Origin of the sequence: Nocardioides sp. (genome assembly GCF_030149505.1) — a bacterium.
Taxonomy (GTDB): domain Bacteria; phylum Actinomycetota; class Actinomycetes; order Propionibacteriales; family Nocardioidaceae; genus Nocardioides.
On record NZ_JASBRN010000079.1, the window covers coordinates 1 to 56,629 of the forward strand.

Annotated in this window: 51 protein-coding genes and 1 tRNA gene (1 of these 52 cut by a window edge); 13 read left to right on the plus strand and 39 right to left on the minus strand. The window is 73.5% G+C overall.

The genetic code is table 11. The features are described from left to right. Positions 1–203: 203 nt before the first annotated feature. From Q1V71_RS17920 to Q1V71_RS17945, 6 genes are all read right to left on the minus strand, one after another. A complete protein-coding gene (locus Q1V71_RS17920; RefSeq protein WP_367280164.1) occupies positions 204–872 on the minus strand; it encodes a response regulator in 669 nt (222 codons plus the stop codon). Further along, positions 848–4,231 (minus strand): thiol reductant ABC exporter subunit CydD, encoded by a 3,384-nt coding sequence (gene cydD / locus Q1V71_RS17925; RefSeq protein ID WP_300645596.1) that lies wholly within the window; start codon positions 4,229–4,231, stop codon positions 848–850. Before cydD ends, Q1V71_RS17920 begins: the two co-directional genes overlap by 25 nt. Positions 4,232–4,275: 44 nt before the next feature. Next, positions 4,276–5,334 (minus strand): cytochrome d ubiquinol oxidase subunit II, encoded by a 1,059-nt coding sequence (cydB, locus tag Q1V71_RS17930; protein ID WP_300645598.1) that lies wholly within the window; start codon positions 5,332–5,334, stop codon positions 4,276–4,278. An 18-nt stretch (positions 5,335–5,352) separates the two neighbouring features. Next, positions 5,353–6,807 carry a cytochrome ubiquinol oxidase subunit I gene (locus tag Q1V71_RS17935; protein WP_300645599.1) on the minus strand — a complete coding sequence of 485 codons (1,455 nt, stop codon included), beginning with the start codon at positions 6,805–6,807 and terminating at the stop codon, positions 5,353–5,355. Positions 6,808–7,150: 343 nt separating this feature from the next. Continuing rightward, on the minus strand, positions 7,151–8,341 hold the full coding sequence (locus tag Q1V71_RS17940; protein WP_300645601.1) for a lipid-transfer protein: 1,191 nt from the start codon (positions 8,339–8,341) through the stop codon (positions 7,151–7,153). Further along, positions 8,338–8,781 (minus strand): OB-fold domain-containing protein, encoded by a 444-nt coding sequence (locus Q1V71_RS17945; protein WP_300645602.1) that lies wholly within the window; start codon positions 8,779–8,781, stop codon positions 8,338–8,340. The genes Q1V71_RS17940 and Q1V71_RS17945 overlap by 4 nt, the downstream gene beginning before the upstream one ends. A gap of 316 nt (positions 8,782–9,097) precedes the next feature. Between Q1V71_RS17945 and Q1V71_RS17950 the strand changes: the two genes are divergently transcribed. After that, positions 9,098–9,421 (plus strand): GIY-YIG nuclease family protein, encoded by a 324-nt coding sequence (locus tag Q1V71_RS17950; protein WP_300645603.1) that lies wholly within the window; start codon positions 9,098–9,100, stop codon positions 9,419–9,421. A gap of 136 nt (positions 9,422–9,557) precedes the next feature. Here the strand turns inward: Q1V71_RS17950 and Q1V71_RS17955 are convergent, their stop codons facing one another. Next, positions 9,558–10,967 (minus strand): cystathionine beta-synthase, encoded by a 1,410-nt coding sequence (locus tag Q1V71_RS17955; protein ID WP_300645604.1) that lies wholly within the window; start codon positions 10,965–10,967, stop codon positions 9,558–9,560. A 109-nt stretch (positions 10,968–11,076) separates the two neighbouring features. Between Q1V71_RS17955 and Q1V71_RS17960 the strand changes: the two genes are divergently transcribed. Continuing rightward, entirely contained in the window at positions 11,077–12,159 is a 1,083-nt protein-coding gene (locus Q1V71_RS17960) for an SGNH/GDSL hydrolase family protein (RefSeq protein WP_300645606.1), read from the plus strand. 410 nt (positions 12,160–12,569) lie between these two features. Here Q1V71_RS17960 and Q1V71_RS17965 read toward each other — a convergent pair whose 3' ends face one another. The 10 genes from Q1V71_RS17965 to eno form a co-directional block, all read right to left on the minus strand. After that, positions 12,570–13,427 (minus strand): Bax inhibitor-1/YccA family protein, encoded by an 858-nt coding sequence (locus Q1V71_RS17965; RefSeq protein WP_300645607.1) that lies wholly within the window; start codon positions 13,425–13,427, stop codon positions 12,570–12,572. A gap of 209 nt (positions 13,428–13,636) precedes the next feature. Continuing rightward, positions 13,637–13,710 (minus strand) — tRNA-Leu (locus Q1V71_RS17970). Between the two features lie 91 nt (positions 13,711–13,801). Beyond that, entirely contained in the window at positions 13,802–14,413 is a 612-nt protein-coding gene (gene def, locus Q1V71_RS17975; RefSeq protein WP_300645608.1) for a peptide deformylase, read from the minus strand. Next, on the minus strand, positions 14,410–14,955 hold the full coding sequence (locus tag Q1V71_RS17980) for an ACT domain-containing protein (protein WP_300645609.1): 546 nt from the start codon (positions 14,953–14,955) through the stop codon (positions 14,410–14,412). The genes def and Q1V71_RS17980 overlap by 4 nt, the downstream gene beginning before the upstream one ends. Further along, complete coding sequence (locus tag Q1V71_RS17985) at positions 14,952–15,626, minus strand: uracil-DNA glycosylase (RefSeq protein WP_300645610.1); 675 nt, start codon at positions 15,624–15,626, stop codon at positions 14,952–14,954. Before Q1V71_RS17985 ends, Q1V71_RS17980 begins: the two co-directional genes overlap by 4 nt. A 38-nt stretch (positions 15,627–15,664) precedes the next feature. Further along, positions 15,665–15,913: a hypothetical protein gene (locus Q1V71_RS17990; RefSeq protein WP_300645611.1), complete on the minus strand. Its 249-nt coding sequence runs from the start codon at positions 15,911–15,913 to the stop codon at positions 15,665–15,667. A gap of 334 nt (positions 15,914–16,247) precedes the next feature. Next, the gene (locus tag Q1V71_RS17995) at positions 16,248–17,171 is read right to left on the minus strand and encodes an exopolyphosphatase (protein WP_300645613.1); all 924 of its coding nucleotides are present in this window, start codon (positions 17,169–17,171) and stop codon (positions 16,248–16,250) included. Beyond that, positions 17,171–17,779, minus strand: a complete 609-nt coding sequence (locus Q1V71_RS18000) for a DUF501 domain-containing protein (RefSeq protein ID WP_300645614.1) — start codon at positions 17,777–17,779, stop codon at positions 17,171–17,173. The genes Q1V71_RS17995 and Q1V71_RS18000 overlap by 1 nt, the downstream gene beginning before the upstream one ends. Beyond that, positions 17,772–18,359 carry a septum formation initiator family protein gene (locus Q1V71_RS18005; RefSeq protein ID WP_300645615.1) on the minus strand — a complete coding sequence of 196 codons (588 nt, stop codon included), beginning with the start codon at positions 18,357–18,359 and terminating at the stop codon, positions 17,772–17,774. The genes Q1V71_RS18000 and Q1V71_RS18005 overlap by 8 nt, the downstream gene beginning before the upstream one ends. Before the next feature lie 14 nt (positions 18,360–18,373). Next, entirely contained in the window at positions 18,374–19,651 is a 1,278-nt protein-coding gene (eno, locus tag Q1V71_RS18010; RefSeq protein WP_300645616.1) for a phosphopyruvate hydratase, read from the minus strand. Positions 19,652–19,797: 146 nt separating this feature from the next. On the opposite strand from eno, the gene Q1V71_RS18015 reads away from it, so the two are divergent. After that, on the plus strand, positions 19,798–21,273 hold the full coding sequence (locus Q1V71_RS18015; RefSeq protein WP_300645617.1) for an amidase: 1,476 nt from the start codon (positions 19,798–19,800) through the stop codon (positions 21,271–21,273). Positions 21,274–21,363: 90 nt separating this feature from the next. Here Q1V71_RS18015 and Q1V71_RS18020 read toward each other — a convergent pair whose 3' ends face one another. From Q1V71_RS18020 to Q1V71_RS18055, 8 genes are all read right to left on the minus strand, one after another. Then, positions 21,364–21,768, minus strand: coding sequence for a MazG nucleotide pyrophosphohydrolase domain-containing protein (locus Q1V71_RS18020; RefSeq protein WP_300645619.1), 405 nt, complete (start codon positions 21,766–21,768; stop codon positions 21,364–21,366). A gap of 4 nt (positions 21,769–21,772) precedes the next feature. Beyond that, a complete protein-coding gene (locus Q1V71_RS18025; RefSeq protein WP_300645621.1) occupies positions 21,773–22,576 on the minus strand; it encodes a hypothetical protein in 804 nt (267 codons plus the stop codon). Positions 22,577–22,687: 111 nt separating this feature from the next. After that, entirely contained in the window at positions 22,688–26,281 is a 3,594-nt protein-coding gene (gene mfd, locus Q1V71_RS18030) for a transcription-repair coupling factor (RefSeq protein WP_300645623.1), read from the minus strand. Between the two features lie 205 nt (positions 26,282–26,486). Beyond that, the gene (locus tag Q1V71_RS18035; RefSeq protein ID WP_300645625.1) at positions 26,487–26,999 is read right to left on the minus strand and encodes a hypothetical protein; all 513 of its coding nucleotides are present in this window, start codon (positions 26,997–26,999) and stop codon (positions 26,487–26,489) included. Between the two features lie 5 nt (positions 27,000–27,004). Continuing rightward, entirely contained in the window at positions 27,005–28,012 is a 1,008-nt protein-coding gene (gene tsaE / locus Q1V71_RS18040) for a tRNA (adenosine(37)-N6)-threonylcarbamoyltransferase complex ATPase subunit type 1 TsaE (RefSeq protein WP_300645626.1), read from the minus strand. After that, positions 28,009–29,112 carry an alpha/beta hydrolase gene (locus Q1V71_RS18045; protein ID WP_300645628.1) on the minus strand — a complete coding sequence of 368 codons (1,104 nt, stop codon included), beginning with the start codon at positions 29,110–29,112 and terminating at the stop codon, positions 28,009–28,011. Before Q1V71_RS18045 ends, tsaE begins: the two co-directional genes overlap by 4 nt. Further along, on the minus strand, positions 29,109–30,254 hold the full coding sequence (alr, locus tag Q1V71_RS18050; protein ID WP_300645630.1) for an alanine racemase: 1,146 nt from the start codon (positions 30,252–30,254) through the stop codon (positions 29,109–29,111). The genes Q1V71_RS18045 and alr overlap by 4 nt, the downstream gene beginning before the upstream one ends. A 73-nt stretch (positions 30,255–30,327) precedes the next feature. Continuing rightward, positions 30,328–31,728 carry a bifunctional ADP-dependent NAD(P)H-hydrate dehydratase/NAD(P)H-hydrate epimerase gene (locus tag Q1V71_RS18055; protein ID WP_300645632.1) on the minus strand — a complete coding sequence of 467 codons (1,401 nt, stop codon included), beginning with the start codon at positions 31,726–31,728 and terminating at the stop codon, positions 30,328–30,330. Positions 31,729–31,937: 209 nt separating this feature from the next. On the opposite strand from Q1V71_RS18055, the gene Q1V71_RS18060 reads away from it, so the two are divergent. Further along, on the plus strand, positions 31,938–32,876 hold the full coding sequence (locus tag Q1V71_RS18060; RefSeq protein WP_300645634.1) for a hypothetical protein: 939 nt from the start codon (positions 31,938–31,940) through the stop codon (positions 32,874–32,876). Between the two features lie 90 nt (positions 32,877–32,966). Here Q1V71_RS18060 and Q1V71_RS18065 read toward each other — a convergent pair whose 3' ends face one another. Further along, the gene (locus Q1V71_RS18065; RefSeq protein ID WP_300645636.1) at positions 32,967–33,320 is read right to left on the minus strand and encodes a holo-ACP synthase; all 354 of its coding nucleotides are present in this window, start codon (positions 33,318–33,320) and stop codon (positions 32,967–32,969) included. A 50-nt stretch (positions 33,321–33,370) separates the two neighbouring features. Continuing rightward, the gene (glmS, locus tag Q1V71_RS18070) at positions 33,371–35,230 is read right to left on the minus strand and encodes a glutamine--fructose-6-phosphate transaminase (isomerizing) (protein WP_300645637.1); all 1,860 of its coding nucleotides are present in this window, start codon (positions 35,228–35,230) and stop codon (positions 33,371–33,373) included. Positions 35,231–35,379: 149 nt separating this feature from the next. Here glmS and coaA point away from each other — a divergent pair, with 149 nt between their 5' ends. Next, positions 35,380–36,366, plus strand: a complete 987-nt coding sequence (coaA, locus tag Q1V71_RS18075; protein ID WP_300645638.1) for a type I pantothenate kinase — start codon at positions 35,380–35,382, stop codon at positions 36,364–36,366. Between the two features lie 6 nt (positions 36,367–36,372). Here the strand turns inward: coaA and Q1V71_RS18080 are convergent, their stop codons facing one another. The 6 genes from Q1V71_RS18080 to rplM all read right to left on the minus strand — a co-directional run bounded on the left by Q1V71_RS18080 (position 36,373) and on the right by rplM (position 41,385). Further along, the gene (locus Q1V71_RS18080; RefSeq protein ID WP_300645639.1) at positions 36,373–37,011 is read right to left on the minus strand and encodes a hypothetical protein; all 639 of its coding nucleotides are present in this window, start codon (positions 37,009–37,011) and stop codon (positions 36,373–36,375) included. Between the two features lie 141 nt (positions 37,012–37,152). Beyond that, positions 37,153–37,983: an ABC transporter permease gene (locus Q1V71_RS18085; protein WP_300645640.1), complete on the minus strand. Its 831-nt coding sequence runs from the start codon at positions 37,981–37,983 to the stop codon at positions 37,153–37,155. Then, positions 37,980–38,873 (minus strand): ATP-binding cassette domain-containing protein, encoded by an 894-nt coding sequence (locus Q1V71_RS18090; RefSeq protein WP_300645641.1) that lies wholly within the window; start codon positions 38,871–38,873, stop codon positions 37,980–37,982. Before Q1V71_RS18090 ends, Q1V71_RS18085 begins: the two co-directional genes overlap by 4 nt. 169 nt (positions 38,874–39,042) lie before the next feature. Beyond that, positions 39,043–40,386, minus strand: coding sequence for a phosphoglucosamine mutase (gene glmM, locus Q1V71_RS18095; RefSeq protein WP_300645642.1), 1,344 nt, complete (start codon positions 40,384–40,386; stop codon positions 39,043–39,045). Between the two features lie 16 nt (positions 40,387–40,402). Then, entirely contained in the window at positions 40,403–40,915 is a 513-nt protein-coding gene (rpsI, locus tag Q1V71_RS18100; RefSeq protein WP_300645644.1) for a 30S ribosomal protein S9, read from the minus strand. A 26-nt stretch (positions 40,916–40,941) separates the two neighbouring features. Continuing rightward, the gene (rplM, locus tag Q1V71_RS18105) at positions 40,942–41,385 is read right to left on the minus strand and encodes a 50S ribosomal protein L13 (protein ID WP_300645646.1); all 444 of its coding nucleotides are present in this window, start codon (positions 41,383–41,385) and stop codon (positions 40,942–40,944) included. Positions 41,386–41,735: 350 nt separating this feature from the next. Here rplM and Q1V71_RS18110 point away from each other — a divergent pair, with 350 nt between their 5' ends. Both Q1V71_RS18110 and Q1V71_RS18115 read left to right on the plus strand, forming a co-directional pair. Further along, the gene (locus Q1V71_RS18110) at positions 41,736–43,025 is read left to right on the plus strand and encodes a citrate synthase (RefSeq protein WP_300645647.1); all 1,290 of its coding nucleotides are present in this window, start codon (positions 41,736–41,738) and stop codon (positions 43,023–43,025) included. Between the two features lie 68 nt (positions 43,026–43,093). Beyond that, entirely contained in the window at positions 43,094–43,684 is a 591-nt protein-coding gene (locus Q1V71_RS18115) for an HAD family phosphatase (RefSeq protein WP_300645649.1), read from the plus strand. A gap of 127 nt (positions 43,685–43,811) precedes the next feature. Here Q1V71_RS18115 and Q1V71_RS18120 read toward each other — a convergent pair whose 3' ends face one another. The 3 genes from Q1V71_RS18120 to Q1V71_RS18130 all read right to left on the minus strand — a co-directional run bounded on the left by Q1V71_RS18120 (position 43,812) and on the right by Q1V71_RS18130 (position 46,385). After that, positions 43,812–44,204, minus strand: coding sequence for a hypothetical protein (locus Q1V71_RS18120; protein WP_300645651.1), 393 nt, complete (start codon positions 44,202–44,204; stop codon positions 43,812–43,814). A gap of 131 nt (positions 44,205–44,335) precedes the next feature. Beyond that, on the minus strand, positions 44,336–44,719 hold the full coding sequence (locus Q1V71_RS18125) for a hypothetical protein (protein ID WP_300645652.1): 384 nt from the start codon (positions 44,717–44,719) through the stop codon (positions 44,336–44,338). A gap of 40 nt (positions 44,720–44,759) precedes the next feature. Continuing rightward, the gene (locus Q1V71_RS18130; protein WP_300645653.1) at positions 44,760–46,385 is read right to left on the minus strand and encodes a long-chain-fatty-acid--CoA ligase; all 1,626 of its coding nucleotides are present in this window, start codon (positions 46,383–46,385) and stop codon (positions 44,760–44,762) included. Positions 46,386–46,505: 120 nt separating this feature from the next. Between Q1V71_RS18130 and Q1V71_RS18135 the strand changes: the two genes are divergently transcribed. Next, positions 46,506–47,801: a trypsin-like peptidase domain-containing protein gene (locus Q1V71_RS18135; RefSeq protein WP_300645654.1), complete on the plus strand. Its 1,296-nt coding sequence runs from the start codon at positions 46,506–46,508 to the stop codon at positions 47,799–47,801. Positions 47,802–47,945: 144 nt separating this feature from the next. On the opposite strand, the gene Q1V71_RS18140 is transcribed toward Q1V71_RS18135, so the two are convergent. From Q1V71_RS18140 to Q1V71_RS18150, 3 genes are all read right to left on the minus strand, one after another. After that, on the minus strand, positions 47,946–49,415 hold the full coding sequence (locus tag Q1V71_RS18140) for a sensor histidine kinase KdpD (RefSeq protein WP_300645655.1): 1,470 nt from the start codon (positions 49,413–49,415) through the stop codon (positions 47,946–47,948). Positions 49,416–49,574: 159 nt separating this feature from the next. Continuing rightward, positions 49,575–50,597, minus strand: a complete 1,023-nt coding sequence (locus tag Q1V71_RS18145) for a GNAT family N-acetyltransferase (RefSeq protein ID WP_300645656.1) — start codon at positions 50,595–50,597, stop codon at positions 49,575–49,577. Continuing rightward, a complete protein-coding gene (locus Q1V71_RS18150) occupies positions 50,587–52,281 on the minus strand; it encodes an ABC-F family ATP-binding cassette domain-containing protein (protein WP_300645657.1) in 1,695 nt (564 codons plus the stop codon). Before Q1V71_RS18150 ends, Q1V71_RS18145 begins: the two co-directional genes overlap by 11 nt. Before the next feature lie 147 nt (positions 52,282–52,428). On the opposite strand from Q1V71_RS18150, the gene Q1V71_RS18155 reads away from it, so the two are divergent. From Q1V71_RS18155 to Q1V71_RS18175, 5 genes are all read left to right on the plus strand, one after another. After that, a complete protein-coding gene (locus tag Q1V71_RS18155; RefSeq protein WP_300645658.1) occupies positions 52,429–53,595 on the plus strand; it encodes an acyl-CoA dehydrogenase family protein in 1,167 nt (388 codons plus the stop codon). Between the two features lie 23 nt (positions 53,596–53,618). Beyond that, positions 53,619–54,764, plus strand: coding sequence for an acyl-CoA dehydrogenase (locus Q1V71_RS18160; RefSeq protein WP_300645659.1), 1,146 nt, complete (start codon positions 53,619–53,621; stop codon positions 54,762–54,764). Between the two features lie 42 nt (positions 54,765–54,806). Next, positions 54,807–55,835, plus strand: coding sequence for a phosphatase PAP2 family protein (locus Q1V71_RS18165; RefSeq protein ID WP_300645660.1), 1,029 nt, complete (start codon positions 54,807–54,809; stop codon positions 55,833–55,835). Between the two features lie 97 nt (positions 55,836–55,932). Then, complete coding sequence (locus tag Q1V71_RS18170; protein WP_300645661.1) at positions 55,933–56,475, plus strand: hypothetical protein; 543 nt, start codon at positions 55,933–55,935, stop codon at positions 56,473–56,475. 94 nt (positions 56,476–56,569) lie between these two features. Continuing rightward, positions 56,570–56,629, plus strand: partial view of an alpha/beta hydrolase gene (locus tag Q1V71_RS18175; protein ID WP_300645662.1) — the 5' end (the start) only. The gene runs 897 nt beyond the window's last position; 60 of the gene's 957 nt are visible here — the first part of the coding sequence; its start codon is at positions 56,570–56,572; its stop codon lies off the right edge, out of view.

Here is a 56,629-nt window from a genome sequence, read left to right on the forward strand (position 1 = left end):
CAAGATCCGACTCCGCACCCGCATGGCCTTCGGCTTCAAAGACCCCGACGCCCTCATCGCGCTGCTCATGCTCACCCTCGGCGGACACCGACCCACACTCCCAGGCCGAACATGACCCACACATCAGTCACAAGAGCCCGACTCGCTGTTGAATCCGTGACGACTCAGCCTTGAATCCGTGCCGAGTCAGCGGCACCCCGGGGTCAGCGGGGGCGGCCGTCGGGGCCGAGGAGCTTGGAGGCGAGGACGGCGGCCTGGGTACGGCGCTCGAGGCCGAGCTTGGCCAGGATCGAGGAGACGTAGTTCTTGACCGTCTTCTCGGCCAGGAACATCCGCTCGCCGATCTGGCGGTTGGTGAGGCCCTCGGCGATGAGCGCGAGCAGCTTGAGCTCCTGCTCGGTGAGCTCGGCGAGCTCGGGGGCGGTGGCCGGGCCGTTGCGGACGCGCTCGAGGACCCGAGCGGTGAGCGCGGGGTCGATGAGGGAGTTGCCGTCGGCGACCTGCTTGATCGCGGCGACCAGGTCGAGCCCCTTGACGTCCTTGAGGACGTAGCCCGCGGCACCGGCCATGATCGCGGCGAACAGCGCCTCGTCGTCGTCGTACGACGTCAGGATCAACGCCCGGATCGACGGGTCGACCGCGCGGACACTGCGGCACACCTCGATGCCGGAGCCGTCGGGCAGGCGGGCGTCGAGCACGGCGACGTCGGGGTGCAGCGCCGGGATGCGGGCGGTCGCCTCGGCGGCGGTGCCGGCCTCCCCCACGACCTCGATCGTGCCGGTGCTCTCGAGCAGGGCGCGCAGCCCCTCCCGCACGACCTCGTGGTCGTCGAGGAGGAAAACCCGGATCAGGCGATCGGCGCTCTCGGACATGCGGTGGCTCCTCGGGACGGGGTCGTCGGTCGTCCCGCCATCTCTACCACCTGCTGCACCAGGTCGAGGCCGGCCGTGCCGTGGGTGATCCACAGGACACTGCGTCCGGGGTCGCCGAGCACCTCCTCGGCGAGGTCCTGCGCGGTCGCCTCGTCCAGGTGCGCGGTCGGCTCGTCGAGCACCAGCACCGGCTGGTCGGCGAGCAGCGACCGGGCGATCGCGATCCGTGCCCGCTCGCCCCCGGAGACCCCGTCGTGGCCCTCGCCGAGCCAGGTCCCGAGCCCCTCGGGCAGCTGGTCGAGCCACTCCCCCAGACGTGCCCGCCGCAACGCCGCCTCGACCTCGTGGTCGTCGGCATCGGGGCGCGCGAGCCGCACGTTCTCGACGAGCGTCGTCGAGAACAGGTGCGGGTCGTCGTCGACCAGCCCGACCCGACGGCGTACGTCATCGGCCGCGAGCGCCGGCAGCGGCACCCCGCCCAGGGCGACCGTGCCCGCCCGCGCCTCCAGGAACCGCAGCAGCAGCGCGGCGACCGTGCTCTTGCCGCAGCCGCTGGGCCCGACGAGCGCGACCCGGCCGCCCTCCTCGAGCCGCAGGTCCAGCCCCTCGAACGTGGGTGCCGCCCCCCAACCGGCACCCACGTCGTCCAGCGACACCGCGCTCCCCGCTGCGACGGCCGGCGCCGCGGGGTCCCCCGCGCCCGGCGCGCCCGCGAGGAGCGCGTCGACCCGGGCCGCGGCCGCAGCTGTGCGGGCCGAGAGCGCCCCCGCGTCCGCGAGCGGCAGCACCACGTCGACCAGCGCGAGCGGCACGAGCACCAGCAGCGCGAGCACCGGCGCGCCGACTGCTCCCGGCTCGACCAGCGCGGCCACCGCGACCATCCCGAGGCCCGTGGCGGCGAGCACCAGCGCCCGGGCCGCGCCCAGCCACCGGGCCGAGCGCCGCGACGAGGCCCCGAGCGCGTCGGAGGTCCCGCCCACCTCCGCGACGGCGCGGTCGACCGCCTGCCACATCGTCAGCTCCTCGGCCAGCCGGGTCGTGGCGACCACCCGCTCGGCCAGCCGTGCGCGCAGCGCGACCTGCTCGCGCTCGGCACGGGCGGCGCCCGCCCGCGCGAGGAGGTACGCCGCAGCTCCGCCGAGCCCCACGAGCGCGACACCGAGCCCGGCCGGGGCCGCCCACGCGGTCGTGACCGCGGCCGCGACCGCGAGGACGGCCACCGCGGTCCGCACCGGCATCCGCACCCGCAGCTCCCGGTCCAGCCCGGCGTCCACGTCGTCGACCAGCGCGGTGAGCAGATCGCCACGACGACGGTCCAACCGCCCCGGGACGAGCGGCACCAGCGCGTCGTAGACCGCCACGCGCCGGCTCGCCAGCAGCCGCAGCACCGTGTCGTGGGATCGCAGCCGCTCGGCGTACCGGAGCACCGGGCGCGCCAGCCCGAAGGTCCGCACGCCCACGATGGCCACCATCAGCGTCAGCACCGGCGGGTGCGTGGAGGACTGCACGATCAGCCAGCCGGCCGTCGCGGTCAGCGCGACCCCCGAGAGGCTGGCCAGGGTGCCGAGAAGGGTCGCCAGCGCGAGGCCCCGCGCGTTCGACCCGTCGGTGGAGGTGTCCGGAGTGGAACAGCCGGCCCCCTCCGGCGCGTCGGAGTGTCCGGACCCGGCTCGGTCGACGGGTCGAGGTGCGGGTCGAGGCCCCACGCCGCGCTCCCTCGCGTCCTGGGCCACACGACCCGCACCTCGCGCCGACAGCCGCAGCTCCCGGTCCGCGACGGCCACGACGGCGGGGTCGTGGGCGACCACGACGACCCCCCGTGTGCGGCCGAGCTCGGCGATGGTGTCGGTGAGGACCCGGGTGGTGACCGGGTCCAGGTGGGCGGTCGGCTCGTCGAGCAGCACCCACGGCCGGTCGGAGACGACCGCGCGCGCCATCGCCAGCCGGGCCCGCTCGCCGGCGGAGAAGCGTGCCGCGTCCTCGCCGACGGGGGTGTCCAGGCCCTCGGGCAGTGCCCGGACCCGCTCGGCCAGCGCGACCTGTGCCAGCGCCGCCCAGAGCCGCGCGTCGGTCGCGAGCGGGTCGGCCAGCCGCAGGTTGTCGGCGATCGTCCCCTCGACGAACCCCGGCTGCTGGGGCAGCCAGGCGACGTCCGCTGCGGGCGGCACCTCGACCTCCCCCGACGTGGGCTCGAGCAGTCCGGCGAGCACGGCGAGCAGGGTCGACTTGCCGCAGCCGCTGGGGCCGGTGAGCGCCGTGACGCCGGTCGGCTCGATGGTGAGGTTCAGGGCGTCCAGGACAGGTGTCGTGCGGCCGGGGCGCACGACCACGAGGTCGCGGACGGCGAGGGACGCCCGGCGGGCGGCCGGGGCCTCGTGGCTCGCTGCGCTCGCACCTCGACCAGCGAGAGCCGGGGTCTCGACGACGGCTCGCTGGCGCTCGCCTGCTCGACCGCCGGGTCCGGTCCCGTCCAGGAGCGCGCTGACCTGCTCCACGACGGCGACCCCCTCGGCGGCGGCGTGGAACTCCGCGCCGACGCGGCGCAGCGGCCAGTACGCCTCGGGGGCCAGCAGCAGGACGACCAGGGCCGTCCGCAGGTCCAGCCCGCCCTCGGCCAGCCGCAGGCCCACGACGACGGCGACCAGGGCGACCGAGATCGTCGCGACCAGCTCGAGCACGCCCGAGGACAGGAAGGCCACGCGCAGGGTCTGCAGGGTCGAGCGTCGGTAGGCGTCGGTGACCTCGGCGATCCGGGCCGACTGCGCCCGCGCCCGGCGGAACGCCACCAGTGTGGGCAGACCCCGCACGACGTCGAGGAAGTGCCCCGACAGCGACGACAGCGCGCGCCACTGCCGCTCGGCGTGGTCACGGGTGGCGAGCCCGACCAGCGCTCCGAAGACCGGCACCAGGGGCAGCGTGCACACGACGATCAGCGCCGCGATCCAGTCCTGGCTGAGGATCGCCAGGACGGTCAGCCCGGGGAGCACCGCGGCGAGCACGAGGGCCGGCAGGTAGCGCGTGAGGTACGGCTCGAGCGCGGCCACGCCCCGGGTCACCAGCACCGCGTCGGCCGACGAGTCGCGTCCGGGTCGGGCCAGCACGGACGCGGTCAGCCGCCGTCGTACGTCGGAGCCGACCGCGGCCGCAGCCCGGGCCGCGGCCGCGTCGGAGACCCAGCCGACCAGCCCGCGGGCCGCCAGCAGGCCGGCGACCGCAGCAGCCCAGCCCGGTGAGAACCGACCCTCGACCGCGGCCACGACCAGCCCGGTCACCGCGAAGGCCTGCGCGACCACGAGCAGCGCGCCGACCACCCCGGCGGCGACGACACCGGCCAGCGCACCCCGCGCGGGGGCGAGCATGCGGAGCAGGCGTGGGTCGGTCGGCCGCATGGAACGTGAAGAGCTCATCGGGTGACGTCAGCGCGGCCGCCCGCGGGCCGGTCGCCGGGCCGGTCGCCGGCCAGCACGGGCTCGGGGATGTGGTGCACGGCGATCCGCTTGCGGAAGACCCAGTAGGTCCACGCCTGGTAGGCCAGCACGACCGGGGTGAACACGACCGCCACGACGGTCATGATCTTCAGCGTGTAGGCAGTGGCGGCGGCGTTGGTCGTCGTCAGCGAGGTGCCGTCGGCGAGCGTGGTCGGCATGACGTCGGGGAAGAGCGCGACGAAGAGCCCCGCCACCGCGAGGGCGATCGTGACGAACGTGCCGAGGAAGGCCCAGCCCTCGCGGCCGGCACCGGCCGCGGCGACCCCGGCCAGCAGCGCGACCGCGGCGAGGACGAAGAGCAGCGCCGAGCCGAGCGAGCCGGTGTCGAGCTGGGTCCAGGAGAGGAAGACGACGGCGAGGACGGCGGCCACCAGCCCCGACCGGGTCGCGAGGACCCGTGCGTCGTGCCGGACCGGACCGTCGGTCTTCAGCGCCACGAACATCGCGCCGTGGGTGACGAACAGCGACAGGGTGGTCAGCCCGCCCAGCAGGGCGTAGGGGTTGAGCAGGGTCAGGAAGCCGCCGGCGTACTCCAGGTCGGCGTCGATCGGCACGCCGCCGACGATGTTGCCGAAAGCCACGCCCCACAGCACCGCCGGCACCAGCGAGCCCCAGAACAGCGCGCGGTCCCAGCGGGCGCGCCAGGTGGCGTCGTCGCGCTTGTGGCGGTACTCGATGGCCATCCCGCGCACGATCAGCGCAACCAGGATGAGCAGCAGCGGCAGGTAGAAGCCGCTGAAGAGCGTGGCATACCACTCGGGGAACGCGGCGAAGGTCGCGCCACCGGCCACCAGCACCCACACCTCGTTGCCGTCCCAGACGGGGCCGATGGTGTTGAGCAGGACCCGGCGGCGACGCTCGTCGCGGCCGAGCACGGGCATGAGGATGCCGACCCCGAAGTCGAAGCCCTCGAGGGCGAAGTAGCCGATCCACAGGACGGCGATCAGGCAGAACCAGACGGTCGTGAGCTCCATGGTGTTTCTCCTCAGCCCTCAGTACGCGAAGGCCAGCGGCCGGTCGGGGTCGTTGTCGTCGTCGCGCAGCACCGGCTCGACGTAGGGGTCCGCGCCCTTGGCGATGGCACCGAGCAGCAGCTTCAGCTCGACGACCGCCAGCACGCCGTACAGGGCGGTGAGGGTGAGCAGCGAGACCAGCATCTCGGTGGCGCTGACCCCCGGCGAGACCGACTGCTCGGTCGTCATGAGGCCGAAGACCGCCCACGGCTGGCGGCCGATCTCGGTGAAGATCCAGCCGAAGGAGTTGGCCAGCAGCGGCATCAGCGGCAGGCCGACCGCTACCCAGGTCCAGCGCTGCGCGGTCGGCGCACGGCCGCGGCGGGTCGCCCACAGCACCGCCAGGCCGCCCGCCATGCCGGCGAAGCCCAGGCCCATCATGAAGCGGAAGGACCAGTAGGTCAGCGGGATGTACGGCGTGTAGTCGCCCGCGCTGTAGTAGCTCGCGCCGGGATCCTGGCCGTACGTCGCGACGTACTGCTCGCGCAGCGGGTTGATGCCCTCCACCTCGCCCTCGGGGTCGCCCGTGGCGAGGAAGGAGAGCAGGTTCGGGATCGTGACCGAGAACTTCTCCGTCCTCCCGTCCGGCGTCCCGATCGTGAACACCGAGAACGCCGCCGGCTGCTCGGTCTCGTAGAGCGCCTCGGCCGCGGCCATCTTCATCGGCTGGACCTCGGTCATGATCTTGCCCTGCACGTCGCCGGAGACCGTGACCGCGAGACCGGCGACCAGCAGCACCCAGGCACCCGAGCGGGCAGCCGTGCGGTACATCGGCCGGTCGGCGCTGCCCTCGGTCCCCTTCGCGCGGACCAGCTGCCACAGCGCCACGCCGACGACGAACGCGCCCGCGGTCATGTAGGCCGCCGCGATGACGTGCGGGAAGGTCACGAGCTGGACCTTGTTGGTCATCACCGCGAGGAAGTCGGTCAGCTCCGCGCGCCCGGTCTCCGGGTTGTACTCGTAGCCGACCGGGTTCTGCATGAACGAGTTGGCGGCCAGGATGAAGTACGCCGAGAAGAGGGTCCCGAGGTGGACCAGCCACATGCAACTCGCGTGCAGCAGTCGCGGCAGCCGGTCCCAGCCGAAGATCCACAGACCGAGGAAGGTCGACTCCAGGAAGAAGGCGAGCAGTCCCTCGATCGCCAGCGGGGCACCGAAGACGTCACCGACGAAGCGGGAGTAGTCCGACCAGTTCATCCCGAACTGGAACTCCTGCACGATCCCGGTCACGAGGCCGAGCGCGAAGTTGATCAGGAAGAGCTTCCCGAAGAACTTCGTCAGCCGCAGCCACTGCTCGTTGCCCGTCCGCAGCCACGCGGTCTGGTAGCCCGCGACCATCGCGGAGAGACCGATCGTGATCGGGACGAAGAGGAAGTGGTAGACGGTCGTGATGGCGAACTGCCAGCGGGCGATGTCGAGGGCGTCGAGGTCCACGCCCCCACCCTCGGGTGCGGCCCGGGGTCACCGGCACGGCCGGAGGTACCCGCCCCGACGGACCCTCGGACCCGGCCTGCGGGACCTAGGTCCCCCCGTCTTGACGCGGGCCTGCTGGCTCGCTCGATGGTCGAGCAGCCCGGGCGCCAGCGAGCGTCGTGCCCCGCTCGATGGTCGAGCAGCGAGCGCCAGCGAGCGTCGTCGAGACCGCCGCACCTGCCTGTGGTCGCCAACCACAGACAGGTCACCCGGTCTCGACGACGGCTCGCCAGGGCTCGCCTGCTCGACCACCACCGGTGGTCGAGCAGCACGAGCGCCAGCGAGCCACGAGACCCCAGCCGGGTCAGCGCGTGACGATCACCGACGAGCCGTGCCCGAAGAGCCCCTGGTTGGCGGTGATGCCGACCCGGGCGCCCTCGACCTGCCGACCCTCGGCCTGCCCGCGCAGCTGCCAGGTGAGCTCGCAGACCTGCGCCAGCGCCTGGGCCGGGACGGCCTCGCCGAAGCACGCCAGGCCGCCCGACGGGTTGACCGGGATCCGCCCCCCGAGGGTGGTCTCGCCCGCGCGCAGCAGCGACTCCGCCTCGCCCTCCTTGCAGAGGCCGAGGTCCTCCATCCAGTCCAGCTCGAGCGCGGTCGAGAGGTCGTAGACCTCCGCGACGTCGACGTCCTCGGGACCGATCCCGGCCTCCTCGTATGCCGCCGCACCGATCGACTGCTTGAAGGTCCGGTCCCCCGGGGTGCCCGCGTCGGTGCTGAGCATGGGCATGTCGAGCACGGTGTTGGGGAAGGTCGGGGTGACTGTCGAGACGGCTGCGACCCTGACCGGGTCGGCCAGGCCGAGCCGCTGGGCGTAGGCCTCCGAGACCAGCACCACCGCCGCCGCGCCGTCGGAGGTCGCGCAGATGTCGAGCAGGTGCAGCGGGTCGGAGACCACCGCGCTGGACATCACGTCCTCGACGCCGACCTCCTTGCGGTAGCGGGCGTAGGGGTTGGTCAGGCCGTGCCGGGAGTTCTTGACCTTGACCTGGGCGAAGTCCTCCTGGGTCGCGCCGTAGAGGTCCATCCGGCGGCGGGCGTACATCGCGAAGTACGCCGGGTTGGTCATGCCGAGCAGCCGGAAGCGCAACCAGTCCGGGTCCTCCCAGCGCTCGCCGGCGTTGGGGGCCAGGAACCCCTTGGGGGTCGTGTCGGCACCGACCACGAGGGCGACCTCGCTCATGCCGGCCAGGATCCGGGCGCGGGCGGTGTCGATCGCCTGGGCACCGGTCGCGCAGGCGGCGTACGACGTCGCGATCCGCGCGCCGTTCCAGCCGAGCGCCTGGGCGAAGGTCGAGCCGGCGACGTACCCGGCGTAGCCGTTGCGGACGGTCTCGCCGCCGACCACCAGGTCGACGTCGGTCCACGGGATGCCGGCGTCCGCCAACGCGGCCCGGGCCGCGTGCACGCCGTACTGCACGAAGGGGCGTCCCCACTTGCCCCAGGGGTGCATGCCGACGCCGGCGATGATCGTGCTCGTGCTGCTGCCGCTCACTGGTCGGCCTCCTCGCCCAGCTCGATCACAGGCTTCCAGCGGTAGATCAGCTGCTCGCTCGCGTGCTCGGGCTCGACCACGAGCTCGACCTCCTGGCCGACACGCAGGTCGCCCGTGCCGTAGCCCTGCGCGACCTGGCCGACGACCACCATGCCCTCGGGCAGCTCGACGGCCGCCAGCGCGAACGGCACGAACGGCTCGGGCGCCTGGTAGGGCGGCGGCGGCTGGTACTGCGCGTCGGTGTAGGACCACACCGTCCCGCGCCGGCTCAGCGGCACCTGCTCGAAGGTCTCGGAGTCGCACCCGGGGTTGCGGCAGAAGCCCGCAGCCGCGGCGGTCGGCGGGAAGTAGGTCGTGGCGCACCCCGTGCACCGCTCCCCCAGCAGCGTCGGGGCGTCCCCGACGGTGAACCATCCCTCGATGGCCGGTGTGGCAGTCATGCGCCCTCCAGGCGAGAACTAGAACGTGTTCTCACTCTAGCCCTGATCGCCGGTCACGGTGCGAGGCGGCCGGCGGTCGAGCAGGCGAGCGCCAGCGAGCCGTCGTCGAGACCCCGCGACCTGCCCACACCCCGGCGGTCGAGCAGGCGAGCGCCAGCGAGCCGTCGTCGAGACCCCGCGACCTGCCCACACCCCGGCGGTCGAGCAGGCGAGCGCCAGCGAGCCGTCGTCGAGACCTCGCGACCTGCCCGACGAGTTCTCCACAACCAGCGGATCAGTGGGACTACCCACACCCACCGACGGGCAGCACGGGGACATGGCGTGGACCTACATCCTCGAGTGCGCGGACGGCTCGTACTACGTCGGCAGCACCACCGACCTCGACCGGCGCATCAGCGAGCACAACCTCGGCGAGGGCGCGACCTACACCCGACCCGTGCGACGCAGACCCGTCACGTTGGTCTGGTCTGCGCAGTTCGACCGGGTCGACGATGCGTACTACCTGGAGAAGCAGGTGCAGAACTGGAGCCGGGCCAAGCGTGAGGCGCTCATCGACGGTCGCTTCGCCGACCTGCCCGCGCTGGCGCGGGGCCACTGCCGCCGACCACTCGTGGACGGGACTGGCACCAGCGAAGCGTGATGGTCGAGCAGGCGAGCCCCTGGGCGAGCCGTCGTCGAGACCCCGCAACGTGCCTGTGGTCGCCCACCACAGACACCTCACCCGGTCTCGACGACGCTCGCTGGCGCTCGCTGCTCGACCAACCAGCGACGGGGGTTCAGGCGCGGGCGAGGAAGGCCAGCAGGTCCTGCCGAGTCAGGACGCCGACGGGCTTGCCGTCCTCGTGGACGAGCACGGCGTCGGCGTGCTCGAGCAGCCTGACCGCGGAGGTGGCCTCCTCGGAGGAGCCGATGGTGGGCAGCGGGGCGGACATGTGGTCCTCCACCTTGTCGGTGAGCGAGGCGTGCCCGGCGTAGAGCGCGTCGAGCAGCGCGCGGTCGGAGACCGACCCGGCGACCTCGGCGGCCACGATCGGGGGCTCGGCGCGCACGACGGGCATCTGCGAGACGCCGTACTCCTGCAGGATCGCCACGGCCTCGGCGATCGTCTCGGCGGGGTGGGTGTGCACGAGGTCGGGCAGCCGCCCGGACTTGCCGCGCAGGACCTCCCCGACGGTGGTCTCGGTGGTGGTGCCGGTCGGGAAGCCGTACTGCGCGAGCCAGTCGTCGTTGAAGATCTTCGTGAGGTAGCCGCGGCCGGAGTCGGGCAGCAGCACCACGATGACGGCGTCGGTGCGGCCCTCGGCGGCCAGCTCGTGCGCCAGCTGCTTCGCGGCGTACGCCGCCATGCCGGACGACCCGCCGACCAGCAGCGCCTCCTCCCGGGCCAGGCGGCGGGTGAAGGAGAACGCGTCGGCGTCGGAGACCTCGATGACCCGGTCCGCGACGGTGCGGTCGTAGGTGTCGGGCCAGAAGTCCTCGCCCACGCCCTCGACGAGGTAAGGCCGTCCGTCGCCGCCGGAGTAGACCGAGCCGGCCGGGTCCGCGCCGACCACCTGGATGTCGGGCCCTCCCCTTTCAGCAGCGCGCTCCTTGAGGTACCGCCCGACGCCGGAGATCGTGCCTCCGGTGCCCATGCCGGTGACGAAGTGGGTGATCCGCCCCTCGGTCTGCTCCCAGATCTCCGGACCGGTGGTCTCGTAGTGGGAGCGCGGGTTGTGCGGGTGGGAGTACTGGTCGGGCTTCCAGGCGCCCGGCTGCGAGGAGAGCCGGTCGGAGACGTTGTAGTAGGAGTCCGGGTGCTCGGGCGGGACCGCGGTCGGGCAGACCACGACCTCGGCGCCGTACGCCCTGAGCACGTTGCGCTTGTCCTCGCTCACCTTGTCGGGGCAGACGAAGACGCACTTGTAACCCTTGGCCTGCGCGACCATCGCCAGCCCGACCCCGGTGTTGCCCGAGGTCGGCTCGACGATCGTGCCGCCGGGCTGCAGTGCGCCCGAGGCCTCCGCGGCCTCGATCATCCGGGTCGCGATCCGGTCCTTCACCGAGCCGCCGGGGTTGAGGTACTCCACCTTCGCGAGCACCAGCGGCCCGTCCTCGCCCTGCCCGAGCGGGGCGTCCAGGGTGCGCCCGAGCCGCAGCAGGGGGGTGTGTCCGATGAGGTCCAAAAGGCTGTCGACGTACTGCACCTGACCAACCTATGCCCACATGCTGGACATGCTGCAAAGGCGCGAGCAGCCAGCGCGGACCCCCGACGGGGTGTCACGGCCTGGAGGAGCGGTCCTTAGGGTAGGGGCCATGGGCAAGGCAGCGGCAGCACGCAAGCTCGCCTCCGCCGCGGCGTACGGCGGGGGCGGTCTCTCCGTGCTCGGCGCCGGCCTCTACGGCGTGCTCGCCACGGAGGCCCGCTGGGCGCGCAAGACCATCGGTCCGATGATCGAGCACCCTCCACCGGACTCGACCGGCTGGTACGGCCGCGGTCGTCCCGGGCCGGCGCTGCGGATCGCCCTGATCGGTGACTCCAGCGCTGCCGGGTACGGCGTCGAGCGGGTCGAGGACACGCCCGGCGCGATCCTCGGCAGCGCCGTCGCCGAGCACGCCGACCGCCGGGTCTACCTCCGCGACTTCGCCGTGGTCGGGGCCAAGTCCTCCGACCTCGAGGACCAGATCGACCGGGCCCTGCCGATCAACCCCGACGTGGCGGTCATCCTCATCGGCGCCAACGACGTCACGCACCTGCTGACCCCCTCCACCTCCGTGCGGCACCTCGCCGAGGGCGTGCGGCGGCTGCAGGCGGCCGGGGTCGCCGTGGTCGTGGGGACCTGCCCCGACCTGGGCACGATCAAGCCGATCGCCCCGCCACTGAAGCAGGTCGCCCGCGCGTGGTCGCGCCGGCTCGCCGCCGCCCAGACCATCGCCGTCATCGAGCAGGGCGGCCGCACCGTGTCGCTGGGCTCGATCCTGGGCCCGGAGTTCGCTGCCGCCCCGGCCCTACTCTTCGGACCCGACCAGTTCCACCCCTCCGCGGCGGGCTACCGCTCGCTGGCCGGGGTCATGGTCCCCTCGGTGCTGGCCGCCGTCGGGGTCATCGAGCCCGACGAGGACTCCCTCGAGTCCCTGCGCGGCGAGGGCGTGCTGCCCATCAGCGACGCGGCCATCCGCGCCGTCCAGGTGCCCGGCACCGAGCTCGACGGCACCGAGGTCGGCGGCTCCCGCCGCGGCGTGCGCGGCCTGTGGGTCGAGCTGCGGCACCGCCGCCGCCACCCGGACACCGAGGCCGAGACGCCCGACGAGGTCGACACCGACGCCGCTGACTCCTCAGCTGCCTCCGACGACGGCCCGCTGGCCGAGGTCGTCGACCTCAAGGTCGCCGAGGGCTGACGAGGACGCCTCGACCGATCTGCGGGACGTGGTCGGGCCCGTGGCACGACGGGCACCGTGTGGACGCTGCTGCCTGCGCGGGGAAGGTCTGCACCGTTTCAGCGGCCGGCCGCTGGAGTTGACGGCCAGCCGCTGGAACGTCAGCGTCCCGCCGTCAGGTTCCGCGGCCGGCCGCTGAACCTGCTGCAACGCCGTACGCCGCCACGCCTGGCCGACCGGCCGCGACGACGCACGAAGGCCCCCGACAGAGCCGGGGGCCTTCGTGGTTGACGCGCCGACCTTGCGGGGGGACGCGACGTGCTGGGGAGCACCGTCACGGACATCGACCGGGTCTCGACACGCGGGTCACGCCTTCGTTCCTCAGGCGTGCCGCTCGCTCGACCACCGTCAGTGAGTCCGCTGGCGCGTCCTCACTCCTGGCTGAAGAACGCCATGATGCGCAGGAGGTTGGTGTAGATCCAGACCAGCGAGACGGTCATCGCGAACGCGGCGGTCCAGGACTCGCGCTCCGGGGCGCCGTAGCGGATGCCCTGCTCGACGAAGTCGAAGTCCATGATCAGCATGAACACACCGAGCACGAGGCCGGCCACCGCGGTGACCATGCCGAGACCGCTGACGCCGAAGAGGCCGATGTCGGCGTTGAAGAGGCCCAGCACCAGCTCCATGAGCGAGAGCCCGATCATGCCGAAGACGGCTGCGACGACGAACTTGCGGAACTTGTCGCCGACCTGGATGTTGAGGATCTTGTACGCCGCCAGCGTGCCGGCGAACGCCGCGAAGGTGCCGATGACCGCGCCCTGCACGGCGCCGGGGTAGGCGACGTTGAAGAGCATCGAGATCGCACCCAGGGCGATGCCCTCGAGCGCGGCGAAGGCCAGCACCAGCGGCGGGCTGACGACCTTCTTGAACGAGTTCACCAGCGACAGCACGAAGGCACCGAGGAAGCCGAAGGTGGCCACGGCGCTGACGGTGCCGAGGGCCGAGCTCGCGGTGTCCTCGTTGATCTCGGGCAGCATCACCCAGGTCGCGAGGGCGGTGACGACGACGACACCGAGGGTGATGCCGGTCTTCTGCACCACCGAGTCGATGGTCATGGGGGCGCTGGGCGCCTGCGGGGCAGGGGCGTAGCCCTGCGTGTCACCGGGGGCGCCGACGCCCCACTGCGAGGGGTCGGAGCCGTAGCCGGAGTTGCCGTAGGACTGGGTTCCGTGGGCGCCGCTTCCGCTGAACGCCTCGGACCGGCGGAACACCGGGTTGTTGCTCTGCATGGTCTCTCCTTGGAGGCCGTCGGAGGCCGCCGGGCGGCGGCCCACAGGGGATGTACCCACCTTAGGGGGTCCTGATCGGTACAACGCTCGCCCGGGCGGTGGCGTTCCCGCGGAGCCTGAGGATCCGCTGAGAGCCGCGCCCGGCGTCGTACGCCGTCGGGCGCGGCGCGCCCGACCAGGCCGGCCCGGCCGGCCCGGTCGACCTCGGGTGCCCCCGGCGGGATTCGAACCCGCACCACAGCGCTTTTAAGGCGCCTTCCTCTGCCGGTTGGGACACGGGGGCCCGGTGCAACGACGGACGTCATGCGGCGGGGACGTCCGTCGCCGCGCAGCGTATGACGTCCCGGGACCGTACGCCGCCGGGTGGCTGCCGCTCAGAGGTAGGTCTGGCGCGCGAAGATCGCGTGCGCCCCGGCGACCCGGTCCACGAAGAGCAGTCCCTGGCAGTGGTCGATCTCGTGCTGCAGGCAGCGGGCCTCGAAGGCGTTCGCGTGCAGCTCGACCTCCTCGCCGGTGCCGGGCAGCTGGCCACGCACGACGATGCGGGAGGCACGCTTCACGTCGCCGGTGAGGTCCGGGACGCTCATGCACCCCTCGCGGGCCTTCTCGTTGCGGCTGCTCGCGACGACCTCGGCGTTGCAGAGCACGAACGTGCCGTGGTGGTCGCGGGTCTTGGGATGCTCGGAGACGTCGACGCAGAACACCTGCGCCCCCACGCCCACCTGCGGGGCGGCCAGCCCGACGCAGCCGGGGCTGACCCGCATGGTGGCGACCAGGTCGGCGGCCAGCTGGACGGTCTCGGGGCTGGTCGGGTCGACCCGCTCCCCCACCGCCGACAGCACGGCCGCGGGTGCGCGCACGACCTCGAGCACGCGTCCCTCGACCCCCAGCTCGGTCTCGCTCCAGGCCAGGACGCGCTCGTGGACGCCCCCGGTGCCCGGCTGCTGCCCGCCCTGCTGACCCTGCTGATCGCTGGGATGGCTCACAGCTCGTCGGCCTCGGCCGGGCGCAGCGTGGCGCCGACGCCCAGGTCGGTGGCGGCGGCCCGGATCGCGGCGCCGACCGCGTCGACGTCGGCGCCGGCGGGCAGGTCGATCTCCGCGACCAGCAGGTAGAGGTCGCCGGCCAGCCGGGTCGTGAGGTCGGTGATGTTGCCGCCCGCCTCGGCCACCTGGCCGACCACCGCGGACACGATGCCGGGGCGGTCGCCGCCGTGCACGGTCAGCACCCACGAGGTGCCGGCAGCAGCGGCAGCGGGCTCCTGCGGCACCTCGCGCACGGTCACGGTCAGCGTGCCGTCGTCGGCGAGCGGCGCCAGCGCGGTCTCGATGTCGGCGGCCGGGGCGTCGCCCGCGCACAGCAGCATCATCGCGAAGTGACCCCGCAGCAGGGTCATCGTGGAGTCCTCGAGGTTCAGGCCGAGACCGGCGAGGCGACCCGTGGCCTCGGCGATGATGCCGGGCCGGTCGTGTCCGAGGACGGTGACGGCGTGCAGGATGCTGGGGGCCGTGCTGCGAGGACTGTTCACCCGGGCATTCTCGCAAGGGCCCGCGCCCGGCCGAGCACCTCGTCCGTCATCGCCTCCGTCAGCCGCCCGCGGACGGTGTTGTGCGGGCTCGGGTGGTAGCAGCCGAGCAGGGTCCGGACCCGTCCCTCGGCGTCGGCCATCGGGACTTCCACACTGTGCCCGAACCGCGGCAGCGGCCGTGGCACGTCCAGCCCCGCACGGTCCAGCGCCGCGAGCGCGGCCGCCCAGCCGAAGGCACCGAGCGTCACCACCACCTCCACGTGGGGCAGCACCAGCGCCAGCTCCTGGTCCAGCCAGGAGGCGCAGGTGTCGCGCTCGGCCGGGGTCGGCTTGTTGGCGGGCGGGGCGCAGCGCACCGCCGAGACCAGGCGGACGCCGTCCAGCCGCTGCCCGTCGTCGCGGTGCGTGCTGGTCGGCAGCGCCGCGAGCCCCACCCGGTGCAGGCTGGCGAAGAGCCAGTCGCCGGACCGGTCGCCGGTGAAGACCCGACCGGTCCGGTTGGCGCCATGTGCCGCTGGCGCGAGGCCCACGACCAGGATGCGCGGCTCGGGATCACCGAAGCCGGGCACCGGCCGGCCCCAGTAGGTCTGGTCGGCGTACGCCGCTCGCTTCTCGGTCGCGACCTGCTCGCGCCACGCGACCAGCCGGGGACAGGCGCGGCACTGCGCCACCTGCTCCCCCAGCCGGTCGAGGGCGTCGGCGAGCTCGGTCAGGGAGTCGCCTGCTGCGTGAAGCCGCCGCTCGGCACGGCGCTCTGCACCTTCTCCTTGGCCGCATCCATCGCGGCCTCGGCCTGCGTGGTGGCCTGGTCGACGGCCTTGTCCTTCGCCGACTGCACCCGCGGGTCGCGGGCGACCTTCTGCGCCGTGGCCTTGATCTGCTCGTACCGCTCATGGCCCGCGCGAGCGCCCAGGACGTACCCCACGCCGGCCGCGGCCAGCATCGTCACCTTGCTCATCGTGCTCCTCCTCCAGATCGGTTGCCCGGTCACTGTTCCCGACCACCCGCGTCCGCACGCCACCCGATGTGGTGGGGGTGACTGTCAATGGGGGTTGCTGTGGGCGGGGTGGAGGTGGGCGGGGTGGAGGTGGGCGGGTCGGCGCCGGCGTGGGTGGGGCACACCAGGGCGAGGGCGGAGAACACCGCCCCTTCGTCGGAACCACCCGCCTCGTTCGTCCCTCACGAGGCGGGGGCCAGGCCCATCCACCCTCCTCCGGGGCGATGTTCTCCGCCCTCGCCCTGGCGCACCCCGGTCGCAGGAGCCGACCCGCCGTCCGGCGGGCAGTCGGGGGTCAGGCGCGGAGGGACCAGGCGATGCCGTCCAGGATGTCGGACTCGCTGACGACCAGCTCGGTGACCCGGGTGCGGGCGAGGACCCGGGAGAGGACGAGGGCACCGGCGGCGATGACGTCGGCGCGGCCGGGGTGCAGCCAGGCCAGGTCGGCGCGCTCGGCGGCGGTCGAGCCGAGGAGGCGGTCGCAGAGGGCGTGCACGTCGGCGACGGGGAGGGGGGCGCCGTGCGTGGCGCCCCGGTCGTACGCCGACAGGCCCAGCACCCCCATCGCCAGCGTGGTCACGGTGCCGGCCACGCCCACGACCGTGCGGGCTGCGGCTGGGTCGACCGGGCAGGCGTCGAGCGCGGCGTCGACGTCGGCCACGCAGGCGGCGACCTGGTCGCGGGTCGGGGGCTGACCCGCGACGGCGGGCACGAGGTGGCGCTCGGTCATCCGGACCGAGCCGATGTCCATGGAGTGGGCGGCGTCGGGGGTGGCGCCGGTGCCGAGGACGAGCTCGGTCGAGCCCCCGCCGATGTCGAGCACCAGCAGCGGACCGTCGGCGGCGGGGTCGATGCCGGGCAGCCCGCCGGTGGCGCCGGCCCAGGCCAGGGCTGCCTCCTCCGCGCCGGTCAGCACCTCGGGCTCGACGCCCAGCCGGGCGAGCACGCCGGCGGCGAAGTCGGCGGCGTTGGCGGAGTCACGGGTGGCGGAGGTGGCGCAGAAGCGGATCCGGTCGACGCGGTGGCGGGCCACCAGCGCGGCGTACTCCTCCACCGCGGCGAAGGTCCGGGCCAGCGCCTCGTCGGCGAGCCGGCCGGTGCGGTCGACGTCCTGGCCGAGCCGGACGATCCGCATCTCCCGCTCGAGGTCGGCACCGTGCTCGTCGAGGACGAGCAGCTTGATGGTGTTGGTGCCGCAGTCGATGGCCGCGACGCGCACTAGGCCTGGGCCTCCGCGTCGGCGCCGGGGTCCGGGCCGGAGTCGGGCCCGCCCACGCAGGGGCCGGTCTCCCACCAGGCGCCGAGCAGGTCGAGGACCTCGTCGCCGAGCGGGTTGACGCCGCGACCCATGGCCAGGGACTGGCCGGCCAGGACGTGCAGGCACTTGACCCGGTCGGGCATGCCGCCGGCGGAGATCCCCTCGATCTCGGGGACGTCCAGGCCGTGCTCGGCGGCGATGGCGCCGCGGACCTCGAGGTAGCGCTCGTGCGCGGCGGCGTACGCGGCGGCCAGCTCGGCGTCGGTGCCGAGCCGGTCCTGCATCTCGCGCATCAGGCCGGAGCCCTCGAGGGTGCCGATGCGGGAGGCCGCGCGCGGGCAGGTGAGGTAGAAGGTCGTGGGGAACGGTGTGCCGTTCGGCAGCCGGGGCTGCGTGGCGACCACGTCGGGGTTGCCGCAGGGGCAGCGGTGCCCGACTCCGTGGACGCCGCGCGACTCGCGGCCCAGCTGGGCCTCGACGGCGGCGGCGTCGGCCTCGGAGAACGGCTCCGCCGGCCAGGCCGAATGCCCGCCGGCCTGCTCGGTGTCGTGCTCGGGGGACTCAGCCATCCCCGTCCTCCGTCCCGCTCTCCTGGGAGCCGTCGATCTCGGTCAGCGGGGGCGTGCCCTCGTCGACAGGGGGCCGACCGGCCAGGACGATGGAGTCCCAGGCGTCCTCCCAGACCGCGGGCTCCTCCTGCTCACCGACCTCGTCGGGGTCGGCGAGCTCGGCGGCGCTCTCCAGCGGCTCGCCGTCCTCGTCGAGGACGACGTAGGAGGTCTCCCCGGGCAGGACGTAGCCGAGCTCGCGGGCCTCCTGCTGGACGTAGGCCGGGTCGTCCCAGCGGCGCATCTCCCGCTCCAGCTGGTCGATGGCCGCCTCGCGCTCGGCGATCTCGGCGCGCAGGGCGTCGAGCTCGCCGCGCTGCTGGAGGTAGGCCCGCGCCGAGGAGGCGTAGGAGACCACCAGCACCGCGAGGACCAGCAGGAGCACCGTGGCGCGACTGGTCAGCCGGGGCCGCCGGCGCCCGGGGGCACCGGTGTCGGCGGTCGCCCGCACGGGGCGGCCTGCCGGGCGCGAGGTGCGACCGGGACCGGTGCGGCCCCGCGGCCCCGAGGCGCGCGAGGACGTACGACGATCGGCCGGCATGGTCCTAGGGTCGCTCAGGAGGAGTAGCGCGGGAACGCCGACACACCGGCGTACCGGGCGGCATCGCCGAGCTCGTCCTCGATCCGCAGCAGCTGGTTGTACTTCGCGACCCGCTCCGAGCGCGCGGGGGCGCCGGTCTTGATCTGGCCGCAGTTGGTGGCCACGGCGAGGTCGGCGATGGTGGTGTCCTCGGTCTCGCCCGAGCGGTGGCTCATCATGCAGCGGTAGCCGTTGCGGTGCGCGAGGTCCACGGAGTCCAGGGTCTCGGTGAGCGAGCCGATCTGGTTGACCTTGACCAGCAGGGCGTTGGCCTGGCCGCCGGTGATGCCGCGCTGCAGGCGCTCGACGTTGGTGACGAAGAGGTCGTCGCCGACCAGCTGGGTGCGAGCGCCGAGCTGCTCGGTGATGGTGCGCCAGCCCTCCCAGTCGTCCTCGTCGAGGGGGTCCTCGATGGAGACGATCGGGTAGGCGTCGACCAGGCTCGTGTAGTAGGCGGTCATCTCGGCCGCGGACTTCTGCTGGCCCTCGAAGGCGTAGGAGCCGTCGGTGCAGAACTCGGTGGCGGCCACGTCGAGGGCGAGCACGATGTCCTTGCCCAGCTCGTAGCCGGCCTTGTCGACCGCCTCGGCGATCAGGTCGAGCGCGGCGCGGTTGGACTCCAGGTCCGGGGCGAAGCCGCCCTCGTCGCCGACGCCGGTGGCCAGGCCGCGGGACTTCAGCACCGACTTCAGCGCGTGGTAGACCTCCGCGCCCGAGCGCAGCGCCTCGCGGAACGAGGGCGCCCCGATCGGGGCGATCATGAACTCCTGGATGTCGACGTTGGTGTCGGCGTGCGCGCCGCCGTTGAGGATGTTCATCATCGGCACGGGCAGGACGTGGGCGTTGGGGCCGCCGACGTAGCGGTAGAGCGGCAGGCCGGCGGAGTCCGCGGCGGCGCGGGCCACGGCCAGCGAGACGCCGAGGATCGCGTTGGCGCCGATGGTGGCCTTGTTGGGCGTGCCGTCGGCGTCGAGCATCGCCTGGTCGACCAGGCGCTGGTCGTCGGCGTCGAGGCCCTCGATGGCGGGGCCGAGGGTCTGCACCACCGCGTCGACGGCCTTCTCGACACCCTTGCCGAGGTAGCGGTCGCCGCCGTCGCGCCGCTCCACGGCCTCGAAGGCGCCGGTCGAGGCGCCCGAGGGCACGGCGGCACGGGCGAAGGTCCCGTCGTCGAGCAGGACCTCGACCTCGACGGTGGGGTTGCCGCGCGAGTCGAGGATCTCGCGGGCGCCGACTGCTTCGATGGATGCCACGGTGCTCTCCTGAGAGGTGCCTGGAAGGGGCAGGGAAGGGGCGGGTACGTCGGCCCACGACTCTAGGGGGTCCGGCGACCGTGGCCGCGCCGGGTCTCGTGGCTCGCTCCGCTCGTGCCTCGACCACCGGGACTACCGTGTGGACCGTGCAGGACTACCGCGACCACGACGCCGTCTCCCTCGCCGAGCTGGTGCGCACCGGTGGGACTACCCCCGCCGAGCTGCTCGCCACGGCCCGCGCCCGTCTGGCGGAGGTGAACCCGGTCCTCAACGCCGTCGTGCGCGACGTCCACCCGCCGGCGGCGACGGGCCCCGAGCCCCAGGGCGGTCGGCCGTTCGCCGGGGTGCCGTTCCTGCTCAAGGACCTGCACCAGGACCTGGCCGGGGTGCCGACCAGCAACGGCAGCCGGGCCCTGCGCGACGTGCCGGCGGCCGAGACCGCCACCACGGTCGAGCGCTGGGTCGAAGCCGGGCTGGTCGTGTTTGGCAAGACCAACACCCCGGAGTTCGGCGCGAAGGCCCTCACCGAGCCGCACGTCTTCGGACCCGCCCGCAACCCCTGGGACACCGACCACACCCCGGGCGGCTCCTCGGGCGGCAGCGCCGCCGCGGTCGCGGCCGGTGTCGTCCCCTGCGCCGCAGCCAGCGACGGCGGCGGCTCCATCCGGATCCCCGCCTCGGCCTGCGGCCTCTTCGGCCTCAAGCCCAGCCGCGGCACCCTCCCCTACGGCCCCGCCCACGGCGAGCCGATCGGCGGCACCGCCACGGACGGGGTGGTCTCGCGCAGCGTGCGCGACTCCGCCGCGATGCTCGACGTGCTGGCCGGGCCGAGCGACACCTCGGCGTACCTCCCCGGCGGGCTGCCGGAGGGCGGGTTCGCCGCCGAGGTCGGGCAGGACCCGGGCCGGCTGCGGATCGGCGTCACCTGGGCCAGTTCGATCAACGCCGACCCGCACCCCGAGGCGATCGCCGCCGCGCGCCGCGCCGCCGACCTGCTCAGCGACCTGGGCCACGAGGTCGTCGAGGTCCCGATGCCGGTCGACGACGCGAAGCTCGCCAAGGACTTCCTCACCACGTGGTTCGTCCACTGCGCGGCCTCGGTCGCCGAGGCCATGGAGGCCGCCGGCGTCGGCGAGGACCACTTCGAGCCGGACACCCGGGTCATGGCCGCGCTGGGCCGTGCGACCAGCGCGCTCGACTACGTGCGCGCGGTCGAGGGCCGGCACGAGCACGTACGACGCCTCGCGGCCTTCCACGCCGACCACGACCTGCTGCTGACCCCGACCACGGCCACGCCGCCGCCGCGCATCGGCGCCTTCGACCTGCCCGCACCTGTGGCGCTGGTGCAGCGTGCGCTGCTGACCGCCAAGGCCGGAGGTGTGCTGCGCTTCACCCCGCTCGTGGACCAGATGATCAGCCAGAACCTCGGCTGGGTCCCCTACACCCAGCTCGCCAACCTCACCGGCCGCCCGGCGATGAGCGTGCCGCTGCACTGGACTCCCGAGGGCCTGCCGATCGGCTCCCAGCTGGTCGGGCGCCTGGGCAGCGACGGGCTGCTGCTGCGGGTGGCCGCCCAGCTGGAGCAGGCCGCGCCCTGGTGGGACCGCCGCCCACCGCTCTGACCCGCCCGCCCCCGCCGAAGCGTCAGTTTCGAACCCTCGACCCGTCAGTTCCGCCCCCGGGCATCGTCGGCGCGTCGGCGTACGCCGGGCTCAACCGCCGGCGCGCTTGATCTGCTCCCAGCGCCGGTCGATCTCCTCGGCGCTGAGCCCGGCGGCCTCGGCACGCTGCTCGGGCGTGCCGAAGACGTGCGGGTTGCGTCGGCGCATCTTGGCCACGATGCCCTCGGCGACGTCGTCGATCGTGAACTGCCCGGCCTCGGCGGCGACCGCGGCATGGAAGTAGACCTGCAGCAGCAGGTCACCCAGCTCCTCGCACAGGTGCGCGGGGTCCCCCTCGTGCACCGCCTCGGCGACCTCCGCCGCCTCCTCGGCCAGGTAGGGCAGCAGCGAGGTGTGGGTCTGGCCGCGCTTCCAGGCGCACTCGGCGCGGAGCCGGGCCATCACCGCGCGCAGCTCCAGCAGCGGCTCGGGCTGCGGGGGCTGCTCGGGGGTCATGGGCTCAGCCCTGGCCGCCGTTCGGGTTCTCCAGCGGGATCGGGGGCGCCTGGGCCGGCTCGGGAGCGTCCTCCTCCGCGGCGCACGCCTGCGACTGCGGCAGCGAGGAGACCAGCGTCGTGAGCTCGGCCTGGGCCGCCGGGTCGCCCTGGGCGGCGCGGTTGCGCAGCTCGTCGGCCTGCGCGCGCAGCGTCGCGGCCTCGGAGACGGCGACGGAGGTGTCGGAGAGGAGGGCGCCGGAGGCGGCCTCCGCGAAGTCGACCTGGTCGAAGAGCGGGTTCACGTCGATGTCGTTCTCGGCCTGCCACTGCTCGAGGAACGCCTGGTACGCCGGACCCGGCTCGACCAGCTCCTCCTCGCTCAGCGTCGGGTCCACGACCTCGCTGATCACGCTGGTGAGGAAGCTGCTGGCGGCGAAGACCGGGATGGAGGCGTCGTCGGAGTCCTCGGCGGTGAAGCCGAAGCTGTTGCGGGCCTGGCGCTCGGCCTCACGGCGCAGCACGTCGGCGTCGAGTCCGTTCTCCTCCGCGATCGCGGTGGCGACCTCGGTGACGACCAGCTGCTGGACCACGATGCCGCGCAGCTCGGCGCCGGTGAAGCCACCCTGGAGCAGCTCGGGCGAGCCCTGCAGCACCTCGCAGGTGTCGGCCACCGCCTCGGCGACCTGGTCGAGGCTGATCTCGGCGCCGTCGACGTCGGCGGCCACACCGGGCCGGATCTCGGCGTCGGAGACACCGCACCCGCTGAGGGCGCCCGTGGCGAGCACGGCAGCCGCGGCGAGACCGGCGAGGGGACGGGAGAGGCGCACGGGGAGCTCCTGTGGGGTGGTGTGACCTGCGCCGCCCATTGAACCAGCCGCCCCGGAGCGTCCGCCGAGCGGGCGGACGCTTCCGGTCCTGCGGGCAGGACGTCGGTCGGGTCAGGCCGGGGCGGGCGGGTCGATCACCTGGTCGATGACGCCCTTGGCCCACTCCAGCAGGGCGATGCCGTCCAGCGGACGCCCGCCGATCACGGCCGTCTGCGGGCGCGGCACGAGGATGGTGTCGGTCTGCGGCTTGACCAGCGACTTGGGGTAGAGCCGCTGCAGGCGCACCACCTTGGAGTCGGGCAGGGACACCGGCGCGAACCGGACGTTCCTGCCCGCGATCGTGACCTCGCCGATGCCCGCGGCCCGCGCCCGGGCGCGGAACCGCGCCACGAGCAGCAGCGAGACCACGACGATCGGCGGGTCGCCGTACCGGTCCTTGAGCTCCTCCTCGATGGCGTCGACGTCCTCGTCGGAGCGCACCTCGGCGAGCCGCTTGTAGATCTCCAGGCGCAACCGCTCGGAGCCGATGTAGTCGTGCGGCAGGTGCGCGTCGACGGGCAGCTCGATCCGGACCTCCTGGAGCTCCGGCTCGCCCTCGCCCTTGAACTCCGAGACCGCCTCGCCGACCAGCCGGACGTAGAGGTCGAAGCCGACGTCGGCGATGTGGCCGGACTGCTCGCCGCCGAGCAGGTTGCCCGCGCCGCGGATCTCCAGGTCCTTCATCGCGATCGCCATGCCGCCGCCCAGGTCGGAGTGCTGGGCCAGCGTTGCGAGCCGCTCGTGGGCGGTCTCGGTCAAGGGCTTCTCGCCGGGGTAGAGGAAGTAGGCGTAGGCCCGCTCGCGCGAGCGGCCCACGCGGCCCCGCAGCTGGTGCAGCTGGGAGAGGCCGAGGGTGTCGGCCCGCTCGATGATCATGGTGTTGGCGTTGGAGACGTCCAGGCCCGACTCGACCAGGGTCGTGCACACGAGCACGTCGAAGCGCTTCTCCCAGAAGTCCAGCATCACCTGCTCGAGCTGCTTCTCGTTCATCTGCCCGTGCGCCGTGGCCACGCGCGCCTCGGGCACCAGCTCGCGGATCCTGGCTGCGGCCTTCTCGATCGACTGGACCCGGTTGTGGATGTAGAAGACCTGACCCTCGCGCAGCAGCTCGCGCCGTACGGCGGCGACGACCTGGCGGTCCTCGTAGGCGCCGACGTAGGTCAGCACCGGGTGCCGCTCCTCGGGCGGGGTGGTGATCGTGGACATCTCGCGGATGCCGGTGATCGCCATCTCGAGGGTGCGCGGGATCGGGGTGGCCGACATCGAGAGCACGTCGACGGCGGTGCGCATCCGCTTGAGCTGCTCCTTGTGCTCGACGCCGAAGCGCTGCTCCTCGTCGACGATGATCAGCCCGAGGTCCTTGAACCGGATGTCGGGGTTGAGCAGCCGGTGGGTGCCCACGACGATGTCGACCGAGCCCTCGGCCATCATCCGCATCACCTCGGCCGCCTCCTTGTCGGTCTGGAAGCGCGAGAGCGCCTTCAGCACCACCGGGAAGCCGCTCATCCGCTCGGTGAAGGTCGAGAGGTGCTGGGTGACCAGCAGCGTGGTCGGCACCAGCACCGCGACCTGCTTGCCGTCCTGCACGGCCTTGAAGGCCGCGCGGACGGCGATCTCGGTCTTGCCGTAGCCGACGTCGCCGCACACCAGCCGGTCCATCGGCACGACCTGGCGCATGTCGGCCTTGACCTCCTCGACGGTCGAGAGCTGGTCGGGGGTCTCGGTGAACGGGAAGGCGTCCTCGAGCTCGCGCTGCCAGGGCGTGTCGGGACCGAAGGCGTAGCCCTTGGTGGCCTGCCGGGCGGCGTACAGCTTGATGAGCTCGGCCGCGATCTCGCGCACCGCCTTGCGGGCGCGGCCCTTGCGCTTGGCCCAGTCGGCGCCGCCGAGCCGGTCGAGGCTGGGCTGCTCGCCGCCGACGTACCGCGTGACCTGGTCGAGCGCGTCGGCCGGGACGTAGAGCCGGTCCGGCGGCGCGCCGCGCTTGGAGGCGCCGTACTCCAGGACGAGGTACTCCCGGGTCGCTCCGCCGACCTCGCGCTGCTTCATCTCGATGAAGCGGCCGACGCCGTGCTGCTCGTGCACGACGTAGTCGCCGGTCTTCAGCTCGAGCGGGTCGATCTGCTTCTTGCGGCGCGCGGGCATCTTGCGCATGTCGCGGGTGGAGGACTTCTGTCCCGAGACGTCCTCGCCGGTGAGCAGGACCAGCCTGTTGGCCTCGTCGACGAAGCCCTGGGTCAGGGCGCCACAGGTGACGGTGACGACGCCGACCTGCCACAGCCCGTCCGGACCCGGGTCGGTGGGCTCCACGAGCCGCGCCGGCACCTCGGCCTCGCCGAGCGCCTCGACCATCCGCTGCGCCGGGCCATGGCCGGCGTGGACGACCAGGACGCGGTAGCCGTCGGAGCGCCAGGAGTCGAGGTCCTTCAGTGCCCGCTCGACGTCGCCGCGGTAGGCGTCGACCGGGACCGCGGGCAGCGCGCGGGTGGGCACCGCGCCGACGCTCACGTCGAGGTCGATCGCGGCTGCCGCCTCGCCGTCGGCCCCGGGGTCGAGCCCGAACGGGCTCACCGTCCACCAGGGCCGGTGCCCGTCGAGGGCGTGCTCGCGCACCTCCGCCAGGCTGCGGTACGACGCCGCGCCGAGGTCGATGGGGGCGGTGCCGCCACCCGCCGCAGCCGCCCAGGAGGCGCCCAGGAACTCCTCGCTCGTCGCCACCAGGTCGTGGGCCCGGGCGCGGACCCGCTCGGGGTCGAGCACCAGCACGTGGGTGCTGGCCGGCATCAGGTCGAGGAGCAGCTCCATCTCGTCGACGAGGACCGGCGCGAGGGACTCCATGCCCTCGACGGCGATGCCGTTGCTGATCTTGTCGGTGAGCTCGAGCAGTTGGGGGTGCTGGCGGCCGAGCTCGGCGGCCCGGGCGCGGACCTCGGGGGTCAGCAGCAGCTCGCGGCACGGCGGCGCCCACAGCCGCTCGACCGGCTCCAGGGTGCGCTGGTCGGCGACCGAGAACGCGCGGATCTCCTCGACCTCGTCGCCCCACAGCTCCACGCGCAGCGGGTGCTCCTCGGTGGGCGGGAAGACGTCGACGATGCCGCCGCGCACGGCGAACTCACCGCGCTTCTCCACCAGGTCGACCCGGCTGTAGGCGGCGTCGGCCAGCCGCTGCACCAGGTCCTCGAGCGGCGCGCTGTCACCGACGACCAGCTCGACCGGGGCGAGGTCACCGAGCCCCTTGACCTGGGGCTGCAGCACCGAGCGCACGGGGGCCACGACGACGTCGAGCGGGCCGTTGGCGCCGCTGTTGGCCGAGCCGGTCGAGACGCCCGGGTGCACCAGGCGTCGCAGCACGGCCAGCCGGCGACCGACGGTGTCGCTGCGCGGGCTCAGCCGTTCGTGCGGCAGCGTCTCCCAGCTCGGGTAGTAGGCCACGCGGTCGCGGTCGAGCAGGTCGCCGAGGTGCTCCACGAGGTCCTCGGCCTCCCGGGCGGTCGCGGTGACCGCCAGGACGCTGCGGCCTGCCCGCACGAGACCGGCCACGACGAAGGGCCGCAGCGCCTCGGGGCCCGTGAGGTCGAGGGCGCGCAGCCGCCCGTCGTGCGCGTCCTCGAGCGCCGCGGCGAGGATCGGGTCGGCGAGCACGGGACCGGCGAGGTCGGTGGGCATCTCTCTCCTGGGGCACGACGGGGGTGGAGCGGGCACAGCACGAGCGCCCCCTGTCGGCGCGCGACGGGGGGTGCGGGCTCGATCGTACGTCCGCGCACCGACAGTGACGCCGTGCGGGCGGGTGAGGTCCGTCGCTGTGCAGCCCGTGGGCGCCGGGGTCGCGAGCGGCGTCGGGGCGGCGGTGAGGGGAAGCCGGCGGGCCGGCTCAGGGACGGTCGCCGAAGGCCGCCTCACGCAGCCGGCCGAGCTCGGGGTCGGACTCCCCAGCCGCGCGACCGTCGGCCTCGATCGCGTCGAGCTGGCCGGCCCGGGCGGCGAGGTAGTCGACGTACGCCGCCCGCTCGCGCACGTGGGTGCGGTGCAGGCCGAGCACCTCGACGTCGCGGCAGCGGGCGAGCGCGGCGTCAATGCCGGGCCGCGCGCGCTCGGCAGCCCCGGACATGAGGTCCCACAGGCCGCTGCGCACCGCGAGGGAGGGCCGGATGTACTCCGCCATCGAGCCCAGCACCTGGTCGGCGCGGACGGCCGCGGCGTACGCCTGGTCACTGCAGGCTGCGAGGTCGCGGTCCTCGCGGCTGCGCGCCTGCTGGTCGACCCAGGCCAGGAGCAGCCCGACGAGGACGAGCACGCCGGCCACGACCAGCACCAGCCGGGTGCGCGGCTCGCGCCGCGGGCTGGGCTCCTCGACGGGCTCGGGGTCGGGCGCGGGGTCGTCCACGGGCGCTACCCCAGCCCGCGGAAGGACAGCGCGTGCCAGCGCGGCCCGACGGGGGTGATCTCGACCCGGCGCGGGTCGAGGGAGGCGTCGGGACCGACCTCGGCCTCGCGGACGATCCGCACCTCCAGGCGCGACTCGGCCAGGCCCTCGGCGAGGTCCTCGCCCCACTCCACGACGGTGACGGCGTCCTCGAGCGAGGTGTCGAGGTCGAGGTCGTCGAGCTCCTCGAGGCCGTCGAGGCGGTAGGCGTCGACGTGCACCAGCTCGGGACCGCCGACGGTCGAGGGATGCACGCGCGCGATGACGAAGGTCGGCGAGGTGACCTGCCCGCGCACGCCGAGCCCGGCGCCGAGGCCCTGCGTGAAGGTCGTCTTGCCCGCGCCGAGGTCGCCGGTCAGGACGATCAGGTCCCCGCGGGTCAGCTGGCCGGCCAGCGAGCGGCCGATGCCGCGCATCGCCTCGGCCGTCGGGGCGTGGAAGACCGCGGTGCGCAGGGGCCGCCGCATCTCCACCAGCGGCGAGCGGCGGGAGATCTCCCGGAAGCCCTGCCGGTCCCAGAAGCGGATGGTCGCCGGCAGCTCCTCGCGCGCGACGACGGTGAGGTCGTCGGTGCCGGTGCCGGACTCCAGGACCGCGTCGACGGTGGCGTCGATGAGCGCACCGGCGATGCCGTGGCCCTGGTGGCCGGGGACGACGCCGAAGCGCCGGAGGTAGGTGGTGGAGCCGATCGGGTCGAGGACCAGCGTGCCCACGGGCTCGCCGTCGAGCTCGGCGAGGAGCCCGCCGCCGGCGGCCAGCTTGGCCGCGATCGACTCCTCGGTCTCGTCCAGCGCCGCGGGCCGCGGGTCCATGTCGGGCCGCGCCCCGAACGCCGCCTGCACCACCGACAGCACTGCCGCCGCGGACTCCGGCCCGATCCGGCGTACGACGACGCGCGGGCGCTCCCGGGCGCCGTCCTGCTCCGGGGTGTGGTCCGGGGCCTGCGCGTGAGCCCGCTCCCCCGCCTGCGTCATCGGCGCGTCACCCGCTCGGCGGCCGCGGCGAGCAGCTGGTCGAGCGCGGCGTTGACCTGCTCGTGCCGCTCCATGATCACCATGTGCCCGGCGCCCTCGGCCTCCGTGAGGACCGAGCCCTCGATCCGGCTGTGCAGCTTGCGCGAGTGCCCGATCGAGGTCAGCCGGTCGGCGGTGCCGCCGATGATGGCCGTCGGCACCTGGGCGAGGGTCTCGACGGCGTGGAACTTGTCGAGGCCGTGCAGGCTCGGGAAGAACTCCGAGAGCACCTCGAACGGGGTCTGGGAGAGCATCGAGTCGACGAAGCGGATGTAGGAGGCCGGCACGTCGTCGCCGAAGGCGAAGAGGTCGGTGAGGACCTCCGCCACGTGGGCGCCCATCCGGCGCACGGCGTCGACGCCGCGGTGCCCGGGGCGCAGGGTCCGGATCGCCCGGGCGGTGAGCGGGCCGCCCAGCTTGGCGGGCGCCACCGGCAGCAGGATCCGACCGATGTCGAGGCCGCCCGCGGTCGTGGAGACCAGGCCGACGCCGACGATCTTGTCGCCGAACAGGTGCGGGCGCTGCTCGGCGAGCGCGACGATCGTCATGCCGCCCATGGAGTGGCCCACCACGACGACGGGACCGTCGGGGGCGACCTCCTCGATGACCTGCTCGAGGTCGAGGCCGAGCTGGTCGATGGTGGCGTGGTGGTGGTGGGCACGGCCGGAGCGCCCGTGCGAGCGCTGGTCGTAGAAGACGGTGCGGACCAGGCCGCGGTAGCCGGCGCGCTGGAAGTGCCAGCAGTCGAGGTTCAGGGCGTAGCCGTGCACGAAGACGACCGTCAGCTCCGGCCCCTTGTGCCGCGGGCCGTCGACCGGCTCCTCGCGCTCGTCGACCTCGACGTGCAGCGGGACGCCGTCGGGGGTGACGACTGTGCGGGGCGAGGACCGCAGGGACCCGAAGGGGCTGAGGTCGCCCGCGCCCGTGCGGGCGGCCACGACCCGGCGGCGGCGCGCCACCTCGAAGCCGGCGCCGAGCGCCAGCACCCCGACCGCCGCACCGGCGGCCTGCCACAGCCTTCCCCTGTCCTGGCCCCAGACCCAGCCCCTGCCCCGGCTCACGTGTCCTCCTGCTCGTGCTGCTCGCCGACCCAGCGCCGCACGAAGCGACCGCCGACCCGGGTCACGATCTCGTAGCTGATGGTCTCGCACGCCTCGGCCCAGTCCTGCGCGGTGGGGTGCGGGGCGGCGCCGAACAGCACCACCTCGTCGCCGGCCCGCGCGTGGTCGGGCACCTCCGCGACGACCTGGTCCATGCAGACGCGACCCCGCAGCGGCGCGCGCACGCCCGCCACCGAGACCTCGGCGCGGTTGCCGGCGTGTCGCGGGACCCCGTCGCCGTAGCCCACCGGCACCAGCCCCAGGGTCGTGGGCCGCTCTGCGGTCCAGGTGTGCCCGTAGGACACCCCGGCCCCCGGCTCGACCCGCTTGACCATCGCGAGACTCGCGCGCGCCGTCATGGCGGGGCGCAGGTCCAAGGCGGGGCCGTGGCCGGGAGCGGGGTGCAGGCCGTACGCCGCGAGGCCGACGCGCACGAGGTCGTGGTGGGTGCCGGGGTGCAGGATCGCGCCAGCGGAGTTGGCCAGGTGCCGCACCTCGGGGCGCAGCCCTGCGTCGGCCGCCTGCGCCAGCGCGAGCTCGAACGCCGCCTGCTGGGCAGCCGTCGCCGGGTGACCGGGCTCGTCCGCGCACGCGAGGTGCGACCAGAGCCCGGTCACGGCCCAGAGACCCTCGACCTCCCCGCGCCGGGCGGCCGCGACCAGCCCCGGCCAGTCCGCCGGGAGGCAGCCGTTGCGGTGCAGGCCGGTGTCGACCTTGAGCTGGAGGCGGGCGGGGGTCCCGCAGCGTCGTACGGCGTCCGCGACGGCGGCCAGGCCGTCCTCGTCGTGCGCGGTGACGTCGATCCCCGCGGCGACCGCCTCGGCCAGACCGGCCTCACCGGGCACCGACAGCCAGGTCAGGATGCGCCCGGTGTCACCGGCCTCCCGCAGCGCCAGCGCCTCAGGGAGCGTGGCGGCGCCCAGCCACTGGGCGCCGGCCTCCCGCGCGGCCCGGGCGACCGGGAGCATGCCGTGGCCGTAGCCGTCGGCCTTCACCACCACCATCACGGCGGTCCCGGTGTGGGCCGCCAGTGCGCGCACGTTGTGTCGGACCGCCGCCAGGTCGACGACGATCTCCGCACGCACCGCCGGCTCGGGGGACATCGTCGCCATCCTCCCACCCCCTCGTCCCACCCCCGGGTCGACCCGCGCCCGGCTGCGCTGCGACCGGGGACCCTCAGGGCCTGGCGGCGAGCAGGTCCCGCACGACCGCCGCGACCCCGCCCGCCACCTGCCCCGCGACGATCGGACCACCCTCGGCGACCAGTGTCGCGGCGGCGCCGTGCAGCCAGGACCCCACCGAGGCCGCGTCCCACGGGTCCAGCCCGGTGGCGAGCACCGCACCGATGACCCCGCCGAGCACGTCACCGGCTCCGGCGGTCCCGAGCCACGGCGTGCCCGTGGTCGTGACCCGGGTGCGACCGTCGGGACGGGTCACGAGCGTGTGCCGTCCCTTGAGGACGACGACGCAACCCCAGCGCTCCGCCGCCAACCGGGCGTGGTGCAGCTGGCGCGCCTCCACCTCGGCGCGGTCCACCTCCAGCATCGCGGCCAGCTCGCCGGCGTGCGGCGTCAGGACCAGGTCGGGGCGGCCCCGGTCGGGGTCGAGGTGGGCGAGCGCGTCGGCGTCCACGACGGTGGGTACGCCGTCGGCCAGTGCCGCCGACAGCTCCTCCCCCGCGGCGTCACCGCCCCCGGACCCGACCACCCAGGCCTGGACCCGTCCGGCCCCGACGACCTCGGGGTGCGCCTCGCGGACCCGGTCCGCGACCGCGGTGTCACCCACGTACCGGACCATCCCGGCCAGCCCGCACGCGGCGCCGGCGACGGAGAGCAGGCCTGCTCCCGGGTACGTCGCGCTGCCGGCCCGCACCCCGACGACGCCGCGGGTGTACTTGTGGTCATCCGGTCCCGGCGGGCGCAGCAGCGCCGCGACGTCCGCGGGCCGCAGGCTCTCGACCGGCGCGGCCGGCAGGTCCGGGTCGAGGCCGATGTCGACCAGGTGCACGGTGCCGCACGCCTGGGCCGCGGGGTCGACGAGGTGGCACGGCTTGTGAGTGCCGAACGTGACGGTGAGCGAGGCGCGGACGTGCGGCCCGGGCGTCTCGCCCGTGTCGACGTCCACGCCGCTGGGCGTGTCGACCGCGACGACCGGCACGCCCTCGACCAGCGCCAGTGCCCGCACGGCCTCCTCGCGCAGCCCCGGCTTGCCGCCGATCCCCACGACGCCGTCGACCACCACGTCCGGGCGCTCGCGCAGCACCCGCGGCGCACCGGTCCGCCCACCGGCGGCCGCGAGTGCCGCCAGCCCGCCCTCGTGCGCCGACCCGCTGACCAGCCACGCCTCGACACCGGCTCCGCGGCGGGCCAGCCAGGCGCCGGCGTACAACGCGTCGCCGCCGTTGTCGCCCGAACCCACCAGCAGCAGCACCCGCCGGCCGTACGCCGAGCCCAGCAGGTCCGCCACCGCGACCCCCAGCCCGTGGGCCGCGCGCTGCATCAGCGTGCCCTCCGGCAGCCGCGCCATCAGCGCCGCCTCCGCCGCCCGCACCTGCTCGACCGTGTGCGCCCGCCTCATGCGTCGACCCTAGACGCCACCGTCCTCCGGCTGCCCGGGTCGAGGCCGGGATCGAGGCCCGGGTCGAGGCCCGGGTCGAGGCCCGAGGACGCGCCCCACCGCGTGCTCAGGCCTCGACCCACACCTCGACTCGGGCGGACACGCAAGACAGCCAGGTGCCTGTGGAGAGACGTTCGACCGGCCGGCTCATCTGGACCACCCTGCTCCGCATGGACCTCGAGGAGCTGGCAGCGCGACAGCACGGCATGCTCGCGCGGCGGCAGCTCCTGACCTTCGGCATCGACGCGGACCGGGTCCGCAACCAGGTGCAGGCCCGCCGCTGGGCCCATCGCTCGTCGCGGGTCGTCAGCACCTTCACGGGCGGGATGGACGCGCAGCAGCGACGCTGGCTCGGAGTCCTCCACGCAGGGCCCAGCGCCATGGTCGGGTCCCTGACCGCGGCACGCGACCTCGGCCTGCGCGGATGGGACCGCGACGACGTGACGATCTGGGTCACCGACCCCCTCCACGACGAGCCCGTCGACGGCATCCGGTTCTTCCGCACGCGTCGCCCCCTCGACCTGCTCCAGGCGCCGGGCGACCCCCCGACCGCCAGGTTGGAGCCCGCCCTCCTGCTGTGGGGCGCCTACGAGGCGCCGTGGCGGCACGCGTTCGGCTGTCTCGCCGCCGCGGTCCAGCAGGGTCGTACGACGCCGGAGCGACTGCTGCAGTGGGTCGACCAGCTGCGGCCGCTCCGCCGTGCGGCACACTTCCGCGCCGCGGTGGCAGAGATCGCCGGCGGTGTCCGCTCCGTGAGCGAGGCGGACGTGGCCCGGATGTGTCGACTCGGAGGTCTGCAGCTGCCGCGTCGCCAGCAACCTCGGCTGGACTCCCGTGGCCAGCAGCGCTACACCGACTGCGAGTGGGACGTACCTGTCGACGAGGTGGTGGTGCTCGAGGTGGAGGGCACGTTCCACATGGACGTCCAGCACTGGGCAGCGGACAAGAAGCGGGCGCGCCGGCTGACGACGCGCGGCCGTCACGTCGTCAGCTGCACGGCGTGGGAGCTGCGTCATGAGCCGGAGCAGCTCGCCCAGGACCTGGCCCGGCTCGGGGTCCCCACCGTCCCCGGTCGAGGTGCGAGTCGTGGTCCGGATCGCGCGGCCTAGCGCGTCCTCGGGCCTCGACTCAGGCCTCGACCCGCACCTCGACTCAGGCCTCGACCCCGGCTCCGCCCAGTGAGGGGCACACCTGGTCGATCAGGCCTCGAGCACCACCACGGCCGAGGCGATCCCCGCATCGTGGGACAGCGACACGTGGACCGAGGTGGCCCCGACCGCCTCGACCTGGGCAGCGACGGTGCCGCGCAGCTCGAAGCGGGGTCGGCCGGAGGACTCGGAGACGATCTCGGCGTCGTGCCACGACATGCCGTTCGGGGCACCCAGCGCCTTGGCCAGGGCCTCCTTGGCGGCGAACCGAGCAGCCAGGGAGGCGAGCGGCCGGGTCGCCTCGCTCTCGGTGAAGAGACGGTCGCGCAGCCCGGGGGTGCGCTCGAGCGACAGCCCGAAGCGCTCGATGTCGCACACGTCGATGCCGACGCCGATGACGGGCACGCTCACTCCTCTCGCCCGGCTCCACGACGTCGTACGCCGTGGGCCGATCCCTACTCGACGGTGACGGACTTGGCGAGGTTGCGGGGCTGGTCGACGTCGTGGCCCTTGGCGGTGGCGAGCTCGCAGGCGAACAGCTGCAGGGGTACGACGGCGAGCAGGGGCTGGAGCAGGACCGGGACGCGGGGCAGCTCGATGACGGTGTCGGCGATCGCCGCGACCGCGGTGTCGCCCTCTTCCGCCAGGCAGATGGTGCGGGCGCCCCGGGCCTTGACCTCCTGGATCGCCGACAGCATCTTGGCGTGGAGCTGGTCGCGGCCCCGCGGCGGGACGACGCACAGCACGGGCTGGCCGGTGTCGATCAGGGCGATGGGGCCGTGCTTGAGCTCGCCGCCGGCGAATCCCTCGGCGTGGATGTAGGCCAGCTCCTTGAGCTTCAACGCCCCCTCGAGCGCGACCGGGTAGCCGGCATGGCGGCCCAGGAACAGCACCGTGGGATCGTCGACGTGCGCACGGGCCAGCTCGTAGACGGTCTCGGCACGGGACAGGACGGTCTCGATGTGGGCGGGGATGGCCTCGAGCTGGTGGAGCACGTCGGCGATCTCGTCGCCGTACCGGGTGCCCTTGACCTGCGCGAGGTAGAGCGCGAGCAGGTAGCAGGCCACCAGCTGGGTCACGAACCCCTTGGTCGAGGCGACCCCGATCTCGGGCCCGGCGTGGGTGTAGATCACCGCATCGGACTCGCGCGGGATGGTCGAGCCGTTGGTGTTGCAGATCGCCAGCACCTTCGAGCGCTGGGTGCGTGCGTGGCGGATCGCCTGCAGGGTGTCGGCGGTCTCCCCGGACTGCGAGATCGCCACCACCAGCGTGGAGTAGTCCAGGATCGGGTCGCGGTAGCGGAACTCGCTGGACAGCTCGACCTCGACCGGGATCCGGCACCAGTGCTCGATGGCGTACTTGGCCACCATCCCGGCGTAGAACGACGTCCCCGCCGCGATGATGATGATCTTGTCGATGTCGCGCAGCTCCTGGTCCGACAGGCGCATCTCGTCCAGCTGCAACGCACCGGTCCTGGTCCGCCGGCCCAGCAGCGAGTCGGCCACCGCGTGGGGCTGCTCGAAGATCTCCTTGCGCATGAACCAGTCGTGACCGTCCTTCTCCGCCGCCGACAGGTCCCAGTCCACGTGGTAGGCCTTCGGGGTCACCAGGTTGCCCTCGAAGTCGGTCACCTCCACCGCCTCGCGGGTGATCGTGACGACCTGGTCCTGACCCAGCTCCAAGGCCTCGCGGGTGTGCTCGATGAACGCCGCGACGTCGGAGCCCAGGAAGTTCTCCCCCTCGCCCACACCCACCACCAACGGTGAGTTCCGCCGCGCCGCCACGACCCGGTCCGGGTCCTGGCCGTCGACCGCGACCAGGGTGAAGGCGCCCTCCAGCACCTGGCACACCCGCTGCATCGCCACCGTCAGGTCCACCCCCGACTCCACCTGCAGCTCCAGCAGGTGCGCCGCCACCTCGGTGTCGGTCTCGGAGGACAGCTGGTGGTCGTCGGCCTCCAGCCGGGCACGCAGGTCGTCGAAGTTCTCGATGATCCCGTTGTGCACCACCGCCACCCGACGCCGGTTGCCCAGGTGCGGGTGCGCATTGACGTCGTTCGGGGCGCCGTGGGTGGCCCATCGCGTGTGGCCGATCCCGATCGTCACCTCGGGCAGCGGCTCCTCGCCGATCAGCTTCTCGAGGTTCGCGAGCTTGCCGGCGCGCTTGCGCCACTCCACCCGGCCCGCGCCGCCGGGACCAGCAGCCACCAGCGCGACCCCCGCGGAGTCGTACCCGCGGTACTCCAGCCGGCGCAACCCCTCCACCACCACGTCCTGGGCAGAGCGGTGACCGACGTACCCGACGATGCCGCACATGGGCCAGGAGTCTAAGCCCGGTTCGACCCGAACCCCGCCGTCGCGAGCGTCACGGGGCAGCGCGTGACGGTGGGCCGACGGACCAGGCCGACGGACCAGGCAGCGGGCCGGTCCTCTCCCCCGCGCCGCGTCCTGCCAGACTGGCGCGCATGTCCACCCCCGGCCGGGGCCCGCACCAGGGCCACGACGACACCGGGCGGGAGTCCTCACCCTTCATCGAGCTCGAGCGCGACGCCTGGGCCGCCCTCGCGGCGGAGACCGAGAGCCCGCTCACCGCCGACGAGGTCAACGCGCTGCAGGGCCTCGGGGACTCGCTGGACATCGAGGAGGTCCAGGAGGTCTACCTCCCGCTCTCCCGGCTGCTGTCGATGTACGTCGGCTCCGCGGGCCGGTTGCACCGCGAGCAGGAGGAGTTCCTCCAGCGTCCGACGCCCCCGCGCACGCCCTTCGTCATCGGGCTGGCCGGCTCCGTGGCGGTCGGCAAGTCCACGACCGCGCGCGTGCTGCAGCAGATGCTGGCCCACTGGCCCGAGCACCCCAACGTCGCGCTGGTCACCACCGACGGCTTCCTCTACCCGAACGCCGAGCTCGAGCGCCGCGGCCTGCTGCAGCGCAAGGGCTTCCCGGAGTCCTACGACCGCCGCGCGCTGCTGCGCTTCGTCGTCGACATCAAGTCGGGCAAGGACGAGATCGAGGCACCGACGTACTCCCACCTCGTCTACGACGTCGTCCCCGACGAGAAGATCGTCATCAAGCGGCCCGACATCGTCATCATCGAGGGGCTCAACGTCCTCCAGCCCGCCCGCGTGCGCGAGGACGGCCGCACCGGCCTGGCCGTCAGCGACTTCTTCGACTTCTCCGTCTTCGTCGACGCAGGCACCAGCCACATCCGCCAGTGGTACGTCGAGCGCTTCCTGCGCCTGCGGGAGACCGCCTTCCGCGACCCCGGCTCCTACTTCGCGAAGTACGGCGACCTCGACCTCGACGAGGCCGTCGCCGAGGCGCAGCGCATCTGGGACACGATCAACGGGCCCAACCTCACCGACAACGTGCTGCCGACGCGCTCCCGGGCGACGCTCGTGCTGCGCAAGGACCGCGACCACTCGGTGCGCTACGTGCGGCTGCGCAAGCTCTGATACTGCTCACCTCGCCTCCCCTGCCGCCGCCGTCGCCAGGAGCAGCTCGGCGGTCGCCTCGTCCAGGGCATCCGACGGGCCGACGTCACGCACCAGCACCACCGTGGCCGGTCGACCGTCCGCCAGCAGCGTGAGCAGGCTGGCGCGGACCCGCTCGGGCTGGCAGGGCCCGTCGATCCGCACCTCCGCGACGAGGTCGGTACGCCGCCCCCGCGCGTCCGGGAGCTCGACCTCCTGCGGGTGCTCCCCCACCGCCGCCCCGAGCCCCGCGGACCACGCCGCCACCTGCAGGTCGTGCGCGGTGGCACTGGTGCCGCCCGACCGGACCACGCCGACGAAGCCCCGCGACGAACCGGGCACCTCGGGGCAGGCTCCGGGCACCAGCAGCGCCGCTCCCCGCACCGCGGCAGCCGTGCCGCCGTCGAGGTCGGCGTAGAACAGCCGCTCCCGCGCCGAAAGCACCTCGGCCGGCGCCGGGAGCCGGAGCCGCACCCCGTGCCGCTCGAACACCGGCCCCGCCTCTGCGGAGGTCGCCGCGGCACGCTCGCGCGCCTGCCCCACCAGCGTCACCGAGGTGAGGACCAGCAGCACCGCCGTCACGGCGACCAGGCACCACACGAGCAGTCGCAGGGGCTCCGAGGTCATGGGACGGTTCTACGCCAGGTCACCGACGTCCGCCGGACTCCCTCCACAGGCACGAGCTCCCACTCGAAGCAGCGCCGAGTCACCCAAGAACCAGCGCCGAGTGAGCGAGCCCCGGCCGGTCAGGGAGTGGCAGGAGTCGGGTCAGGCCACGTCCCGCGCGAACGTGGTGTAGCGCCCGACGACGGTGAGGACGGCGGCGTACGCGAGGAGCACGAGGGCGCCCGCCCAGCCCGGCAGTAGGTCGCCCCCGCCGCCGCTGATCTCGCCGAAGAGCGAGGCCCCGACGACGGAGTCGGCGGCGGCACCGGGGAGGAAGGCCGCGACGCCGGAGAGGGAGTCGACGGCCGCGAGCCCCAGCCGGGCGATCGGCTCGACAAACTGGGTGAAGGCCAGCACCGCGACGATCGCCGCGACCTGGTTGGGGACCACGGCGCCGAAGGCCGCGCCGAGGACGGCCCACAGGCCGGTGACGAGGATCCCGAGGCCGAGGACGCGCAGGACCGCGGGGTCGGTGAGGAAGATGCCGTCGCCGGCCAGTTCGAGGACCGGGGCGGAGGTGGCCAGCAGGCCCACGACGCCGAGCACGCCGTACAGCAGGCCGACCGAGGCCGCGACGACGAGCTTGGCGCCGAGCAGGACGCCGCGTCGGGGTTCGACGAGCAGCGACTGGGTGAGCGTGCGGTGCCGCACCTCGGTCGTCACCAGCAGGGTGCCCACGAGCAGCGGGAAGACGTACCCGATCGCGTTGAGCGTGCCGAGCACGGCGAGCGCCGCGTCGACCCCGGTGATCGCGGGGGTGTCGGGGCTCGGTGGCGCGGCGGCGAAGGTGAACGCCAGCACCGCGCCCATGAAGGCGAGGTAGGCGGCCATCCCGAGGCCGAGGACCCACCACAGCGCGGTGCTGGTCAGCTTGCGCCACTCGGCGAGCAGCGCGACGCCGAACCTGTTCGGGGTGGGGGCGGTGCGGCTCACGAGGCGGCTCCGGTCAGTCGCAGGAAGACGTCCTCGAGGTCGGCTCCCCTGGTGGTCAGCTGGTGCAGCTCCAGGCCGGCGGCATGTGCGGCGGCACCGACGGTCGCGGCGTCGACGTCGTCGACCTGCGTGCCGCGGTCGCGCGGAGCGGAGACCCACCCCCGCTCGGCGCACAGGGCGGAGAGCGCGGCCGGGTCGGGCGTCTCGACGTACGTGCTGACCCCCGCGAGCGCGGCCAGCTCGGCCAGCGAGGAGGCGTGCACGAGCCGCCCCTTGGCGATCACCACGACGTCGTCGACGGTGTGCTGCACCTCGGCCAGGACGTGGCTGGAGACCAGGACGGTGCGGCCCTCGGCCGCCAGGTGCCGCAGGAAGCCGCGCAGCCAGACGATCCCCTCGGGGTCGAGCCCGTTGGCGGGCTCGTCGAGCAGCAGCGCCGGCGGGTCGGCGAGCAGCGCCGTGGCCAGACCGAGCCGCTGCCGCATGCCCAGGGAGTAGCCCCCGACCTTCCGGTCACCGGCGGGCCCCAGGCCCACGAGCTCCAGCACCTCGCGGCAGCGCTGACGGTCCACCCCCACCTGGGGCGCGTACGCCGTCAGGTGGCCCAGCCCGGTCCGACCGGGGTGGAAGCCGGTCGCCTCGAGCGCTGCACCGACGAGCGCCCCGGGGACCGGGTGCGCGTCGTAGGGCCGACCGCCCACCAGCGCGCGGCCGTCGGTGGGCCGCACGAGCCCGAGGAGCATCCGCAGGGTCGTGGTCTTGCCGGACCCGTTGGGGCCCAGGAAGCCGGTCACGCGGCCGGGCTGGACCTCGAAGGTGAGGTCGTCCACGGCGCGGACCGGTCCGAACGACTTGCCGAGGGCCTCGACGGCCAGGACGGGGGCATCCATGCCCCCGACCGTATCGGGGACGCGTCAGCGGACCCGATGATGGTGGTCGAGCGAGCGGCACGGCTGAGCCTGCGAAGCCGTGACCCGCGTGTCGAGACCGCGGGAGGTGCCTGTGGTCGACAACCACACGCAGTTCGCCGGGTCTCGACGACGCCTGCTCGACCAGCCCTCAGAGCGCCAGCCGCTCCCGCACCACGTCGGCGAGCCCGTCGGCGACCCGCTGCGCCTCCGGCTGGGTCGGCGCCTCGACCATGACCCGCACCAGCGGCTCGGTGCCCGACGCCCGCAGCAGCACCCGGCCGGAGTCACCGAGCGCCTCCTCGGCCGCGGCGACCGCCGCCAGCAACACCTCGTCGTCGGTGCGCCCGCGGTCGACGCCGGGGACGTTGACGAGGACCTGGGGCAGCCGGACCACTGGCTCGGCGAGCTCGCGCAGGCTGCGACCGGTCCGCTTCATCCGCGCCATCACCTGCAGCGCCGTCAGCAAGCCGTCACCGGTCGTGGCGTGGTCGCCGAGGATCACGTGTCCGGACTGCTCACCGCCGATGGACCAGCCACCGGAGCGCATCGCCTCGAGGACGTACCGGTCGCCCACGGCGGTCTGCTGCACGCGGATCCCTGCGTCACGCATGGCGTGGTGGAGCCCGAGGTTGCTCATGACGGTGACGACGAGGGTGTCCTCGTGCAACCGCCCGCGGTCCTTGAGCGCGACGGCCAGCAGCGCCAGCAGCTGGTCGCCGTCGACGGTGAGGCCGGTGTGGTCCACGGCCAGGCAGCGGTCGGCGTCGCCGTCGACCGCGAAACCGGCGTCGGCACCGTGCTCGAGCACGGCCTGGCGCAGCGCGCGCAGGTCGGTGGAACCGCAGCCGGAGTTGATGTTGAGCCCGTCGGGACGGTCCCCGATCGGGATGACGGTCGCACCGGCGGCGGCCAGGGCGCGCGGCCCGACCTCGTGGGCCGCACCGTGGGCGCAGTCGAGCACCACGGTCAGCCCGTCCAGGCGCAGCCCGTCGAGGGACTCCACGAGGTGCGCGGAGTAGTCGGCCACGGTGGAGGCGTACGGCGTCACACGCCCCACGTCGGCCCCGGTGGGCAGTGCGACCGGGGTGTCCATCGCCTCCTCGATGGCGGCCTCGACCGCGTCGTCGAGCTTGTGCCCGCCTCGGCCCAGCAGCTTGATGCCGTTGTCGGGCATCGGGTTGTGGCTGGCGGAGATGACCACTCCGAGGTCGGCCTGCAACCGGTCGGTCAGGTAGGCCACGCCCGGGGTCGGGACGACCCGCAGGCGCAGCACGTCGACACCGGCGGAGGCCAGGCCGGCGACGACCGCGTGCTCGAGGAACTGCCCGGAGATGCGGGTGTCGCGGCCGACCACCGCGAGCGGGCGCCGGCCCGGGGCGGTGCCCCCGACCAGCACGCGCGCAGCGGCCTCGCCCAGATGCAGAGCGAGGTCCGCGGTCAGGTCGCCATTGGCGAGACCGCGGACCCCGTCCGTGCCGAAGAGTCGTCCCACGTGAGAGACGACCGGATCAGCGCTTGGAGAACTGAGGCGCCTTGCGGGCCTTCTTCAGACCGGCCTTCTTGCGCTCGATGACGCGCGCGTCGCGGGTCAGCAGCCCGGCCTTCTTCAGCGTCGGGCGGTTGGCCTCGACGTCGACGGCGTTGAGGCAGCGGGCCACGCCGAGGCGCAGCGCGCCGGCCTGGCCGGTGATGCCGCCGCCGTGGATGCGGGCGATGACGTCGAAGCGACCCTCGAGCTGCAGCTGCGCGAACGGCTCGTTCACGACCTGCTGGTGCAGCTTGTTGGGGAAGTAGGAGTCGAGGGTGCGACCGTTGATCGTCCACACGCCGGTGCCGGGGACGATCCGGACGCGGGCGACGGCCTCCTTGCGGCGGCCGGTGGCCGCGGCGGGGGCGATCGTGGCGGGGCGGGCCTCGAAGTCGGCGCTGGGCGCGGACTCCGAGGAGTAGGCGATGCCCTGCTCGTCGGTGGTGTAGGTCTCCTCGACCTCGGTGGTCTCGGTGGTGGCGGAGTCAGCCATGTCTATGTCCTTGTTCTCGTCGTCGATTACTGGGAGATCTGGCTGATCTCGAACGGGGTGGCCTGCTGGGCGGAGTGCGGGTGCGCGGGGCCCGAGTAGACCTTGAGCTTCTTGATGATCTGGCGACCCAGCTTGTTCTTGGGGAGCATGCCCCACACGGCGCGCTCGACGACCTGGCGGGCGTCCTTCTCCAGCAGCTCGCCGTAGGGCGTCTGCGAGAGGCCGCCCGGGAAGCCGGAGTGGCGGTAGGCCATCTTCTTGGTCGGCTTGGAGCCGGAGAGCGAGACCTTCTCCGCGTTGATGATGATCACGAAGTCGCCCATGTCCATGTGGGGGGCGAAGGTCGGCTTGTGCTTGCCACGCAGGAGGTTCGCGGTGTGGGTGGCGAGGCGACCGAGCACGACGTCGGTCGCGTCGATGACGAGCCACTCGCGCTGGACGTCAGCGGGCTTGGGGCTGTAGGTGCGCACGGCAGTACTACCTGTTCGTTCGTCGGTCCCGACCGGGGGTGCCCGGTCGGGGTGGTGCTGCTGCGGCTCCTGACGAACACGGCCTGGTTCGCACCGACCCACCCGGCCGCTCCTCACGGGGAGGCCGGGTGCGGCTCACGTCCAGATCTGCACACCGGCACGAGGCACGGCGCGCGGCAGGAGTCGCGACAGGCAAGACTAGGGCTCTGCTGCGGCGTACGCCAAAACGCGAGGCGGGCGCCGGCGACCGTCGGACCGTACGCCGGGGCGCCGGTGCACGCGGGCGCGGGAGCCGGTCCGTGGGACACCCGGTTCCCGGCGCCGCCCATCGCGGACTAGAGTCGATCGGCGTGACCGAATCTCTGACAGTCCGTGACAACCGCACCGGACAGGAGTACGACGTCCCGATCGCCGACGGCACCATCAAGGCCGCCGACCTCGGGAAGATCAAGGCCGGTGACGACGAGCCCGGTCTGGCCGTCTACGACCCCGGCTTCGTCAACACCGCCTCCTGCCGCTCCTCCGTGACCTACATCGACGGGGAGAAGGGGATCCTGGAGTACCGGGGGTACCCCATCGAGCAGCTCGCCGAGGGATCGACCTTCCTCGAGGTGGCCTACCTGCTCATCCACGGCGCGCTCCCCACGAAGGCGGAGTATGAGCAGTGGGAGCACGAGATCACCTTCCACACGTTCGTCCACGAGAACGTGAAGGGGTTCATGGAGGGCTTCCGCTACGACGCGCACCCGATGGGGATGCTGATGGCGTCGGTGGGGGCCCTCTCGACGTTCTACCCCGAGGCCTCGATGATCCAGGACGCCGAGAACCGGCAGATGCAGATCGTCCGGATGATCGCCAAGATGCCGACGCTGGGCGCCTGGTCCTTCCGGCACGCGCAGGGCAAGCCGTTCGTCTACCCCGACAACGAGCTCTCCTACACCGCCAACTTCCTGTCCATGCTCTTCAAGATGAGCGAGAGCAAGTACGAGGCCGACGAGCGCCTCGTCAAGGCCCTGGACACGCTGTTCATCCTGCACGCCGACCACGAGCAGAACTGCTCCACCAACGCGGTGCGCTCGGTGGGCTCCTCGCAGGTCGACCCCTACTCCGCGGTCGCCGCCGGCATCGGCGCGCTCTACGGCCCGCTGCACGGTGGCGCCAACGAGGCGGTGCTGCGGATGCTGCGCCGCATCGGCAGCAAGTCGGAGATCCCCGCCTTCATCGAGGGCGTGAAGAACGGCAACGAGCGGCTCATGGGCTTCGGCCACCGCGTCTACAAGAACTACGACCCGCGCGCCAAGATCATCAAGAAGGCCTGCGACGACGTCTTCGAGGTCACCGGGGTCAACCCGCTGCTCGAGATCGCCCAGGAGCTGGAGAAGATCGCGCTCGAGGACGAGTACTTCGTCCAGCGCAAGCTCTACCCCAACGTCGACTTCTACTCCGGGCTGATCTACGAGGCCTTCCAGTTCCCGCCGGAGATGTTCACGGTCCTCTTCGCCATCGGCCGCACCCCGGGCTGGCTGGCGCAGTGGCTGGAGCTGACCCAGGACAAGGAGCAGAAGATCGCCCGTCCGAAGCAGATCTACACCGGTGACCGCGGGCTGGAGTTCACGCCCCGCGACGTCCGGTGGGCATGACGGACCACGCACCACTCGGCACGACCCCGGACGCTGCGTCCGGGGTCGTCCCGTCTGTGCGGGGGGTCGTGTGGGACCTCGGGAACGTGATCGTCGACTGGGACCCCCTCCCCGCGATCGCGGCGGGCGTCGGTGAGGACGAGGCACGCGAGTTCCTCGCGTCGATCGACTTCATGGTCTGGAACCACGGCCCCGACTCCGGCGACTCCTGGGACGACGCCCAGGCCTGGCTGGAGCGCGAGCACCCGCGCTGGGCTGCCGCCGGTCGCGCCTACCGCGAGCACTTCCCCGCCTCGCTGCTCGGCCCGGTGCCGGGCACGGCCGCGCTGCTGCACGAGCTGCACGCCGCCGGCGTGCGCCAGGTCGGGCTGACCAACTGGTCCGACGAGCTCTACCACGCCCACGCCCCGCGGCTCTTCCCCGAGCTGGCCCTGCTCGACCCGGTCGTCGTCTCGGGCACCGAGGGCGTCGCCAAGCCCGACCCCGCGGCGTACGCCCTCGCGATCGAGCGGGCGGGCCTGCCGCCCCAGGAGCTGGTCTTCGTCGACGACCGCGCGAGCAACGTCGAGGCGGCCGTCGCCTGCGGTCTCCACGGGCTGGTGTTCACCGACGCCGCGACCCTGCGCACGGACCTGCGGGGGCTCGGGCTGCCGGTCTGAGCGTCCGGGGAGGGTCCCCGGAGTCGAGGTGCGGGTCGAGGTGCGCGTCGTGGTGCCGTGACGCGCCCCTGCGCGTCCTCGGGCCTCGAGTCGCACCTCGAGTCACACCTCGACCCGCGGAGCGGGCTCAGAGGTGGTCGGGGACGACGAGTGCGTCCGGGTCCTGCCGAGGGGGTACGCCGGCGAGTGCCGCCTGCACGAGGGCGACCCGCGCCTTCAGCACGACCGCCCGCCGCAACCGTCCCCCCGGGGTGGCGTCCAGCCGCTCGCGGACCACCTGCTCGACCTCGGCGTCGGTCCAGCTCGGGCGGGTCCCCGGGGCGACCTCGACGTCCGGGAGCGCGACCAGCACGGGCAGCACCTGGTCGCCGAGGGAGTCGAGCAGCTGGTAGCGCTGGTAGCGGGTCATGCCGGCCCACACCTGCTCGACGTCGCGCCTGCGGTTCGACCGGCGCACGGCGAGCACCGACTTCGCCGCCGCCTCCATCGCCCGGGTCAGTTCGTGCTCGGTGAAGCGCATGGCGCCAGGATGTCAGGCGCCGCGCGTGAGGTTCAGCGGGGCGCCGATGGACCTCACCGACCCGCGCCCCAGGCCACCGCCGGCACCCGGGCACCCGTGACGGGACCCGGCCACCCGCGCCCGCACCCGGCTCACGCACTCCGCTCGGTCGGCACCGACAGCCACGGGACCCCACCGAGGGCCCGGCGGTAGCGGACGTGCGCGGCGTACCCCTCGAGCGTGCGCCACAGCACCTGGTGCGCGGCCCAGGGCAGCGGCTCCTCCCCGGTGCGCCAGGAGTCGCCGAAGGAGATCCAGACCGGGGTCCAGTCCGCGGCGAGGTCCCAGGCCCCGCGCCGGGCCATCAGCATCCGCCGTCGCACCTGGAAGGCCTGCCGCGCCCCGTCGGCGCAGATGGGTGCGGTCGCGACCGGCCACAGCCGCAGGTCGAGGGTCATCAGGTGCAGCTCGAGGTCGTGCAGCACCGCCGGGTCGACCAGGACGGTCGCCACGTTCTCGTGCGGCAGGCGTTCCACGGCAGCACGCTCCGTCACCGCGCGGCGAGGCGTCAAGGGCTCAGTTGACCTGGCGGTCCCGCCCGTCCCAGTAGGGCTGGCGCAGGTCCCGCTTGAGGATCTTGCCCGTCGGGTTGCGGGGCAGCATCTCGAGCACGTCGATGCTGCGCGGGCACTTGTAGTGCGCGAGGTGCTCGCGGCAGTAGTCGATGAGCTCCTGCTCGGTGGCGCTCCGACCCTCGTGGAAGGAGACGACCGCCTTCACCGACTCCCCCCAGGTGTCGTCGGGGACGCCGATGATCGCGACCTCCATGACCGCCGGGTGCTCGGCCAGGACCCGCTCGACCTCGGGGCTGTAGATGTTCTCGCCGCCGCTGATGATCATGTCCTTGAGCCGGTCCTCGACGTAGAGGAAGCCGTCGGCGTCGAGGCGGCCCAGGTCGCCGGAGCGGAACCAGCCGTCGGAGGTGATGACCTCCGCGGTGGCCTCGGGCTTGTTGAGGTAGCCCTGGAACATCTGCGGCGTGCGCAGCCAGACCTCCCCCGGCTCGCCGGTGGCGACGTCCTCCAGCGTGCCCGGGTCGACGATCCGGATCTCGACGCCCGGGACGGCGCGACCCGCGGAGACCAGCCGCTCGGGGTGCCCCTCGGGAATGGCGGTGCGGTGCTCGTCGGGCATGAGGTGGGTGACGACCCCGGCGACCTCGGTGAGGCCGTAGACCTGCATGAAGTCGGTGTCGGGCCAGGCCTCCATGGCCGCGCGCAGCAGCGGGGGCGGCATCGGCGCGGCGCCGTAGGTGTAGGTCTTCAGCGCACCGAAGAGCTTCACCGCGTCCGGGCCGGACTGCAGCACCTGCGCGAGCACGGCCGGCACCAGGAACGTCCGGTTGGCGCCGGCCATGATCGCCCCGGCCAGCGACATCCCGTCGGGGTCGCGGGTCATGACGCTGGGGACGCCGTCGTGCAGACCGAACAGCACGTAGGAGGAGCCGCCGACGTGGAAGAGCGGCATCGCGACCATCGACTTGTCGCCGGGCTCGAAGCCCCAGCCGTCGTGGGCGTTGATCGTGTGGCTGACCATGTTGCGGTGGCTGAGCATGACGCCCTTGGGCCGTCCGGTCGTGCCGGAGGAGTACATGACCAGGCAGGTGTCCTCGGGTGAGACGTCGGCCGGGCGCTCCATCGGCTCGGCGCCGGCGAGCAGCTGCTCGTAGGGATCGGAGTCGCCGCCCTCGGGGGTCACCTCGATGACGTGCTGGACGTGGGTGAGCCGGTCGCGGATCGCCTCGATGGTCGGCATCAGCTCGGTGCCCACGACGAGCACGGTCGCGCCGGAGTCGTTGAGGGCGTAGTCGATCTCGTCGCCGGCCAGGCGGAAGTTGATGATCGCGTTGGCTGCCCCGAGGTCGCCGGCGGCCAGGCTCAGCTCCACGCACGCGGGGTGGTTCTTGTCGAGGAAGGAGACCGTCCCGCCGCGACCGATCCCCAGGGCGGCGAGGGCTCCGGTGAGCCGGCGCACGCGCTCGTGGGTCTCGGCGTAGGTCCAGGTCCGGCCGAGGTAGTCGAAGCACTCGGCGTCGGGCGTCGTGGCGGCCCAGTGCGCCAGCCGGTCCCCCACGAAGCGGGGCTCGGGGGCGTCGGAGGTGTCGATCCAGGTGGTCTGCGGGTCGGACGCGGTGGCGGTCATGCCGCGAGTGTGGTCGAGGTCACAGGCTCACTCAAGGGCTGGCGCAGACCGGTCGCATTCTTCTCGCCCGCCCAGCCGCGTCTCAGCCTCGTCACAGCCACCGGGGCCACAGTGGTCGACATGGAACAGAACCCGGACCCGCGCCGCGACCAGGACGGCGCCACGCCCCCGTCCCACGAGCCGACCCGCGACCTCGGCCCGATCTGGCAGGCTCCTCCCCCGTCGTACGCCGCAGCGCCGGTGCCGCCGTCGAACGACCGGCGCCCGCGCCGCCTCGGCCTGGCCGCCGCCGTCGTCGCCACGTCGGTGCTGGCCGGTGCGGCCGCCGGCGTCGGCGGCGCGGCCGCGTGGGACGAGTGGGGTCCCGAGGACACCGCGTCCACGACCGTCACCCCGGCCGGGACCGCGCAGGTCTCCGACGCCACCGCTCCCACCGCGCCCGCTCCCGACGGTTCGGTGCAGGCCGCCGCGGAGGCGGTGCTGCCCTCCGTGGTGCGGCTCAACGTCCGCGGCTCCGAGGAGGCCGGCTCCGGCTCCGGCTCCGGCATCATCCTGAGCGAGGACGGCACGATCCTCACCAACCAACACGTCGTCGAGCCCGCGTTGGACGGCGGCACGATCTCCATCGACTTCGCCGACGGCAGCCACGCGGTCGCGGAGGTCCTCGGCTCGGACCCGCTCACGGACACCGCGGTCATCCAGGCCCAGGACGTCTCGGGACTCACCCCCGCGACCCTGGGCAGCTCCGAGGGCCTGCAGGTGGGCCAGGACGTGGTGGCGATCGGCAGCCCCTTCGGCCTCGACGCCACCGTCACCAGCGGCATCGTCTCGGCGCTGGACCGCCCGGTCGACGTGGGTCGCGACGCCGAGGGCAACGCCACGGTCTACCCCGCGGTCCAGACCGACGCGGCGATCAACCCCGGCAACTCCGGTGGCCCGCTGATCGACCTCGCGGGGCGGGTCGTGGGGATCAACTCCTCCATCCGCACCGCGGGCGCCGGCGGCCCGTTCAGCAGCGGGTCGGCCGGCTCGATCGGGCTCGGGTTCGCCATCCCCATCGACGAGGTGATGCCGATCGTGGAGCAGATGATCGCCGGCGAGACGCCGACGCACGCCCGGCTCGGCATCTCGGTCAGCGACGTCGGCGCGAGCGTGCCCGGCACCGGCGACGAGGTCCCCGTGACCGACGGCGCGCTCGTGCGCACCCTCGGCGAGGGCTCCACCGCAGAGGACGCGGGCCTCGAGGAGGGCGACGTGATCACGCGGATCGACGACGTGCTCATCACCAGCGCCGACTCCCTCGTGGCGACCATCCGCTCCTACCGTCCCGGCGACGAGGTCGAGGTGACCTACGAGCGTGACGGCGAGGAGCAGACGGTCGCCCTCGTCCTGGACTCCGACGCCGAGGAGTCCTGACCCTCACCCCTTCTCCCGGGGTCGGCGCCGCTGCCCGGCCCCGGGGGCGGCCGGGGCACGGCCCCTCCCTCCGCGTCCCGGTCCGCGCGACCCCGGCCACCGGTCCGTCTCCCGGTGGTCGGGGTCGTGGCACTTCCCCGCTGCTCAGCCGGCCGGCGCCTGCAGCACCAGCTCGAACCGGCTCCCGGACCGACCGGACTCGCTGCCGGCGAGCCGCAGGTCGCCGCCGTTGGCCAGCGCCAGCGCCCGGCTGATGTGCAGCCCGAGGCCACGCCCGGGCACCGTGCCGGCGGTGTCGGGGTGCCGGGCGCGGCGGGTGAACACGTGCTCGCGGAAGTCCTCGGGGATGCCGGGACCGCGGTCCTCGACCACCACCGCCACCCGCCCGTCGGGCGTCGGGGTGGCGCAGAGGTGGGTGGCGCCCCCGGCGTACTTCGTGGCGTTGCCGAGCAGGTTGGCCAGCACCTGGTCCAGGTGCGAGGGCTGGACCAGTGCCCGCAGGTCCTCAGGGCAGGCGACGACGGGCTGGTGGCCCTCGGACTGCGCGGCGGCCGCGGCGCGCAGCCGCGGGGCGAGCAGCGTGGGCTCGGGCCGGGCACTGAGGCCGCCGGGGTTGGTCTCGACGAGGGAGACGATGTCGTGCAGCACCTCGCGGATCTGGCCGGCGTTGCGTCCCACGACGCCCAGGGCCCGCTCGGCGGTGGCCGTGTCGCCCTCATCCAGCGCGTGGGCGGCGACCTCGGTGTAGCCGGTCACCGAGGTCAGCGGGTTGCCCACCTCGTGGGCCAGCATCCCCATCAGCTCGCTCTTGAACTCGCTCACCGCGCGCAGCTGGCGGTTGGACTCCACCAGCTCGGCCGACATCGCGGCGTTCTCGCGCAGCGGCTCGACGAGCACCGCGCGCTGCAGGAGCGTGTGCAGCGGGACGAAGAGCAGGACGTACCACGCGCCACCGGTCCACACCGCTGCCAGCAGCCCGCCGATGAGCACCACGCCGGCCTCGGTGAGCTGGTACGCCGGGCTGAGCAGCTGCGCGCGCAGCCACTCCTCGTCGGGGGCGTGGTTGAGCAGAGCCGACCCGGCGAACAGCACGGTCTCGACGACCAGGAAGACCAGCACGGCCAGGAGCAGCACCAGCAGCCCGCGGCCGCCGATCCCCTCCATCCAGTTCGGCAGCCCGCCGTCGACGAGCCACGGCACCGTCGCCGCGGCCGTCCCGGCGAGGACCAGGTGGGCGCCGGAGCCCACCCACTTCCACAGCGGGACCCGCAGGCCGCGCCAGCGCGCGTGCGCGTAGGTGAGAGGCACGACCACGAGCAGCCACCACGTCGGCAGCACCATGGCGCAGGTGAACGCCCACGCCGACAGCGCCTTGTGCGGCTGCTGGGTGTGGGTCAGGCCGCCGGCCAGTCGCCGGCCGAGCTCGACGTTGAGGCCGGACACGGCGACGAGCACCAGGGCTGCGACCCAGTCGGCCGGCACCTCCCGGGCCGGGCCGTCCCCGTCCGTCCCCCGGGCCACCAGCCACGGGAGCACCAGGGCCGCGACCAGGGTGAGCACGAGGTAGGCCTGCGCACGTCGGGGTGCGCCGGTGAACCCGTAGCCCGTCGTCACGCACGCCTCCCCCTCCGCCCGTGACCGGCCCGACCGTGCCCACTCCCGGTCCGACCGCTCCGCGGCGTCGGTGCTGCGACGAGGCGGACCCTCACTGTAGGGCTGCAGGAGTCTCCCGCGGGGCCGATCGCGCGAGGCTGCGCCGGAGCCGGGCGAGGCCTAGGACCGGCGCTCGAAGACCCCGCAGCGCTCGACGGGGACGAAGCCGAGTCGCTCGTTGACGCCGACCATGTGCGCGTTGGTCTCCGCGTTCCAGGTCAGCACGTGGTCGACCGGGCCGGCGGGGTCCTCGGAGGACTGCAGCAACCGCAGCGCCGCGACCTTGAGCGCGAGCCCGAGCCGGTGCCCTCGGTGGTCTCCGTGCACCAGCGTCCCCCACTGGTAGGCCCGTCCTGGCTCGTGCACGGTCGTGACCACCTCGGTGTAGCCCACGGCCGTGCCGTCCGGCGCGAGCGCCACCGCGCGGTACGCCGTCCGCCCCTGCGCCACGAGCAGCTGCTCGCCCTCGCGCACCGCGGCGGTGTCGGCCACCTGCGCCTCGACCTGGAGGTCGCCGGTGGGGGCCTCGGTGCTGAGGCTGGCGTCCATCTCCGCCCACGCCTGCAGCAGGTCCTCGGGCACGGGTCCGACCCAGGAGCGCAGCGTGTAGTCCCCGAGGTCCGGCGTCAGGTCGTCGAGCACGTCGTCGGCGACCGGCAGCCGCAGCACCCGCATCACCTCGAGGTTGCCCAGCGCGAACCCGTGGCGCCGGGCGAACTCCACCCCTGGCGTCCCGGCCCCGTCCGGCTGGGCCGACCACGGCCAGTCGACCTCGGCGTGCACGATCGTCCGGTGCTGGGCCCCGACCTCGGCGAGCAGGTGCGCGAGCATCGCCGACCCGTGGCCCCGGCGCCGCGCCGGCGGGTCGACCGCGACGGCGACCTCGGCGGTGGCGGTGTTGTCGAGCATCGGCAGCACCGTGACCCCGAAGGCGACGGCGGTCCCGTCGACCGTGCCGACGTACGCCGTCGTCGACCGCGACCGTCGGCCCGACCGCAGCTGCGCGGTCAGCTCGGGCAGCGTCCAGGTCGTCGCGTTCTCACCGCGATCGTGTCGGTCGGCACGCCAGGCGACGCCGTGCCAGGCGGCGAGCACAGCGTCGTCGTGGACGTCGACCCGCTCGATCCTCACCTCACCGGGCACGCTGCACCCTCCCTTCGTCCCACACGGGACCGTCGGACTCGTAGACCTCGCCGTCGGCGCCGTAGACCAGGAACCGGTCGAAGCCGCGCGCGAACCACCGGTCGTGGGTCACCGCCAGCACCGTGCCCTCGTACGCCGTCAGCCCCTCCTCGAGCGCCTCGGCCGACTGCACGTCGAGGTTGTCGGTGGGCTCGTCGAGCAGCAGCAGGGTCGCCCCCGACAGCTCCAGCAGCAGGATCTGGAAGCGCGCCTGCTGGCCGCCCGACAGCGACTCGAAGGTCTGCTCGCCCGAGGCCGCCAGCTCGTAGCGGTCCAGCACCCGCGCGGCCTGCTCGCGGCCCATGCCCTGGCGACCGTCAGGGTGCCCGTCGCCGCGGTGCAGGATCTCCAGCAGCGTGCGGCCCACCAGCTCGGGGTGGTCGTGGGTCTGGACGAACCAGCCCGGCCGCACCCGGGCACCCAGCCTCGCCGAACCGGTGTGCGCGACCGGGGCGATCGGGTCCTCCCCGACCGGCCGGTTGCCGACGTCGGGGTCGCTGCCGCCCGCGGCGAGCAGCCGCAGGAAGTGCGACTTGCCGGAGCCGTTGGAGCCCAGCACGGCCACCCGCTCGCCGTACCAGACCTCGAGGTCGAAGGGCCGCATCAGCCCGGTGAGCTCGAGCTGTTCGCAGACCACGGCCCGCTTGCCGGTGCGCCCGCCCTTGAGCCGCATCTGCACCTGCTGCTCGCGCGGCTGCTCGGTCGGCGGCCCCGCCTCCTCGAACTTGCGCAGCCGCGTCTGCGCCGCCTTGTACGCCGCGGCCATGCCGTCGTTGAACTCCGCCTTGACCTTCAGCCTCAGCACCAGCGCCTTGAGCTTGGCGTGCTCCTCGTCCCAGCGCTTGCGCATCTCCTCGAAGCGGGCGAACCGATCCTGACGCGCCTGGTGGTAGGAGGAGAAGCCGCCCGGGTGGGTCCACACGGAGTTGCCCGCGAACCCGAGCTCGACGGTCACGACCCGGGTCGCGGTGTTGTCGAGGAGCTCGCGGTCGTGGCTGATCATGAGCACGGTCTTGTCGCTGGCGCGCAGCCGCTGCTCGAGCCAGATCTTGCCCGGGACGTCGAGGTAGTTGTCGGGCTCGTCGAGCAGCAGCACCTCGTCGGGGCCGCTGAGCAGCGACTCCAGCACCAGCCGCTTCTGCTCGCCCCCGGACAGGGTGGACAGGGACCGGTGGCGCGCCCGCTCGTAGGAGGTGCCGAGGGCGGCGGTGGTGACCACGTCCCAGGTGACCTCGAGGTCGTAGCCACCGGCGTCGGCGTACTCCGCCAGCGCCTCGGCGTACCGCATCTGGGTCGGCTCGTCGTCGGTGTCCATGAGGGCGAGCTCGAGCCGGTCCACCTCGTCGGCGGCGGCCCGGACCCGCGGCGGGGCGACGCTGCGCAGCAGGTCCGCGACGGTGGGGTCCTCGCCGAGGCCGGCCTTGACGTCCTGGCGCATCACTCCCAGCCCGCCGCTGCGGGTGACGACGCCGGCGTGCGGCGCCAGGTCGCCGGTGATGATCCGCAGCAGGGTGGTCTTGCCGGCGCCGTTGGCGCCGACGAGCGCGACCTTGGCGCCCTCCCCGACCCGGAACGAGACGTCGTCCAGCAGCACCCTCCCGTCGGGCAGCTCGTACCTGACCCCGGCGACGTCCACGTGACCCACGAGCGGTGATTGTCCGCGACCCGGGGCCGGGGGTCACCTCGTTATCCCCGGCCGGGTCTCGTGACTCGTCGCCGGGCAGCGAGCCACGGTGACCTGGCCGCCGGACGGGGTGGCGCGGGCCTTGGTGTCCTGCGTCATAGTGACCTCATGCAGCTCGCCCTGTCGCCCGAGGACCAGGCCTTCCGCGCCGAGATGCGGGAGTTCTTCACGACGAAGGTGCCGGAGGAGATCCGCACCAAGGTGCTCGAGGGGAGGGAGCTGACCAAGGAGGAGATCGCCAGCAGCATGAAGCTGCTCGACGACCACGACCTCGCCGTGCCGCACTGGCCCGAGGAGTGGGGCGGTCGCGGCTGGACCGAGCTCCAGAAGCACCTCTACCACGAGGAGATGCAGGCGGCCGGCTGCCCGGTCCCGCTCGCGTTCAACGCCTCCATGATCGGCCCGGTCATCGCGCACTTCGGCAGCCAGGAGATGAAGGAGCGCTTCCTCCCGAAGACGAAGTCCTGCGAGATCTGGTGGAGCCAGGGCTTCTCCGAGCCCGACGCCGGCTCCGACCTGGCCAGCCTGCGCACCAGTGCGGTGCGTGACGGTGACGACTGGATCGTCAACGGCCAGAAGACCTGGACCACCCTCGGCCAGCACGGCGACTGGATCTTCACCCTCGTGCGCACCGACCCCGAGGTGAAGAAGCAGGCCGGCATCTCGATGCTGCTCATCGACATGAGGAGCCCGGGTCTGACCGTGCGGCCGATCGAGCTGATCGACGGCGGCCACGAGGTCAACGAGGTGTGGTTCGAGGACGTCCGCGTCCCGGGCGAGAACCTCGTCGGCGAGCCCGGCCAGGGCTGGACCATGGCCAAGTTCCTCCTCGGCAACGAGCGCGTCGGCGTGGCCCCCGTGGGCGCCACCAAGGCCGCGCTGGCCCGCGCCAAGAAGCTCGCACCCGAGCGCCTGTCCGAGCCGCTGGTCGCCGCCCGCGTCGCCGAGCTGGAGAACGAGCTGCTCGCCCTCGAGCTCACCGCGCTGCGCGTGGTCGCGCACTCCGCCGACGGCGAGCCGCACCCCGCCTCGAGCGTGCTCAAGCTCAAGGGCACCGAGCTGCAGCAGGCCGTCAGCGAGCTGCTGGTCGACCTCGCCGGTCCCGGCAGCCTGGCCTCCGGCGCCGGTGCGCTCGAGGGCGACGGCGGCGAGGGCCTGCCCGACTGGACGAGCCGGGTCGCCCCGACGTACCTCAACTTCCGCAAGGCCTCGATCTACGGCGGCTCCAACGAGGTGCAGCGCCAGATCATCAGCCGCACGATCCTGGGCCTCTGAGGGCCGGGGAAGGACGACGCGACATGGACTTCAGCTACGACGACGAGCAGGACGCCCTCCGCGACGCCGTGCGCGGCCTGCTGGGCAAGGCCTACTCCGACTTCGAGCAGCGCCGCCAGACCACCAAGGCCGACCCGGGCTTCTCCGAGGAGGTCTGGTCGCAGATGGCCGAGATGGGCCTGCTGGGGCTGCCCTTCGCCGAGGAGGACGGTGGCGTGGGGGCCGGCCCGGTCGAGGTCGCGATCGTGTGCCAGGAGATCGGCCGGGTCATCGCGCCCGAGCCGTTCCTGCACGCGGTCGTCCTCGCCGGCGGGCTCGTGCAGGCCTGCGGCACCCCCGACCAGCGCCAGGAGGTCCTCGGCGCGCTGGCCTCGGGCGAGCGGCTGCTGGCCCTGGCCCACGACGAGCCCGGCTCGCGGTGGGCGCCGACCGCCTCGGCGGTCACGGCGACGCAGGACGGCGACTCCTGGACGCTGACCGGCACCAAGGAGCCGGTCGTCCAGGGCGCCCGCGCCGACCAGCTGGTCGTCAGCGCGAAGCTCCCCGACGGCGGCACCGGACTCTTCCTCGTCGACGGCGAGGCCTGCGAGCGCACCGGCTACCCGACGTACGACGGTGGGCGGGCCGCCCGGGTCCGGTTCGACGCGACCCCGGCGACCCCGCTGGGCGAGCCCGGGCGCGACCTGGCGGGCAGCATCGCCACGATCCAGGACCTCGGTCGGATCATGGCCGCCAACACCGCGATCGGCGCGATGGAGGTGGCGCTGCGCACCACGTGCGGCTACCTCACCAGCCGCAAGCAGTTCGGCGTCACCCTCAACACCTTCCAGGCGCTGACCTTCCGGGCCGCGGACATGTACGTCTCGCTCGAGCTGGCCACCAGCGTCGTGCAGTGGGCGACGATGGTGCTCTCGTCCGGTGACCCGGCGCGCGTGCACGACGCGGCGGCCCGGGCCGGCCTCCAGGCCAGCCGTGCCGCCCGGCACGTCGGCCAGGAGGCGATCCAGCTGCACGGCGGCATCGGCATGACCGCGGAGTACAGCGTCGGTTCCTACACCGCTGTGCTCACCGCGCTCGACCACCTGCTGGGCGACGGCGACCACCACCTGGTGACGCTGGCCGACGCGGTGGCCGAGCACGACGCGATCGACCCGCTCGCCGTCGGCTGACACCGGGACCCGGCCACCAAGACCTGTCCCTAGACTCCCGGCATGTCCGGGACCACCGAGCGAACCCAGCGCGCCTCCGACGGCCAGGCCGGTCCCCGCGTGCGCCCCGAGACGGGCGCGCGGGCCCGGACCCTGGCCGTCTCGGCGTACCTCGTGCTGCTCGTGGCCTGGTCGAGCACCATCGGCATCCCCAACGACCCCATCGGGGTCTTCCTGTGGATCTGGGGCGCCTTCGTCGCCTGGGACGTGCAGGCGCCCCGCGCCTGGCACCTGCGCTTCCCCCGCGACTGGTGGCCGGTGCTGCTGGGCCTGGTCGTCTACTGGTTCACCCGGGGCCTGGTCGACGAGCTCGGGCTGCCCGTCCACGTGCAGATGCCGATCGACGTCGACACCTGGTTGGCCGGGCTGGTCGGGTGGGACGCCACCCCGACCGAGGTGCTGCAGCAGGCGTGGTGCGGCGACCCGTGCACGCGTGACCTGCCTCCGCGGTGGTGGGACCGGCTGCTCACCACGGTCTACGCCTCGCACTTCCTCGTGGGCCTGACGCTCGCGGCGGTGCTGTGGGTGCGCGACCGCGGGCACTGGTGGGCGTGGATGCGCCGCTACCTCGCCATCAACTACGCCGCACTGGTGATCTACCTGGTCTACCCCATGGCGCCGCCGTGGATGGCGTCGGAGGACGGCGCCATGGGCGCAGTCGAGCGGATCACCAGCAGGGGCTGGGCCGGCACCGGCCTGGACCGCGCCAACATCGTGCTGCAGGGCATGGGCAACCCGGTCGCGGCGATGCCCTCCCTCCACGCCGGCATCGCCTTCCTCGTCGCGATCCACGGCGTGCAGCGGCTGCGGCACCCCTCGCGCTGGCTGCTGCTGACCTACCCCGCGGCGATGTCGCTGGCGCTGGTCTACTTCGCCGAGCACTACGTCGTCGACATCGTCGCCGGAGCGGCCCTGGCGCTGGCCGTGGTGGTGCTCGTCGGTCGCTGGGAGCGCCGCAGGCGAGGACCGGCCCACGGCGACGTGGAGGGCGGTTCGCCGCTTGCCGGGGGCGGCGCTACCGTCCTCCCATGACGCGATCTCGGCGCGCCGCGCTCTGCCCCTGCTCTGCCTGCTCCTCCCCCTCGGCCTCACCGCCTGCGGGGGCGAGGACGACAGCCCCGTCGACGGGGTGGAGGTCGAGAGCACCGTCGAGGGCGGCGAGGAGGTCGGCACCGACCTGGTCACGTTCGAGCTGCCCGACGACTGGGCCGTCCTCGACCAGGAGGCGATGGGCGAGCGCGTCGGCTCCGAGGCCAACCCGATGCTCGAGGAGATGTCCGAGCGGCTGGGCGTGACCCCGGAGCAGCTCGCCGTCCAGATGGATGCCGTCGAGCTCTACGCCGCCGCCCCCGGTGGCGCGGTGGACGGTTTCCTGACCAACGTCAACGTCATCGAGCAGCCCCTGCCCTCCGGAGGGCTGCCCGAGCCCGAGGGCATCCGGCCCGACCTGATGGCCTTCGCCGACGAGGTCGGCGACATCACCGAGATCGAGGGCGACCTGGAGGGCCTGCGCGCGGAGTACACGGTCTCCTCCGGCGGGCTCGAGGTGCGCGGCGAGCAGCTCTACGTCGAGGTCGGCGACCAGCTGGTCATCATCAGCGTCTCGGCCGCCCGGGCCGAGGACGCCGCGGAGGTCGCCGACCTGGTCGAGCAGAGCCTCGGCGCCGCCTGAGCCTCGAGCCACCGTCGTACGCCGGGGCGGTCCCCGGGTCCGCCCCACCCCGCGGGTCGGACCGCGGCGACCGCCGGCCTGGCACAGTGGCCACGTGACCGACCTGCACCCCGACCTCGACCCCGCCACCGGGGCCCTGCTCTCCTTCCTCGCC

Excerpts from the sequence above, each read along its gene's own strand:
- Q1V71_RS18155 (WP_300645658.1), top strand. The coding sequence starts at position 52,429 with ATGCAGCTCGCCCTGTCGCCCGAGGACCAGGCCTTCCGCGCCGAGATG.
- Q1V71_RS18120 (WP_300645651.1), bottom strand. The coding sequence starts at position 44,204 with ATGCGCTTCACCGAGCACGAACTGACCCGGGCGATGGAGGCGGCGGCG.
- Q1V71_RS18080 (WP_300645639.1), bottom strand. The coding sequence starts at position 37,011 with ATGACCTCGGAGCCCCTGCGACTGCTCGTGTGGTGCCTGGTCGCCGTG.
- rpsI (WP_300645644.1), bottom strand. The coding sequence starts at position 40,915 with ATGGCTGACTCCGCCACCACCGAGACCACCGAGGTCGAGGAGACCTAC.
- Q1V71_RS17960 (WP_300645606.1), top strand. The coding sequence starts at position 11,077 with ATGGGCAAGGCAGCGGCAGCACGCAAGCTCGCCTCCGCCGCGGCGTAC.
- mfd (WP_300645623.1), bottom strand. The coding sequence starts at position 26,281 with ATGCCCACCGACCTCGCCGGTCCCGTGCTCGCCGACCCGATCCTCGCC.
- Q1V71_RS18090 (WP_300645641.1), bottom strand. The coding sequence starts at position 38,873 with ATGGATGCCCCCGTCCTGGCCGTCGAGGCCCTCGGCAAGTCGTTCGGA.
- Q1V71_RS17990 (WP_300645611.1), bottom strand. The coding sequence starts at position 15,913 with ATGAGCAAGGTGACGATGCTGGCCGCGGCCGGCGTGGGGTACGTCCTG.
- Q1V71_RS17950 (WP_300645603.1), top strand. The coding sequence starts at position 9,098 with ATGGCGTGGACCTACATCCTCGAGTGCGCGGACGGCTCGTACTACGTC.
- Q1V71_RS18055 (WP_300645632.1), bottom strand. The coding sequence starts at position 31,728 with ATGAGGCGGGCGCACACGGTCGAGCAGGTGCGGGCGGCGGAGGCGGCG.
- Q1V71_RS18135 (WP_300645654.1), top strand. The coding sequence starts at position 46,506 with ATGGAACAGAACCCGGACCCGCGCCGCGACCAGGACGGCGCCACGCCC.
- Q1V71_RS18005 (WP_300645615.1), bottom strand. The coding sequence starts at position 18,359 with ATGCCGGCCGATCGTCGTACGTCCTCGCGCGCCTCGGGGCCGCGGGGC.
- Q1V71_RS17965 (WP_300645607.1), bottom strand. The coding sequence starts at position 13,427 with ATGCAGAGCAACAACCCGGTGTTCCGCCGGTCCGAGGCGTTCAGCGGA.
- coaA (WP_300645638.1), top strand. The coding sequence starts at position 35,380 with ATGTCCACCCCCGGCCGGGGCCCGCACCAGGGCCACGACGACACCGGG.
- tsaE (WP_300645626.1), bottom strand. The coding sequence starts at position 28,012 with ATGACGCAGGCGGGGGAGCGGGCTCACGCGCAGGCCCCGGACCACACC.
- Q1V71_RS18130 (WP_300645653.1), bottom strand. The coding sequence starts at position 46,385 with ATGACCGCCACCGCGTCCGACCCGCAGACCACCTGGATCGACACCTCC.
- Q1V71_RS18020 (WP_300645619.1), bottom strand. The coding sequence starts at position 21,768 with ATGACCCCCGAGCAGCCCCCGCAGCCCGAGCCGCTGCTGGAGCTGCGC.
- Q1V71_RS18060 (WP_300645634.1), top strand. The coding sequence starts at position 31,938 with ATGGACCTCGAGGAGCTGGCAGCGCGACAGCACGGCATGCTCGCGCGG.
- Q1V71_RS18160 (WP_300645659.1), top strand. The coding sequence starts at position 53,619 with ATGGACTTCAGCTACGACGACGAGCAGGACGCCCTCCGCGACGCCGTG.
- alr (WP_300645630.1), bottom strand. The coding sequence starts at position 30,254 with ATGTCCCCCGAGCCGGCGGTGCGTGCGGAGATCGTCGTCGACCTGGCG.
- Q1V71_RS17920 (WP_367280164.1), bottom strand. The coding sequence starts at position 872 with ATGTCCGAGAGCGCCGATCGCCTGATCCGGGTTTTCCTCCTCGACGAC.
- glmS (WP_300645637.1), bottom strand. The coding sequence starts at position 35,230 with ATGTGCGGCATCGTCGGGTACGTCGGTCACCGCTCTGCCCAGGACGTG.
- cydB (WP_300645598.1), bottom strand. The coding sequence starts at position 5,334 with ATGGAGCTCACGACCGTCTGGTTCTGCCTGATCGCCGTCCTGTGGATC.
- Q1V71_RS17945 (WP_300645602.1), bottom strand. The coding sequence starts at position 8,781 with ATGACTGCCACACCGGCCATCGAGGGATGGTTCACCGTCGGGGACGCC.
- Q1V71_RS18165 (WP_300645660.1), top strand. The coding sequence starts at position 54,807 with ATGTCCGGGACCACCGAGCGAACCCAGCGCGCCTCCGACGGCCAGGCC.
- Q1V71_RS18000 (WP_300645614.1), bottom strand. The coding sequence starts at position 17,779 with ATGGCTGAGTCCCCCGAGCACGACACCGAGCAGGCCGGCGGGCATTCG.
- cydD (WP_300645596.1), bottom strand. The coding sequence starts at position 4,231 with ATGCTCGCCCCCGCGCGGGGTGCGCTGGCCGGTGTCGTCGCCGCCGGG.